Consider the following 49,744-nt stretch of genomic DNA (forward strand, 5'->3'; position numbering starts at 1 on the left):
CGCAGCAGCACGCGCAGACGGGCGTCCAGCTCGGCGAACTGAAACGGCTTGGTCACGTAGTCGTTCGCCCCGTCATCCAGCCCGGCCACGATGTCCTCCACGCTGGAGAGGGCGGTGAGCATGAGCACCGGCAGCGACACCCCGCGGGCGCGCAGCATGCGCACGAGTTCAAGCCCGTCCATATCCGGCAGCCGGCGGTCGATGATGGCCGCGTCGTACGATCCGGTGGCGAGCTCGCTGCGGCCGGCAGTCCCGTCGGTCACCCAGGTGACGCGGTAGTCGTCGTCCAGCAGTTCCTTGGTGATGGCCCCGAGCCGCTCATCGTCCTCGATCAGCAGGATTTTCGCCTTGAGCAGCCTCGTGGGGTCGTCGATCGTTTCCATCCGTATCGTCGCTCCTTGCCATTTCCGCGCCACTGTTTTCCAGCGTCCATCAGACATCCTCTTTTCTAAGACTATTCTGAGAAACGCGGGGAGGGCCGGTGAACGACCGGCGCCACCGTAGGATGACCGGCATGACCACTACAACCACACCATGTCTGCTTGAGGCCGAGCGCGTCACATGCGCGGTCCCCCAAGCCGCCTCCGCGGAGCATGCGGCGCCATCGACGTCGCGGCACGCCTCCTTCCGCTGGCCGTGGAAGCGCGGCGCGGCGCCGAAGTCCGCCGATCAATCCGGTCAATCCGACCAATCCGATCGAATGACCGGATCCGCCCAGTCTGCGTCCGGAACCAAAACCATCTTCCATGATCTGTCGTTCACCGTTCGTGGTGGCGATGTGGTCGATCTGATCGGCCCGTCCGGATCGGGCAAATCGACCCTGCTGACCACCCTGGCCCAGCTCAACCCCCACGCCACCGCCACCATGCGCCTCGACGGCACCGACGCCGGGGGCATGACCCCCGAACGCTGGCGCCGGCTGGTCGCCTACCTGCCCCAGCGGCCCACGCTGATCGGCGAGACCGTGCGCGACGCGATCCTGCTGCCCTTCACCCTCAAGGTCCACCAGAAGGACGATCAGGGCAACCCCGTCAACGAGCCCGCGCCCGGCGAGGACACGATCCGGCGCACCCTCGACCGCGTTGGCTGCGGGGACATCGAGCTCGACCGCAGCCCGCAGGATCTCTCGGTGGGCCAGCAGGCCCGCGTGTGCATGCTCAGGACCCTGCTGACCCGCCCGCGCGTGATGCTGGCCGACGAGGTCGACGCCGGCCTGGACGACGAGAACGCGGACAAGGTGGGCGAGATCCTGGCCTACGCGGCCGGGGAGGGCATGGCGATCATCCGCGTGCGCCACCGGCCGGCCGACGGGCGCGCCACCCGCACGTGGCGGCTCGCGGACGGCGCACTCACCGAACTGGAGGCGCACGAGGCGCATCGGCACGAGCAGGCCGACCGGGCCGCCATGGACGCCGAAGGGAAAGGAGACCAGCTATGAGCGATCTGACCGCCAACACCGGCGTCTATCCCATCGACCTGTGGGGCCTTGCGATCACCGTGGCCCTCGTGGCCGTGTCCGCCGGCCTGTCCTGGATCATGCGGCTCGGCGTGGAGCGCCGCATGCTGTGGGCCACCATGCGCTCGCTGGCCCAGCTGCTCGCCATGGGCTACGTCATCAAGTACGTCATCCTGTGGAACAACCCGTGGATCTGCTTCGCGCTGATCGCCGTGATGATCCTCGCGGCCATCCAGATCACCCTCACCCGCGCCTCCAACATCCCCAAAGGTCTGGCCCCGCAGGTCCTACTGACCCTTGCGGTGTGCGTGGTCCTGCAGATCAGCGTGGTCATTGAGCTGATCGTGCGCCCGCACCCGTGGTATGCGCCCGCCGTGCTCGTGACGATGACCGGCATGCTGCTGGGCAACGTGGTGGCCGCCACCGCCGTGGCCATGAGCCGGTTCTTCAGCGACATGAAGGCCCGCCGCTATGAGGTGGAGATGATGCTCGCGCTGGGCGCCACGCCGTTCGAGGCGGCCAAGCCGTCGATCTCCGCGAGCGTGAAGATGGGCATGATCCCCACCATCTCCCAGCTCGCTTCCAGCGGCATCGTACTGATCCCGGGCATGATGGCCGGCCAGGTCATCGCCGGCGCCGACCCGATCATGGCCGGCAAGTACCAGTTCGTGGTGCTCGCGGTGATCAGCGCCCTGACCCTGATCGCCGACTCCCTGATCATGATCCTGGTCTACCGGACCAGCTTCACCGATCGCGACCAGTACCGCGCCGATCTGTAAGCGCCCGCCGTCGTCCTGAGCGAGCGGAGCCGGGCCGCCCCGTCATCCTGAGCAAAGCGAAGGATCCTTAACTTTCCGCACTAATCGGCGTGTCTGGTCGGTGCGTAATGGCCAAGGATCCTTCGGCTGCGCTGCGCTCCGCTCAGGATGACGAAAAGCCTTCCTGAGCGCAGCGAAGGATCCTTCGTCATTCCCCGCAAATCTTAGAACCCTCTGAGACATCCCCGGATACCGTTGCCGTGCAACATACACGGCAACGGAGGATCAATGGCTGAATCAATCACGGGCCTGACCACGCGCGAGGTCGAAGAGCGACGCGCGCGCGGCGAGGGCGAGACGGGCGCGCAGGGCGTCACCAAGTCCACGGGCGCGATCCTGCGCGAGAACATCTGCACGCTGTTCAACGCGCTGAACTTTGCGATCGCTATCCTGCTGTTCCTGGTGGGCGCGTACTCGAACATGCTGTTCATCGCGATCATCATCCTCAACATCGTGATCGGCATCGTTCAGGAGCTCAAGGCCAAGAAGCTCGTGGACGAACTGACGATCCTCAACCAACCCCACGCCACCGTCCTGCGCGACGGCCGCGAGATCGACGTCGAGACCCGCGAGATCGTCAAGGACGATGTGATCGTGCTCGAATCGGGCCGCCAGATCTGCAACGACGCCGTGGTGCTGTCCGGCGAACTCGAGGTCAACGAATCGCTGCTCACCGGCGAAAGCGATTCGGTGGATAAGAAGCCCGGCGATCAGCTGCTGTCCGGCAGCTCGGTGATCTCCGGACGCTGCCATGCGCGCGTGGTCCACGTGGGCGACGCGAACTACGCCAACTCGCTGATCAACGAGGTCCGCCAGTCCAAGCGCATCCATTCCGAACTGCTGGATTCGATGCGCAAGGTCACCCGCTTCACCAGCTTCCTGATCATCCCGCTGGGCGTGCTGCTGTTCGCCGAGGCGTTCTTCGGCCGTCACGCCGTCACGTACGATGCCGTGGTCTCTTCGGCGGCCGCCCTGCTGGGCATGCTGCCCAAGGGCCTGGTGCTGCTGATCTCCGTCTCGCTGGCCACCGGCGTGATCCGTCTCGCCAAGCGCAAGATCCTGGTGCAGAACATCTACTCGCTGGAGACGCTCGCGCATGTGGACGTGCTCTGCCTGGACAAGACCGGCACGCTGACCGATGGCAACATGAGCGTGGAGCGGGTCGAATCGCTGCTGGGTGACGGCGTTGTGGATGTTCCGGGGGTCGTTCTGCCCGGTTCGCCTGTTGCGACTGGACTGTACGTGCCGTCCGCCGATCGGGCCGCGTTGCTCATGCGCTCCTATCTGGCCGCCAGCGAGGACAACAACGCCACGATCTCCGCCCTGCGCGCCTATGAGGGCTTCGCCGCCGGGTCGTCCGGTGTTGCGGCTCCGGGCGTGCTTTCCGCCGATCGCGTGATCCCGTTCTCGTCCAAGCGCAAGTGGGGTGCGATCACGTTCGCCGCCCCGGCCGGCCTGTCCGGTGCCACCCCGGCCGGCTCCGTCACCGTCTTCCTGGGCGCGCCCGAGCGCATCCTGGGCGGCACGAGCGCCCGGGCCGCCGAGCTGATGAAGCAGGGCCTGCGGCTGATCGCCGTGGGATATTATCCCGGATCGTGGGACGACGATATGAACCTGCCGCAGGACCTCGTGCCCATGTACCTGATCGCCCTGCGCGACACGATCCGCCCGCGCACCCGCGAAACCCTGCAGTACTTCCGCGAGCAGGGCGTGGACGTCAAGGTCATCTCCGGCGACCATCCGGACACCGTGTCCGCCGTGGCCCGTCAGGCCGGGCTGGAGCGCTGGGCCGATGTGATCGACATGACCACCGTGCCCGCAGACGCCCCCGACTCCGCGTTCGAGACCCTGGGGGATCGCTACGCCGTCTTCTCCCGCGTCACGCCCAAGCAGAAGCGACAGCTCGTCCAGGCCCTGCAGCGCAAGGGGCATCAGGTGGCCATGACCGGCGACGGCGTGAACGATCTGCTCGCCCTGCGCGAGGCCGACTGCTCCATCGCGATCGCATCCGGCTCCGACGCCGCCCGCCAGATCGCGCAGATCGTGCTGCTCGACTCCGACTTCACCTACCTGCCGGACGTGGTGCTGGAGGGCCGCAAGGTGGTCAACAACGTGACGCGCACGGCCGCCGTGTTCTTCATCAAGACCATCTACTCCACGCTGGTTTCGTTCTTCTGCCTCGCGCTCAACATCCCGTTCCCGTTCATCCCCATCCAGATCACGCTGGTGGACGCGTGCATCGAGGCGTGGCCGTCGTTCCTCACCATCTTCGAGTCGGACACCCGTCGCATCCGCGGCCGGTTCCTGCCCACCGCCCTTTCCAAGGCCGCCCCGTTCGCGGTGGTCGTGACCGCGGAGATCGTGGTCACGAGCCTGATGGTTCCGTTCGCGCCGGCCCAGAACACGACCGTGATGTACCTGATGCTGATCGTGGTGTCCATGATCGCGGTGATCAAGAGCTGCATCCCGTTCACGTGGATCCGCGCGTTCGTCTCGGTGACGATGGCGATCGGCACCCCGCTCGCGCTGGTGATCCTGCCGCGCCTGTTCGAGGTGGCGGCCGTGACCAAGCCGATGACGAGTTATCTGGTGATGGCGATGATCTGCGCGCTGATCGCGCTCGCCGGCTACTTCGCGCTGGTCCGCGGTCTGCGTGGCGGTGATGAGGAGCCGGGCGCGCAGTGAGCGGCTGAAATCGGCCCGTAAGACATCGGATCAGCCCTGAATCAGCCACCCACCGCATCAAATCTGCTCATCCTGCACCAGACGCATCGCAAAATGAGCGAATTCGATACCCTACGGCCCGTACCAGCCCACCGCCACATCAGATTTGCTCACTTTATGCCCACGAAAACGCAGAATGAGCAAATCGGATGCCCTACGGCACGAATACAGCACGAATACAGGTCCTACCGCATCGGATTTGCTCATTCTATGTGCGCGAGCTTGCGTGGGTGAGTCCGTTGCTGCCGTTGAGTGGCGGATTCCGACTCCGTGTGCCGACGTACGGGTGAAATACGGGCTGAGCGGTCCGAAATCCGCGATTCGCAGCACAATCGGGCCGTTTTCCGGCTGATTTTCGACCCGATTGCGCTGCGAATCGGCGATTTCGGACCGCACAGCCCGTAATTTGGCTACTCAACCGTCCACGCATTGGCTGTTCAGCGGTTACCCAGCGGCTGCCCGATTGCCCGACTTGGCTGCCACTGGATTTGCTCACTTTGTGCATCCGCACTCGCAGAATGAGCAAATCGGATGCGTGAGCGGCTGAAATCGGCTGTCAGCCATCGAATCTGCTCATTCTGGGCTCTGTGGGTTACAGAGTGAGCAAATCCGATGGCTGCCGGGCGGATGACGAGCACTGGGGGATACTGGGCGGTACCAGCCTGTCGTGCGCGGCGGCTTATGCGCCGAGCTTGCGCGGGTGCGGTCCGGAGACCTCCCAGCCGAGGGCCATCAGCGTCTTGCGGTCCTGCTTGTTCAGCGCGGTGCAGTCAAGCGCGGCGATCAGATCGGGTCGGATCTGCGCGGTGCGCTCCAGAGCCTCATCGCGGCGGAACCGGTCGACCTTGCCGTGATCGCCGGACAGCAGCACATCGGGCACGCGGATGCCACGCCACTCGGCCGGCTTGGTGTACTGGCGATGCTCAAGCAGCGCGCCCTCGCCGGTGTACGATTCCTCGACGATCGAATCGGGATTGCCCATGAAGCCCGGCAGCAGGCGCGTGATCGCCTCGAGCATTACGGATACGGCCACTTCGCCGCCATTGAGTACGTAATCGCCAATCGAATACTCGCGCACGTCGATGCCCTGCGCGCGGTAGTACTCGGGGATGCGCGCGTCGTAGCCCTCGTAGCGGCCGCAGCCGAACAGCAGATGATCGGCACGGCTCAGCTCGGTGGCGTCGCGCTGGGTGAACAGCGGGGCCGAGGGATTGGGAAAGATCAGGATCGGACGATTGGGGGAGTATGTGGTGGCTGGTGCGTATTCAGTGGCCGATGCATACTCGGCCTCGCGATCGGCCTGATCATCAGCCCCCATGGTGCGCTCGACCACCGCCGGCTCGAGCCCCAGCAGGTCATCCAAGCATTCGGACCACACGACCGGCTTCATGACCATGCCCGCGCCGCCGCCCACCGGGGTGTCATCCACCGAGTGATGCACGTCGTGCGTCCAGTCGCGCAGATTGTGCGCGTGCACCTCCACCAGGCCCTTGTCCTGCGCCTTGCCGAAGAGGCTGAGGTTGAGCACGTCGAAGTATTCGGGGAACACGGAAACGATGTCGATCTTCATAAGGTCCTAGCGTAGGCGATGCATGGGAATGGATGGCGGCGATGTCGCAACGGGCTGCGATGCGGTGTGTGGGCGTGACCGGGCGTGCGGTGCGGTGTCACCGGGTACGCGAACGTGACCGGGCGTGTGTGACCGGGCGTGCGCTGTGACGCGGCGTGTGACAGGGTGTGCGCCACACGCCGCGTCACGCAACGAAAACCGTTGGAATTCCGCCATTTTTGAATCGCTGTGACCGGGCGTGTCCACTCCCGGTCACACGCCCAGTCACAGCGCACGCCATGTCACGCACCCGGTCACGCACACCGGCACCCGCACGCACGCGCTCCGATCACCGCTCCGGAATCAGTCCCCCGGGCGGATCAAGCGTGAGATACCCCTCGTCGAGGTCGATCTCCGGTACGATTTCGTCCACGAACGGCACGAGCACCGGCGCGGTGGCTTCCGGATCGTCCTCGGTGGGCATGGGAACGGCCACCTCGAGCAGATACTGCGCGGGGCTCTCCAGCAGGTTCGTCACCGTGCCGATCACCTCGCCGGCCGGATGGCCCAACTGGTTCTCCTCATCCCATCGAGCCTCGAGACCGATGAGATCCTCTGGATACCAGGCGTCCTCCTCGGCCAGCTCCTCCTCGGTGGCGGGCTCGCCGTACAGCTCCAGGCCGTTGAGGGCCTCGGACGCGTTGCGATCGGTGACCCCTTCGAACAGGACGATCCAACGGTCCCGATGGGTGCGCGAACGGAGCACGCGGAACTCCCGCGACCCGTCCTCGGTGTACAGAATGGAGCCGGGAGCGAATCGGCGCTCCGGCTCGTCGGTGAATGGCCGCACGTTCACTTCTCCCTTGAGCCCCTGGGCGCGGCCGATACGACAGACCCTCAACAGCTTGCGCTGCTGAGGGTCGTCGGAATGCATGGGGCTCGCCACGCTGGGGTTCACCTGCGCACGTCCATGATGTCGACACGCACCTTGTGGTCGGCCAGAGCCTGAACCACGGTGCGGATCGCGTTGGCCGTCCGCCCGCCGCGTCCGATCACGCGGCCGATGTCCTCCGGGTTCACGCGCACGCGAAGCAGTTCGCCGCGCGCGTTCTCATGGGACTTGACGGAGACGTCATCGGGAAAATCGACGACGTTCTTGATGAGATGTTCCACAGCCTGCGCGAGCATGAGATCACTCAGCCTCGGTCTCGGCGGCGGCTTCCTCAGCCGGAGCCTCCTCAGCGGCGGCAGCGGCGGCGGCAGCCTCAGCCTCAGCCTTGGCCTTCGCCTCAGCCTCGGACTTGGCGGCCTTCAGCTTCTGCGCCTCGGCCTCAACGGCCTCCACGCGGGCCTCGGCGTCCGGGCCGGCAACAGCGGTCTTCAGGGTGCCCTCGGCGCCCTTCAGGCCCTTGAACTTCTGCCAGTCGCCGGTGATCTTCAGCAGGTGAAGCACCGTCTCGGTCGGCTGAGCGCCGACGCCCAGCCAGTACTGAGCGCGCTCGGAATCGATCTTGATGGTCGAGGGCTGGGTGTTGGGATCGTAGGTACCGATCTCCTCGATGACCTTGCCGTCGCGCTTCTTGCGGGAATCCGCAATGACCACGCGGTAGAAGGCGTAGAACTTCTTGCCCTGTCGCTTCAGACGAATCTTGGTTGCCAAAATGGCTCTCCTTGTATATTCGGGGTGTGGTTTTCTTTTTCCCTGTGGGGCACGGAATCCGAAACCCACGTGTTCCTCGCGTCACGCGAATTGAGAGGGCTTCGCGCGCGTGAATAACTGCGCAATTATAGCGCGCACCCTGGGACCGTGCCCGCTCCGGCGTGGCGGGGTGCGCACGGTCCCAGAGTGGATGCGGTCCCAAGGCGAACACAGTCCCAGAGTGGCGGTTGAGCACGGTCCCAGGGCAGCAGAGCGCGCACGGTCCCGAAGTTCATCCGGCGGATGCGCCCCCGGCCGGCCGCGGAGCGCGTGCAGGCAGGTGGCCGGTCAGCGTCCGGGCGCGCGATCGCCGGAGAAGTGCGCAGGCGAGGGGTCGAGCGGGAAATCGTCGTCCGCGGGCACATCGGACAGGTTCAGCGGGGCGAACGACTTGCGCACGGTCACCGTGCCCCATGCCGGCACATCGACGGCCTGCCATGCATCGCCGCGCCCGGAGACCGTGACGCGGGCCGTGACCGCCGAGCCAGTGGGGTTGTAGATGATCGCGCTGACCGACCCATCCGGCGCCAGGAATGCCGCCGAGGTCAGTCCGCCCTCGTAGCCGTTGGGGGAGTAGGACGACGATCCGATCACCACCGATCCGGCGGGCACGTCCTGACCCAGGTTGCGCAGCATGAAGTACTCCAGGTTGCGCTGGACCTCGCCGGTCTCGTGCTGGATCGTCACCACGCCCCGGCGGCCCGTGGAACCCGCCTTGTTCGGCAGCCCGCGCTCGTCCAGCGCGAGGTTCCACAGCGTGATCATGCCCATGCCGTTGCGGATCAGCCACGTGCTGGAGACGCCGAACATGATGTGCGAGGCGTCCTCCACGCTGTCGCGCATCATGCAGCGGCGCTCGCTCATCATCACGCTCCAGTTCGGGAACGATCGCGTGGCGTTGAACAGGTTGCCGTACGTGCTCTCGTAGGTGTGCACGGCGATGCCGTCGAAGCTGGCCGCCTCGTGCGCGGTGATATCCTCGTCCAGCGGGTGGGTGAGCGTGTGCGTGTTGTCGTCCAGGAAGAACAGCTTGACCTCGGGGTGCGTGGCGTCGAGCGCCGGTCGCAGGTAGTTCGCGCCGAACGCCGCCATCTCCTTGTGGCTCCAGATCATCGCGGGCCACGGCGAGGCGTTGGCCGGCTCGTTCTGGATGGTCAGCGCCCACACGGGGATGCCGTATTTGGCCATTTCGTCGATGTAGCGCACTAAGTAGCGCGCGTAGACGCCCTCGAAGGAATCCTTCATCGGGTCGAAGCCATTGCCGGTCCACTCGCCGAAGCGCAGCCGTCCACCAAGCGTCAGATGCCCGGTGTTCTTCATCCAGGCCGGCGCGCTCCACGGGGAGGCGACCACCTTGACACCGGGGTTGATCGACCGGATCTCCTGCAGCACCGGCACGATGTACTTCAGGTCGCCGGTTGCATCAGGCGCGCCGGGCTCGCCGGTGCCCAGGCGGAAGCGGTCCAGCCTGCAGTCGTGTTCGCCGAAGGGCAGATCGTCGTACGTGTAGTAGTCCTGTTCGTTGAAATCGGTCGATCCGATCGGCACGCGGACCATGTTGAAGCCGGCACCGGAGACCGGGTCGAACAGTTCGGCGAGCAGTCTGTGGCGCTGATCGGCGTCCATCGCGCCCCAGATCAGCGAGGCCGCAGAGTCGGTGATCGCCGCGCCCTGGCCCACCCATGGCTGCCTGCGATCGGCGGGGTCGATCACGATCGGCACGCTCGCCGCTGGGCCGCCGGGCAGTTGCGCGGCCGGCGTTTCAGGTGGGGTGGCGATGGGGGCTCGGCGCTGCGCAAGATCGCCCGATGTGACGGTCCAGGCCTCGTACGGGTAGGCGATGGGGATGGTTGCGGGCGCTGCGGCCGGATTGCTCATGGCTCCTCCTTCTTGCGGCTGGCTGATGCGGTTGTGTGCGCGATTGGTCGCCTGATTGCTTGCCTGCGGGTGGTCCGATGCGTTGGTCTGGTGCGCTGGCCTGATGACGGAAGGGTGGTCATCCGGCGTCGATGCGCCGTTGAATCCGCGTCGGATGACGCATTTGCAGTTTACCGGTAAACACACGACTTGGCAAGTTGGGGCTTGGCAAGTTGGCGGGCTGGTGGGTTGGCGGGCCGATGGTTGAGAGAGGCGATTGGTGGGGTTGCGGGCTGACGGATCGATGGTTGGGATGATGATTGGTCGGTCTTCGGCTTGCGAGGCTGCGAGGCGATCGGTGCATGGCGCGACAGGGCGTGGCGGGTTTGGGGTGTGACGTGGTGTGGGTGCGGTTTGGCGGGCCGGTGGGTAGGCGGGGCGATCGGTGCATGGCGTGACCGGGCGTGGCGGGCTTGGGACGTGGCGCGCTTGGGCGCGACGTGGGTTCATGGCGTTAGGGTGTGACGTGGTGTGTGATCTGTTCTGGTTTGTGATTTGGCGTGTGACCGGGCGTGTGTGGTGACCGGTTGCGTGACGTGGTGTGTGACCGGGCATGTGCGGCGACCGGACGCGTGACGTGGTGTGTGACCGGGCGTGTGGCTGTGACTGGGCATGTGACCGGGTGTGGCCATGCCCGGTCACAGGGCTCTGAAAACGTTGGAATAAAGCCATTTTCAACTGGGTGTGACTGGGTGTGGGCACTCCATGTCACGCAGTCGCGCGCCCGGTCACGCTCCCTGTCACGTCCCACGCTCCCCGTCACGGTGTGCATGCTCGGTCACGCCGATTCCCCGGCCCGCACCCGGCATGGCATGTTCGCAGTGACGTGGCGTGTGATATGGCAGGATATGTCGCCGGGCGTTGACTTGGTCAGGTTTGTGATGTGGGCCGTGATCTGACTTGGTCGTGATGAGCTGTGTGATGTGGCGTGTGTGGTGGGCTTGGGCGTGACGTGGCGTGCGTGGTGGCCGGACGTGTGACGTGGTGTGTGACTGGGCGTGCCTCTGTGACATGGGGTGTGACTGGGTGCGGCCATGCCCAGTCACAGGGCTTCAGAATCGTTGGAATAAAGCCATTCTCGACAGGGTGTGACCGGGAGTGGGCACGCCCTGTCACGATCGTGCACGCCCGGTCACACCCCTTGTCACGGTGCGCACTCCCTGTCACGCAGCCGCACGCCCGGTCGCACTCCCTGTCACGCCCGGTTGCAATCGTGCACCCCCGGTCACGCCGATTCCCCGGCCCTCACCCGGCACGGCACATTCACCGTGCGCGGCTCCAGATCGGCGCTGCCCCCGCAGGCTCTGTGGCTGCCATTTCCGTCGCCGTCATTCCCGTCATTCCCCCCGTTTCCGCTCCTGCCGCCGTTAATGCCGTCGCTCCCGCCATCGATCTCGCCGTCGCCATCGTCGCGCCCCCCGCGGTCCTCGCGCCCCCCGCGGTCCTCGCGTCCCCTGCAGTCCAAGCGGTCCCCAGTGCCCCCATCATCCCCGCCGTCGATCCGATCGGCCAGCAGTCGCACGGCCTCCTCGGCGATGCGCCGGATGTCCATGTCGACCGTGGTGAGCGACGGTGTCGTGTACAGACCCAGCTCGATGCCGGACATGCCCATCACGGCGATGTCATCCGGCACGGCGAGCCCCAGGTCCCGGCATCCGCGGATCACGCCGATCGCCGCCGAATCGTTGAGGCAGATCACGGCGTCGAATCGTTCCATCGCCGCCCGTCCGAGCCCGCCGATCGCCGCGCGGCACAGATCGGCGTCCCACTTGACGCCTACGAACGAACGATCGTCGTACGGCAGGCCCAGCCGGTCCATGGCCTCGATGCAGCCGCCCAATCGGGCCCCGCGCACGTAGTTGATGTCCGGCGAATTGCGCTCGGCGTCGGGCGTGCCGCCCACGATCAGCAGCCGCCGGAATCCGCGCGATGCCAGGTATTCGACGGCCAGTCGTCCGCCGCGCTCGCTGTCGGTGGTCACGGTGTCCAGCGCGCGCCGGGGGTAGGTGTAGTCGATGAGCACGGTGGGCCGGTGCATGGAGAGCCGGTCGATGATCTCCGGCGCAAGGTTGGAATGGGTGAAGATCAGCCCGTCGTAGAAGTGCTCGCTCAGGCGGCGGATCGCGTCGGCCTCGTCCTCCTGCCGCACGTGCGTCTCCTCGACGGCCGCGGTGAGATTGTGCGCCTTGGCCGCGTCGATGATGCAGGAGCTCAGTTCGGCGACCCACGGGGTGCGAAGCGTGGAGACCGCGATGCCGATCGTGCCGCGCATCCCGTCGCTGTCCCGCCGTTTGAGGCTGCCCGCCGCCGCGTTGCGCGCGCCGATCCGGTAGCGCATCGCCTTGGCCGTCTCGAGCACCCGTTGCGCGGTCCGCTCGGAGACGTGCCCGTTGCCGCGCAGCACGTTGGAGACGGTCATCTTCGATACGCCCGCCTCGCGCGCGATGTCCTGCAGTGTGACCATGGCCCCTCCCGATTGTGATGGATCTGATTGTATGGTCGGCGTCGAACACCGTTGCCCGTTCGCCCGTGTTGCCCGCCGTCGCCGGTTGTCTCCCATTGCGTCCGCCGCCATGCGTCGCCGTGCGCCGTCGTCCGGCAGTCCGATCCGCGCATCGCCCGTCAACACGCGCGACACGATCGGGTTTACCGGTAAACAAAACTATGCTATCGTAACTTCCACAACAGCGCGGACGGCGTGGCGGCAAGCCCCCGTCGGCGCATGGAAAACGGCCGATCGACGGCGATCGGCACCAAGCGAAGGAGCGGAAGATGAACACACGACGCGCACTGTCCCTGACCTCGGCGGCCCTTGCCACGGCCCTCGCGCTGTCCGGCTGCGGTGCCGGCAGCGGATCGGGCGGCGCTTCGGCCGACGGCAGCGTGGAAATCACCCTCAGCGGCTGGAATCTGAGCAACACCCCCGAGTTCAAGACCCTCGCGGACGGCTTCATGAAGGATCATCCGAACGTCAAGGTCACGCTCAAGGAATACTCCGCGGACGACTACGACAGCCAGGTGACCGTCGACATCTCCGGCGGCGCCACCACGGACGTCGTCACCATGAAGAACATGAGCAAGTACTACAGCTACGCCACGTCCGGCGGTCTCATGGACATCACCGACATCGCCACCGATCTGGGCAAGAACATGGACGTGTCCGTCTACGACCTCGATGGCAAGTACTTCGCCGTGCCCTACCGCACCGACTCGTGGGTCATGTTCTACAACAAGGACATGTTCGCCAAGGCGGGCGTCGCCGAACCCAAGGCCGGATGGACATGGGACGATTTCATCAAGGTCTGCGAGGAGCTCAAGGCCAAACTGCCCGCCGCCGGCTATGACGCCAACGCCGTCAAGCCCACCTACATGCACAGCTGGCAGACCGTCGTCCAGTCGTTCGCCCTCGCCCAGACCAAGGGCGCGGACTACTTCTCCGGCGACTACTCCTACATGAAGCCGTACTACGAGCGCGCGCTCAAGATGCAGGACGAGGACCTCACGCTGAGCTACTCCACCGCCACCGCCTCCAAAGTGCAGTACCAGGCCCAGTTCGGCAACCAGAAGGCCGCGATGGTGCCCATGGGTTCGTGGTACATCGCCACGCTGCTCGACCAGCAGAAGTCCGGCGCGGCCGACACGTTCGAATGGGGCATGGTCTCCGTGCCGCAGAACCCCGACCAGTCGGTCCCGTCCACGCCCGAGACCTTCGGCAGCTCCACCGGATTCGCCCTGTCCTCCAAGCTCTCCGGCGCCAAGCTCGACGCCGCACGCGAGTTCGTGAAGTGGGCCTGCGGCGAAGGCGGCGCGACGGCCCTCGCCGGCATCACCTCCACCCCGGCCTATATGTCCGACGCGGTGGCCACGGCGTTCTTCGCCAAGGACGGCATGCCGACCGATGACCAGTCCAAGGCCGCCTGGAGCGAGCACAAGACCACGCCGGATACCCCGATCGGCGCCGGCACCGCCGAAATCCAGGCGCTGCTCAACGTGATGCACTCGGCGATCATGACCGGCACCAAGTCGATCGACAAGGGCCTCACTGACGGCACGGCCGAGATCAAGAACAGCGGCGCGCTCGACGCCAAGTAGCCCGTCTGCCCGCCTGCCCGGCCCGATTCGCCTGCCCGCCGGTCCGGCCCGCCGCAACGCGGAACGATTGGTTCGTTTTTCGCCCGAAAAAGGGCCCGAAAACGGACCGATCGTTCCGCGTTGTGCGTGGGTGGCGCGTGAGGAGGCGCGCGGGGTGGCTAGACGAGACGCAGAAACATGCTGTCCGATCCGGGAATTGGCCTGAACCCGAAGTGCTCGTAGAACGACCGGGCATGATCGTCGTATGGGTCCACAATGAGCGCGCGTGATCCGAGTTGCTCGCCGATGTGATGCGCGCGTGCGATGGCATCCTGAAGCAGCATCCATCCGAGTCCTTCGCCCTGACAATCCTCCGCCACGCCGAGCATGCCGATCAGAATGGCGGGGATGCGGCTTGGCGTGTTGCGCCGCAGCCATCCGCCCGCAATGTCATCGCGATTCACGCTGTAGGCGCTGAGCGTGTAGAAACCTGCGGTTTTCCCGTCGCCCGCGCGGGAGACATAGGTCACGGCGGTCCCGTGCTTGGCGGCCATGGGGGCGCGCTCGGCGGCCCATTGGTCGATCATGTCCACGCCGCAGGAGAAGTTCCCCAGTGTCTCACCGGGTTCCAATCGTTTTGGGGCGTGGAACCGGCTCGTCATGCCCATTGCGGCGTCCTCGCCATGAGTTCTCTGGCCGCGTCGGGCACCGGTTCGTCCAGCGCGGCGGCGAAGGCATCGAACGCCTCCGCATCAAGACGCAGCGAGGTCTCCTCCTCGATGTCACGCCGGGCGGCTTCAAGCAAGTGCCGTGCCGTCCATTGGGTGAGCGTGGACCCCTTCATGGCGGCCGCGCGCTCGATGAACGCGCGTTGTTCCTCCGTCAGTCGGATATCCAGACGTGCGGTTTTCTGTGTTGCGATCGTAGCCATGCTGCAATTGTACAGCAAAATTCCGTACAAGATGCTGGTTCCGATTGCCGTCACCCGTGCCCGTCCGCCGGCCGGCCTGCCTGCCTGCCCGGTTCGTCCGCCTGCCCGCCGGCCCGGTCCGCCACAGCGCGGAACGATCGGTTCGTTTTTCGCCCGAAAAAGGGCCCGAAAACGGACCGATCGTTCCGCGCTGTGCGTGCGGGGGCCGCGTGAGGGGCCGCGCGAGGCCCGCCGGGCGGCCGATCGATGGCTGACGGCATACTGGTGCCTAGCAAATCAGCAAGGCCAGCCGACGTGAAGGAGCGTTGTCCATGTTCGTCCCCAAGTACTACGAGAGTCTGGATCATCTGCATGTGGGGTGCCAGCCGAACCGCGCGTACTATGTGCCAGCGTCGAGCGAGACGGACACCAGCGTGGGCCGGCGCGTCGATTCCGATCGCTTCCAGCTGCTCAGCGGCGGCGACAAGGGTGACAAGAGCGACAAGGGCGGCGCGGAGTGGGACTTCCGCTACTACGGGTCGATCCACGAGCTCGACGCGGACGTGGAGCGCGCGCATGCCAATCATGATCCGGCCTTCTGGGACAACGGTTTTGTGGCGGACGCGGCCAACGGATACACCACCATCCCCGTGCCGAGCGTGTGGCAGAACCACGGTTTCGATCGCCATCAGTACACCAACGTGCGTTACCCGTTCCCCGTGGACCCGCCCTTCGTGCCCGAGGACAATCCCTGCGGCGTTTACCTGACCACCTTCCCCTACGAACCCGATCCCGCGGCTCCGCGCGCGTTCCTCAACTTCGAGGGCGTGGACAGCTGCTTCTACGTGTGGGTCAACGGCACGTTCGCGGGCTACAGCCAGGTCTCCCACTCCACCAGCGAGTTCGATGTGACCGATCTGCTGGACGAGGGCGAGAACACGCTCGCCGTGCTGGTGCTCAAGTGGTGCGACGGCAGCTATCAGGAGGATCAGGACAAGTTCCGCATGAGCGGCATCTTCCGCGACGTCTACCTGCTCAAGCGCCCGGAGCGCACCATCCGCGACTACTTCGTGCGCACGCCGCTGAGCCCGGAGCATGACGAGGCGCGCGTGGAGATCGACTTCGACTTCTACGAGGGCGATCCGGTGCCCGTCACCGCGATTTTGCGCGACGCCGATGGCACGGAGGTGGCCCGTGGTGAGGCCGTGGTGGATGAGGACGCCCTGTCCCTGCCGCCCGCCGAGCTGATCGAGGACGATCTGGGCACCGGGACCGCGTTCGTGCCGCGCGCCCACGCCACCCTGCGCGTGGAGGATCCGAAGCTGTGGAACGCCGAGGAGCCGTACCTGTACACGCTCGCGCTCGTGGTCGGGGGAGAAGCCGGGGAGGCCGGGGAAACCGGGGAAGCCGGGGAACCGGGCGATGAGATCGGCGCAGGCCAGACCGAAACGATCACCCAGCCGCTCGGCATCCGCGAGATCGCCGTCGACGGCGACGTGATCACGGTCAACGGCAACCCGATCAAGATCCACGGCGTCAACCGCCACGATTCCGACCCGAAGACCGGATACACCATCTCCGAAGCGCAGATGATCGCCGATCTGACGCTGATGAAGCAGCACAACGTCAACGGCATCCGCACCAGTCACTACCCGAACGCCCCGCAGTACTACGATCTGTACGATCGTCTGGGCTTCTACGTGATCGCCGAGGCCGACGACGAGTCGCACGGCATGGATGACGACTACCAGCCGAACGATCCCGCCAAGCGCCACCCGTGGAACGTGGGCATCGCCAACAATCCCGCGTGGACGCAAGCCACGGTCGATCGCGTGCGCCGCTGCGTGGAGGCGCACAAGAACCACGCGTCGATCATCATGTGGTCCATGGGCAACGAATGCGCGTACGGCTGCACGTTCGAGGCCGCGCTCGCGTGGACCAAGGGCTTCGATCCCGATCGTCTGACCCACTACGAATCCGCCATCCACGTGGGTGAACATGATGAGCCATTCGATTACTCAAATCTGGATACACACTCGCGCATGTACCCGTCCGTGGAGGACCTTGAACGCTACTTCGCGCCCGGCGAGGACGGCAAGCCTAACGGCGATTCCAGCCTGAGCTGGATCCACGGCCACACCGGCAAGCGAGACGACGGCAGCGTCAAGCCGTACGTGATGTGCGAGTTCTGCCATGCGATGGGCAACGGCCCGGGCGATCTGGAGGACTACTTCCAGCGCATCCAGCGCTTCCCCGGACTGGTGGGCGGATTCATCTGGGAGTGGTGCGACCATGCGATCGACCGCGGCACCGCGCCCGACGGCCGTCGCATCTATGCCTACGGCGGCGACTCCGGCGAATACCCGCACGACGGCAACTTCTGCATGGACGGCCTGGTCTACCCCGATCGCACCCCGCACACCGGTCTTGCCGAATTCAAGAACGTGTACCGCCCGGCGCGCGTGGTGGGCGGCATCGAGTTCTCCGGACCGAACCGCGAGGAAGCCAGCGTGGTGCTGCACAACTACCTCGACTTCCGCCCTCTCAACGAGGTGGCCACGGTGATGTGGGAGCTGTACGTGGACGGCGAGCTTGACTCCTACTACCTGTTCGGTGACGACGACAGCGAGCAGCTGGCCATCCCGCCGCACGGCGAGGGCCGCGTCACCCTGCCCGGACTCGCCATCCCCAAGGATTGGAACGGCCGCATCACCGTGGTGCTGCGCTATCTGACCCCGGACGCCACCGCGGACGGGCTCATGCCGGAGCTGTTCGAGCTCGGCTTCGACGAGGTCGCCGTGCCCACGGCCGATCCGGTCAACCAGCTGGTGGAGGCCAGACTCGCGCTTGCCGCGGGACACCCCGCCGACTGGATGGTCGACTACGTGGACGACGAGGAGATCGCCGACGAGCTGCGCCACCGCGAGGCCCCGCGCGTGACCGAAACCGGCTCGGCGGTGACCGTGACCGGCGAGAACTTCCGCTATGTGCTGGACAAGCGCACCGGCCTGTTCGATCGCATGACCTTCGCCGGCCGCACGCTGCTGGTCCGCCCGATGGAGCTCGGCGTGTGGCGCGCGCCCACGGACAACGATCGCAACATCCGCCACGATTGGGAGCAGGCGCAGTACGATCGCGCCTACGCCCGCGCGTACACGGTGGATGTTTCGGCCGGAACGAGCGCTGAAGCGGAGGCGCCCGCGCAGTCCGATGCCGAAACCGTCACGATCATGCGCGATGGCAAGCTCGTGACCATCGCCGCCGAGGACGCCTCCGGTTCCGGCGATGTGACGATCCGCGTGCGCATGGGCCTGGTCGCCCCCACGGTCCGTCCGATCGCGCGCATCGACGCCGAATGGACCATCTTCCCGGACGGCACGGTGGCGCTGGCCATGGACGTGACGCGCGACCCGGCCTTCCCGTTCCTGCCGCGCTTCGGTCTGCGCCTGTTCATGCCCAAGGAGCTCGATCGCGTGCGCTACTGCGGCTACGGCCCCGTCGAAAGCTACGTGGACAAGCATCGCGCCAGCTGGCACGGGGTGTTCGAAGGCACGCCCAGGACGCTGTTTGAGCCGTACATCAAGCCGCAGGACAACGGCAACCATCACGATTGCGACTGGGCGTCCCTGTCCGGCGACGGCGTGACCGTCACCGCGCTCACCGGGCGCGTGGACGGCCGCGGCTTCGACTTCCAGGCCCTGCCGTACACCGCCGAGGAGATGACCGCCAAGGGCCACAACCACGAGCTGGCGGAGTGCCCGGACGCGAATGTGGTCCACCTCGACTACATGCAGTCCGGCGTGGGCTCCAACAGCTGCGGTCCGGCGCTGATCGAACAGTACCGTCTGGAAGCGGAGCGCTTCGAATTCCGCATCGCCCTCAAGCCGTCGGAGGACTGAGCGGCTCGTCGTCCTGAGCGCAGCGAAGGATCCTTAATTTGTGCGCAATGGCCAAGGATCCTTCGACTCCGCGCTGCGCGCTGCGCTCAGGATGACAGATAGCGGCTTCCTGTCATCCTGAGCGAAGCGAAGGATCCTTAACTTCCTGCACTATGACTGTGTGCGTAATGGCTAAGGATCCTTCGACTCCGCCGTGTCCGGCTGCGCCGGACCGTCGCCGCCTTGGCGGCGGCTCCCCTCGCCTACGGACAGCCCACTGGGCTGTCCGCTTAACGGCTCAGCGCTCAGGATGACAAAAGACGGCCTTTTCTCTCACACCTCCAGCGTGGCCGTGAGCGCCAGATGATCGGTGCCCTTCACGGCGAGCGTCCCCACGGCGACCGCCTTCGCGCCCGGCGTGAACAGCACGTGGTCGAGTTCGATGCGCGGCCACGGCAGCCATGACGGGAAGGTGGGGTGTGCTCCTGACTTCAGCGACAACGACGCGTCGGTGAAGCCGCGGGCCAGCAGCGCGCGGAAGCTCGGATGCTCGATCTGCCCGTTGAGATCGCCCATCACCACCATGATGTCGTGGTCCTCGCGCTCGGTCCGTTCGGCCAGTTCGCCCAGTCCGATGATCCCGTTCGACCAATCGCGGCAGGAGCGCATGGGCGACTTGGTGTGCGCGGCGGCGAACGTGATCGTGGGCGCATCCCCGTCGGCGTCCAACTCGCCGGCCGGGCGTCCCGGTAACGGCAGACTGAGCGACGGCACATCGGCGGCCGGGATCATGATCGCATCGCGCTGGCGTCCGATCGGCTCGGCGGCCGTGTAGATGCCGTTGTATCCGCCGTTGTCCGTGGCCTTGCCCGCCCCGCACTGGCTGTAGGGCAGGATTCTGCCCAGCCCGGCCTCGTTGAGCGCGGCGAACAGATCGTCGTTCATCTCCTGCAGGGCAAGCACGGTGATGTTATGCGCGCGCACGGCCGTCACGATCGCCTTCGCATCGGCGCGGCCGTAACGGCAGTTCAGCGTCATCAGGCGATAGGCGCGTGCGGGTTGTGCGGCGGACTCATCGGACTGTCCGGCCGATTCCGCGGTATTCGCGGCGGATTCGCCGGACGCGTCCGGCTTTGCCTGTCCGCTCGATCGTCCGGCCGGCTTGGCCGCCCCGGCATGCAGCGCCGTGCCCTGATATCGTGACTGGTAGATTTGCGTGGCGATGCCGGCGGCGATCGCCCCGCACATGAGCCCCCACTCGTGCAGACTGAATGCGGCGATCGCGGCCACCACGGCCATCGGCACCCACAGGAACGGGATCAGCGCGATCATGTAGGGCAACGGCATGACCTTTTCGCGTCCCGCCGGCAGCGCGGCCAACGCGATCCACAGAATGCACAGCAGCACGATGATCCACAACACCCACAACAACATCACAATCAACTCCCCAACAACAGTATGGCTCCCTTTAGTCAAAGGGAGCCATATCAAAATACCAAATCCCGCGGGTGATGCCCGGCCGGTCCTCCGATCGGATCGCCGGCCGGGCAGACTAGCCGGGCAGGCCTAGCTGTCAGGCCTAGCCGAGCAGGCCGGACAGACCGCCGCCGAAGTTCGGCGGGAGCTCACCCAGATCGCCGAGACCAGCCGGAAGGGCGGGGTTCTGCGGCTTCTTAGCGAACGCGGAGCCGCCGGAGTTGGACTTCTTCGCGCCCCCGGCCAGACGATCGCGCAGCGCCTTCTCCTCGGCCTCGCGCTTCATCGGGTTGCCCGACTTGCTGCCCTTCTTCTTGCCGTTCTTCTTGCCCTTCTTGCCGCCGCCCATGCCGGGGCCGCCGAAGCCGGGGATGCCGCCGCCGACCTTGTTGGACATGCGCTTCATCATCTTCGCGGCCTGCTCGAAGCGCTGCAGCAGCGCGTTGACCTGCGAGACCGTGGTGCCGGAACCGTACGCGATGCGCGCGCGGCGGGAACCGTCGATGATCTTCGGATCGCGGCGCTCGGCCGGGGTCATGGAGCGGATGATCGCCTCCGTGCGGTCGATCTCCTTCTCATCGAACTGTTCGAGCTCCTTGCGGTGGGCGGCCATGCCGGGGATCATGCCCAGCAGGTTCTTCATCGGGCCGAGCTTGCGCACCTGTTGCAGCTGGTCCATGAAATCGTCCAGGCCGAAGGTGCCCTCGGACATCTTCGCGGCGGCCTTCTTGGCCTCCTCCTCGTCGAACTGCTTCTGCGCCTGCTCGATCAGGGTGAGGATGTCGCCCATGTCGAGGATTCGGGAGGCCATGCGGTCCGGGTGGAAGACCTCGAAATCCTTCAGGCCCTCGCCGGTGGAGGCGAACAGGATCGGCTTGCCGGTCACGGACGCCACGGACAGGGCCGCGCCGCCTCGCGCATCGCCATCGAGCTTGGAGAGCACCACGCCGGTGAAGTCCACGCCCTCATCGAACGCCTTGGCGGTCTGCACGGCGTCCTGGCCGATCATCGCGTCGATCACGAACAGGATCTCGTTCGGGTTCACGGCGTCGCGGATGTCGCGCGCCTGCTTCATCAGCACCTCGTCCACGCCCAGACGGCCGGCGGTATCGATGATCACCACGTCGTACATCTTGCGGCGGGCCAGCTCCACGCCGTCGCGCGCCACCTTGACCGGGTCGCCGGTGGTCTCGCCGGGCGCCGAAACCGCGTCGCCGCCGTCCGACTGCACGCCCTTCTCCGGGGCATACACCGGCACCCCGGCGCGCTCGCCCACCACCTGCAGCTGGGTGACCGCGTTCGGGCGCTGAAGATCGGCCGCCACGAGGATGGGCGTGTGGCCGGAATCCTTGAGCCAGTAGCCCAGCTTGCCGGCGAGCGTGGTCTTGCCGGCGCCCTGAAGGCCGGCCAGCATGATGATCGTGGGCGGGTTCTTGGCGAAGTTGAGCGGGCGGTCCACGCCGCGGCCCAGCACGTCGGTGAGCTCCTCGTTGACGATCTTCACCACCTGCTGGGCGGGGTTGAGCGCCTCGGAGACCTCGGTGCCAAGCGCGCGCTCGCGGATGCGCGCGGTGAAGGAACGCACCACTTCGAGCGCCACATCGGCGTCAAGCAGCGCGCGGCGGATTTCACGGATCGTGCCGTCGATGTCCGCCTCGGACAGTTTGCCCTTGGAACGCAGGTTCTTGAATGCGTTCGAAAGCCTATCGGTCAAAGAACTAAAAGCAGCCATAATGCGTAACAGTCTAGCCGCGACGCGGGAAAAGCGGGGATGGGGCCCCGAAACGTCCGTGCGACAGGCTTGGCTCCGGCCAGTGTTGTCTGCGAGCGTCGCCTCTCCTTGGCGGCAATGCCTCTGGATCGTCGATGCCAGGGCAGAAGACCGCCAGTCTAGACGATACGCCTTTGGCCAATCGACGGGGGACTGGGATGAGGCGGGCATCCGCATCGCTGATGTCATCGGTTCTGTGGACAAGCATTTGCGGCAGCAATACAACAGAAGGATAATGTAGACATGCCAAAGATCATACGATTCTTGGTAATACCCCAAGGAAGGGGTTATTAATTCCGCAGTATGAAAGGAGATGATTGATCATGCAAAGGATTTTTTTGATGATCATTGTTGACGTGCTTATGCTGGGGATGTGCGCGCTATGGTACTCTTCAGTATCACGTGGCGATGGGACCACGATCATGCGATCTTATGCCAAGCTAACTGATGAGGAAAAAGCGAAATATGATCTCAACAAAGTAAAGCGGGTCCAGAAAGATTTCATCATCATTGTGGCTATAGCGATGTTGGTGTTTTTTTCTGGGATGCTATGGGGATCTGAGCAATTAACCATTATTATTAATGGATTGCTTCTGTTGGTTATTATTATTCTGCGCTATCTGATCGTTGAAACTTCATTCTTCTTGACTCTGTTCTGTCAAAAGAATGGGTGATTTGATTGATTAGATGTATTTTGCTGATCTATAATAGCTTTACCTATATAATGCCATAGTGTTATATAGGTAAGGCTATTGTATTGGAATTTGCGCGTATAAAACCCATGTCTTTTCTTCTATTGAATAGCGTAGTATTCCTCCTAATATAGATATATTATGCTTGTGATTTTTTAACCCCAACCCAAAAATGTCTTCAGTTATTTTGTTATCGTCTTTTATAATGTTAGTTTGCGTGATCTCGATATATTTGCTAGAAAAACTAATATTAATATAATACTCGAAGGAACAGTCGGCATGCTTTATAATATTAGTCGCCAATTCAATAATTAAATAGTATAACTCGCGCTTTATTTTTTCGTCTAAAAGAATATTGTCAATATAATTATTTACTTTAATATGTCCTTTCAATCCTGCCCGAGTAAGTAAATCTTCTTGTTGTTTAATCACATTTTGAAGCTCATTGTGTTTGCTGTATATTGCATCGCTTTCATTTATCAATATGTTAGCAATATTATGAATTGATTGAGATGCGTCTCGTGTTTTTTGGGCTATGGTATCCCATGAATCGTTTTCATCTACAGTATGTGTAGTGCTGAGGGCGGTAATATATGAAAGATCGTTTGTGACAGAATCATGAAGTATTGATGCAATTGCTCTGTTCTTTTCCCTATTTATATTAGAAAAAGATATCATTGTTTCCGCAACGGATGCTGTTTGCCAGCGTGCAAGCAAGGTGATTGCTAAGATAGTTAAGTAGCATAGAGAAATAACAAGATAAGGTATTATAGTGGTCTTGTTATTATTTAGGTTGACTATATGCGGCAAATTGATAAGAGATAGATATGCCCATATTTCAATCACTCTCTTAGTATTAAATCCTAAGATCAGTATAGCTATGCAAGTGTCGACAATTGTCATATATAACACATCTGGATATAGAATTAGAAGAATTGAATTGGTTATTGCTGTAATCCAACTTCCAATCTTGGATGTGCGATATACTATTGTTAACAATATGATTTGAAGAATATATATTGTTATTTTATACTTAATATCTATTAAATTATTTTCGATTAATATTGCAACATTTATTAATCCAGCTATAAAAATTACAGATATTGGTAAAACTGTTTTGTTGTTTTTGTATATAGAATTTAGTTGCATATCAGCGTCTTTCGTCAAGCCACATTGCGATTAGTTCTACTCTATTCGAAGCATGTAATTTCTCTCTTGCGCGTTCGAGATATGTTCTGATTGTAGCTTCACTAATATTTAATTGCGTGGCGATTTCTTTATATGTATATCCACGTGCGCATAGATCCACAATTTGTGTCTCTCGAACAGATAGCTCTGTGTTGGCTTGATTGCGAATTCTATTATATGATTGTTTAGCTGTTTGGAACGGGATTGTGTCTGATAATGGATTCCAACAATTTCCAGATAATATGCTTTGAATGGCATTGCATATTTCTTTGGGTTCATTCTTGGCGACAATTCCTTGCGCACCTGCTTCGGCTGCCTGTCGTGCGTATGATTCTAAGGTGAATGATGTCATAGCGAGTAATTGAATTTCAGGATTATCATGTCGAATGGAACGACACACTCGAATGCCACTTATGTCTTCCATAGAAATATCGATCAGCATAATGTTTGGTGTTGATATAGATTTTGTACACAGCGCTAACGCTTCTAAACCGCTATTTGCTGCCCATGCTATGCGAATATTATGTGGTTTAAGTTCGCGTTTCAATATGCTACATAAAGCTATTAGTGCAAATTTATCGTTATCCACAACTCCCAGTTGTCGGGTTATCTCCTTAGATGTGTTTACAACAGACATGACAACCCCGATCTATATCGTATCAGCATCCATGATGATGATTAAAAGTATAGCTCAAGATGACAACATGCATTCAACGTCTGATGACGGCTATTCCGCCCGCCCCGTATCCTGGGCGAACGGTTCCGGCACCTCGCGGCCGGCCACGTACCGGCGTTCGATCCAGCGATCGTCGCCTTCGTAGACGAAGCGCTCCAAACGATCGGCGACGGGCAGATCCAGAGGGTTCTCGCCTTCGTCCACCACCAAGGCGTCAAAATCGTAGCCCGGTTCGAAGGATCCGACCGTGCCGAAGAAGCGGCCGCCGGCCTTGGTGGCCATGTGGAACGCTTCGGGCAGGGTGAGGGGCGGCTCGGCGGCTTGGCTGATTTGGCCGGCTTGGCTGGCTTGGCCATCGTTCCCGCCGCGTTTGGCCTCGAGCGTGCGGATCTTCGACGCCTCGATCGACTGCACGATGTGCCGGTTCATCGCCGGGTCCTGGCCGGCTGCCACATCGCTCGCGATCGTGACCGTGAGCCCGGCGTCCAGCCATCGTCGGGCCGGCATGATGCCGCTGGATAGGTTCATGTTCGACTGTGCGCAATGGGCCACGAACACATGCCGATCGCGCAGCAGGTCGCGCTCGTGATCGGTCAGGTGGATGCAGTGGGCCATGATCGTGCGGCCGTCGCGCAGCAGCCCGTGGCGATCGTACACGTCCGTGTAGGTGGGGATGTCCGGATGCAGATCGCGCACCCACGCCACCTCGCCCGGATTCTCGTCCAAGTGCGACTGGACGGGCAGATCGTACCGATCGGCCAGCTCGCCGAGTCCGCGCATGAGCTCCGACGTGGTGGACGGCACGAAGCGCGGTGTGACTACGTAGCCCACATTGGGGGTATGGGTGCGCGCCCACCGGATGAGCTCCTCGGTGCCGGCGAGCGAATCGTCCGCGCTTTCCGTGAGATACTCCGGCGCGTTGCGATCCATGTTCACCTTGCCCACCACCGGGCGCAGACCCGATTCTTGGCACAGCTCCATGAGCCGGCGTGTGGCCTCGGTGTGCATCGACGCGAACGCGCTGAATCGCAGCGTGCCCACGCGCCACATGCGGTTGACGAAGCGGCGGTACCAATGGTCGGCGAACGCGGGATCCTCGAAGTGCCGCTCGGCCGGGAACGTGTAGCGCTCCAGCCAGGGCAGCAGCTCGCAGTCGAAGCCGTTGCCGAGCATCGGGTACTGCGGGGCGTGGGTGTGCAGATCGTTGAACGCGGGGATGACGAGCTTGCCGGTGCAGTCGACGAGCGTGGGGGCTGTGAGTGTGCCTGTGGTGGCGGGCGTGTACTGTGCGGGCAGCGACGAATACGTCCCCATGACGCGCCCGTCATCGCCGACCACTACGTAGCCGTCTTCGATCGTGACCAGTTCCTGCGGCGATGGCGTGTAGGCGATGTCGCCCTTGATGATCAGCGTCATGCGGACTCCTCTCCCTCTTGCCGCGTTTGCGGTTCGTGCGTTGCCTGCTTGCGGTTGTGTTGCGCTTGCTGTTGTGTTCGTTGTTGCGGTGTGCTCGTGTTTGCCTGCCGCGCCTGTGGTTTGTGCCGCGCCCCAGCTTGGCAGACTCATGTATCGCGCCGATTACCTGCGTAGCTGTTGGGCCTGATCATTCTGACCGCTCATTCTGGCCCCGCTATGTCGCAGAATGAGCGGATTCATTGTGTGATGGCTCGGCCTGGGCTCGATCTGGCTTGATCTGGACCACTTGCGCATCGGATTTGCTCACTCTGGTTCTCCTGCGCCGCAGAATGAGCAAATCGGATGGGTGAGAGGCTCAGATCGGCCCGTATGCATCGGATCTGCTCAATCTGATCATCCGGTGTTGCAGAATGAGCATATTCGATGGCTGAGCGGCCCAAATTGTCTCGCAGACATCGAATCTGCTCATTGTGCGCGTTGGAGCTCGCAGAATGAGCAAATCGGATGATTGAGAGGCCGAAATCAGCCGTAGGACATCGGATTTGCTCATTCTGGCCCCTGACTTCCGCAGAATGAGCGGATCGGATGGCTGATCTGCGTCCTCTCCCGCGCCTTGCAACTGTACGGCTGCCCATCCATGGAACCTGCGCGACACGATGTCAAGTTTTGATCGAGGCCTGCCCGTATACTGGACGGGCAGTGGTATTGATATTCATTTCATATAGCGCTGGACACCCCGATGCAATGTAGTTTTAAGCAAAGGAAGGCCCAACGATGCCTCAAAAACAAATTGAACGAAAAGCCCTGATCGTTGGCATTGCCGTCAACATCTTCACCGTGGTCATGGGCATGGCCGTGTTCTTCATGACCGGCCTCAAAGCCCTGTTCCTGGACGCCACCTTCACCGTCATTTCGGTGATCTCCGGACTGGTGGCCGTCTTCCTGTCCTCGCACACCGTGCGCACCACCGACCGATTCCCCAACGGCAAGTTCGCCCTCGAGCCGATCTACGCCATATGCAAGGCCCTGCTCACCCTCTCGCTGCTGGTGTTCTCGACCTTCGACGTCATCCGGGTCGCCTACGACTACTTCGTGTTTGGCGAGGGCGAACGCATTGAAACCGGTCCCGTCGTGATCTACGAGGTCATGACCGTGGCCGTCTGCTTCGCCCTGTTCGTCTATTACCGCCGGCAGAACCGCAAGCTGCGCGGGGCGAGCACCATGCTCTCGGCCGAGCAGAACAGCACGCTCGTCGACGGCGCGATGTCGTTCGGCATTGGCGCGGTGGCCATTTTCCTCTGGCTGCTGCCCGTCGGCACCCCGCTCGATTTCCTGCATTACACCGGCGATTTCTTCATCACGCTGGCGATTGTGCTGCTCACCGTCAAGGAGCCGTTCGGCGTGCTCAAGGACGCCTTCGTGGAGTTGGTGGGCGGTGTGCACGATGATGAGGAGACCAACGGGTTCGTGGAGACCGCGGCGCTCGCGCACCTGCCGGCCAATACCGAGTACGAGAAGTCGCTGGTGTTCAAAACCGGCATGAACTACACGGTCGATGTGTATCTGGCCGGCACCGGCGAGACGATCGACGTGGCCGATCTGGTGGAGTGCAAGCGGTCTCTCGAACAGGAACTCACCAAGCGGCTGCACATTGTGGATGTCGATTTCGTGTTCGACTGATCGGTCTGCTTCGTCGTCCTGAGGGGGGCACTGCCTGAGTGCAACGCAGGCCCCTCACGTCATCCTGAGCGAAGCATAAACCTCTCACGTCATCCTGAGCGTAGCGAAGGATCCTTAACCTTCTGCACAAAGTTAAGGATCCTTCGCTACGCTCAGGATGACGGAGCAGACTTCGCTACGCTCAGGATGACGGAGCAGACTTCGCTACGCTCAGGATGACGGGGCAGACTGCGCTTCGCTCAGGATGACGGGAACAGACTGCGTTACGCGCTTCGCTCAGGATGACGTTGTGGGGGCGTCGACGGCGATCGCCATCGACGCCCCCACAACGTCACTTCAGGCTCCAGGTGGAACCCTGCGGACCGTCCTCGATCGCGATGCCCGCTTCGCCCAGCGCGTCGCGGATCGCATCGGCCGTGGCGAAATCGCGGGCCTTGCGGGCCTGCGCGCGGGCCTCCAGACGCTCGCCGATCAGCGCATCCAGCGCCTTGCGCTCCGGGCTGGTTTCATCGTCATCGGCCGATCCAGCGGCGCCGTCGCTCACCCACGGCTCGGCCAGCGGATCGAGGCCCAGCGTATCCAGCATCGCGCGCAGCATGAGCAGCCGCTCGCGCACGGTGGCTTGGGCGGATTCGCCCGCCACCTCGTCGCCCGCGTTGGACAGCATGCCGTTGATCGATCGGATCTCGGTGAAGATCGCCGCCAGCGCCCCCGGCACGTTGATGTCGTTGTTGAGCGCGGCCACGAAATCGGCCGGCAGCTGATCGGCCGTTACGGCCTCCACCTCGGCGCGGCTGGGCTGTTCGCCGATCGCAGCGCCGGCGCGCTCGATGCAGTTGGACACGCGATCGTACGCGGCCTGCGCCTCGACCAGCGCCTGATCGGACCATTCGAGCATCGAACGGTACTGCACGGAACCGAGGGCGTAGCGGGCCACCCACGCGGAGTGGCTGGCCAGCACGCTCGGCACGGACAGGCCGGTGCCCAGCGACTTCGACATCTTTTCGCCCTTGGCGGTCACCCATGCCGAATGCATCCAACGGGCCGCCGAGTCGTAGCCGGCCGCGCGGGTCTGGGCCATTTCGTTCTCGTGGTGTGGGAAGCGCAGATCCAAACCGCCGCCGTGGATGTCGAACATGCCGTCCAAGTAGCGGTGGCTCATGGCGGAGCATTCGATGTGCCAGCCGGGGCGGCCCACGCCGAACGGCGTCGCCCAGCGCGCGGTGACCGGATCGGTGTCCTTCGGGGCCTTCCACAGGGCGAAGTCGCGCGGATCATGCTTGTCCGGGGAGGCGTCCGCCGGATCGACGGGGTTGTACTTGTCGTCGCCGGTCGCATCGACGGACGGGCCCATGCGATCGGCCACCGCGGCGGCTTCATCCACTTCGGCCGATCCCTTCTGATGGGTCAACTCGCCGTACGCCGGCCAACTTGCCACGTCGAAGTACACGTTGCCGGTCGGATTGCCGTTGGCGTCCTTGACTACGTAGCCGTGGCCGTTGTCGATGATCTTCTGGATCAGGGCGACCATCTCCGGCACATGGCCGGTGGCGCGCGGCTCAACGGTGGGTGGCAGCACGCCCAGCGTCTCGTAGGCGTGCGTGAACTCGCGCTCGTAGTAGTAGGCGCGCGCCCACCACTCCTGGCCGGCGGCGGCCGCCTTGTCCAGGATCTTGTCGTCGATGTCCGTCACATTGCGCACGAACGTGACGTCGTAGCCCAGCCTCATGAACCAGCGACGCACCACGTCGAAGGCCACGGCCGCGCGCATGTGGCCGATGTGCGGCGACGATTGCACGGTGGCGCCGCATACGTAGATGCCCACCTTGCCGGGTTTGATTGGCGTGAAGGTGGAGACGGCGTGCGATGCCGTGTCGTACAGCTTGAGTTCCGCCGCAGCGCGGGCGACGGGGTGTGCGCCCGGTTCCTTGGCTGCGGAAGTGTTGAAATTCTGCGGTTCTTGGCTTGTTCCCATAGTCATGAGCGTATGCGCGAAACCCGACAAGCGCAACCCGTGATCCGACGGGCGGCGGCTGATGCAACCGCGTGGTAACGGGTAAGGTAATGGCGGGGTGACACAATGGTTGCCATGGCCAAATCGCAAGTGCTTATTCTTCAGCATGTCGACTGGGAGCGCCCGGGCCGGATCCTGCAGAATCTTGAGGATCTCGGTCTGGAGCACCAGACGTTGAACATCACGTCGGAAAAGAACCCCGACCTGCCCGATTTCAAGGACGTCGCAGGTTTGGTGGTCATGGGTGGCCCGATGGGCGCGCTCGATTTTGACGACTATCCCGGGCTGAAGGCCGAGTCGAAGCTGGTGCGCGCCGCGGTGAGCGTGGGCAAGCCGGTGCTTGGCGTGTGCCTGGGACATCAGATCATCGCCACCGCGCTGGGCGCCAAGCTGTCCAAGGGGCCGGCGCCGGAGATCGGATTCGCGCCGATCAAGCGTGTGGATAAGCATGATTTCTTCTCCATGTGGGACAAACAGATCAGTGTGCTGCACTGGCATAACGACGTTGTGGGGCTGCCCGAGGGGGCGCAACTGCTCGCGCGCACGTCCGGTACCAAGGTTCAGGCGTTCCGCGTTGGTTCCGCGCTCGGCATGCAGTTCCACCTCGAGGTGACCGCCACACTGCTCGAGGAGTGGCTCGATGAGCCGTCGATGGTCAAGGACCTCAAGGCCGTTGGCCTTTCGAAATCCCAGCTGCGCGACCAATTCGCCGAATTCAACCCCACGTTGCAGCCGCTTGCCGAGCAGGTCTTCTCCGGCTTCGCGGCCCGATGCAGCACCTACGCCACCGCGCTCGCATCCTGAGTGCCATGCCCTTGCGGTGTCATCCTGAGCCTCTCGTGTCATCCTGAGCCTCTTGTGTCATCCTGAGCGCAGCGAAGGATCCTTAACCTTCCGCACACGTTTCATAGTGCAAAACACCAAGGATCCTTCGCCGTGCTCAGGATGACAGCGAGAGGAACGCTGCGTTCAGGATGACAGCGAGAGGAACGCTGCGCTCAGGATGACGAGAGGATCTGCCGGAGCGATGATCCCAATGTGATGCCTAGGCGTGACGCTACATTGGTGCATTATGCCGACTTATGATCTGGGACTTGAACGCGTATCGCTTGCCTTTGCCACCAAAACCATTTTCACGGATGTGACGCAGGGTGTTTTCGAAGGCGATCGCATTGGCATTGTGGGCCGCAACGGCGATGGCAAGTCAACACTGCTCAAGCTGTTCGAGGGCACGCAGACCCCCGATTCCGGTCGTGTGACCAAGCGCAACGGCCTGACCTTCGGCATGCTGTCGCAGCGCGATCCGCTGGACGATAACGCCACAGTGCGCGAGGCCGCGCTCGAGGGGCGCGAGGACTACGAGTGGGCCGCCGAAACCCGGTCGCGCGAGATCGTGGAGGCGCTGCTCGGCGGCATTGACCTCAACGCCACCGTCGGTTCCCTGTCCGGCGGTCAGCGTCGCCGTGCGGATCTGGCCCGACTGCTGCTCAAGGATTGGGACATCCTTGCGCTGGACGAGCCTACCAACCATCTGGACGTGGTGACGATCCACTGGCTCGCCGAGCACCTGCGCAATCGCTGGCCGGCCGGTCAGGGCGCATTCCTGATCGTCACGCACGACCGCTGGTTCCTCGATGAGGTATGCGAGTCCATGTGGGAGGTGCACGACGGGGTGATCGACCCCTTCGAGGGCGGCTACAGCGCGTACATGATGCAGCGCGTCGAGCGCGATCGACAGGCCGACGTGCGCGAGGAGCGCCGACGCAATCTGGCCCGCAAGGAGCTGGCTTGGCTGTCCCGCGGTGCCCGTGCCCGGTCCACCAAGCAGAAGTTCCATGTCAAGGCCGCTCGCGAGCTGATCGCCGACGTGCCGCCGATGCGTAACTCCATTGAGCTCAGGCAGATGGCCACCTCCCGTCTGGGCAAGCAGGTCGTGGACCTGATCGACGTGACGCAGGTGTTCGCTCACACCCACGGCTCGGTGGCCCGCGAGGATGCCGCTTCGAACGGTGGCGACATCGTGCCCGCCTTGTACTCCGAGCCCAAGGTGTACGGCTCTGTGGAGCTCGCCGTGGACGATATGAACGACCCGCGTCTGATCGACGCCGGTGTCACTCCAGCTGACGATGCCTCCGCAAGCCTTTCCACATCGGGGCAGAACGAGTCCGGTTCGGCGGTTGAGTCCGGCTCAGCGGCTGAACCCGGCGCGACTGAGTCCGGTCAGGTAGCCTCTGATCAGGCCGCTTCTGATCATGCCGCCTCTGACCGAGCCGCTTCCGGCGCCGATGACGAGCCCGTCCCTGTCACCTCCGCGGCCAGCAAGGTCACGGTCACCGGCCGCAAGGTGCTCGACGATGTGACCTGGCTGATCGGTCCCGGCGACCGATTCGGCATCGTCGGTGCGAACGGTGCCGGCAAGTCCACGCTGCTGAAGCTGATCGACGGCTCGCTCACGCCCACGCTCGGCCATGTGAACATTGGCAAGACCGTGAAGTTTGCGGTGCTTTCCCAGCGCCTCGACGAGCTCGAGAAACTGGGCAAGTACAAGATCAAGGAGGTCCTGTCCCGCTACAAGCCGAGCTACATCGTGGATGGCAAGGAAGTCACCCCCGGTCAGCTCATGGAGCGACTTGGTTTCTCCTCTGCGCAGCTCATGACGCCGATCCGCGACCTGTCCGGTGGCCAGAAGCGTCGTATGCAGCTGCTGCTGATCCTGCTGGACGAGCCGAACGTGCTCATCATGGACGAGCCCGGCAACGACTTGGACACGGACATGCTCGCCGTCATGGAGGACCTGCTCGACACCTGGCCCGGCACGCTGATTGTCGTCTCGCATGACCGGTACCTGCTCGAGCGCGTCACCGATCAGCAGTTCGCGCTGATCGGCGGTAAGGTCCGCCATCTGCCCGGTGGCGTGGATGACTATCTGGACATGATCGAGAAGGCCAAGAACGCGCCTGCTCAGCCTGCCGTTTCCGGCGCATCCATTTCCGACGGTGCGTCCGCATCCGGTTCCGCTTCCAGCTCTTCGGATTCCGCCTCTGACCAGCCGAAGCTCGCCGGCAAGGCCTACCACGAAGCCAGCAAGCGCGTCCGCGCCATCGAGCGCAAGATCGCCAAGCTGGAGGAGCAGAAGGACGCCCTTGAGCAGGAGATGGCCGCGCATGACCCGTCCGACTATGAGGGGCTCAACAAGCTCAACGGGCAGCTGTCCGCCATCAACTCGGAGAGCGATGACCTCGAGGCCGAATGGCTTGAGCTGTCCGAGCAGCTGGGTGAGTGAGGGCCGGAACGGACTGCAGGTTTCAGAGATGCCGGCTCCGGCAGAACTGCCGGAAGGGTCGCGATCGGTCTTCACCCGCGTTCGGGTTCATGGTCGGCATCCCATGGATTGATCAGTTTCACCCCCGTTCCTTCGAAGTCCTTGACGTTGCGCGTGGCCAGTGAGGCGCCATTGGCCCGCGCAATCGCCGCGATCATTCCATCCTGCACGCTAATCGGGTGGCCCTCCTCTCGTCTTTGGGCGACGATTGCGGCATAATGTACTGCTGCGCGAATGTCGTATGGGATCGTATAGTCGCGGTATTGCTCAATGAAATCGTTGATGGTCCGTGAAAGCGCGAATCGTCGCCGTCCCTGCGGAACAAGGGCAAGGCCATAGAGCAGTTCGGCTGTATTCACAGCCGTGGTGTAGGCCTCATCGCGGCCAATGCCGATGAACCAATCGATGACGTGCGGATCGCTGTTGGTGTGCTTGAGGATCTCGCTGATGACATTGGTGTCGAGGATGATCATCATTCCCCCAGATCAACGGGGCGCATGTACTTATCTCGCGGCGGAACAAGGTCTTCGTCCGGTCCCAGGCCTTCTCCGTCCAGCAATTTCCACATCTCCTGAACCAGATCGGCATTGCTGAGAATCCTGCGGCTCACATACTGCGCCAGATAATCCTCCAGCACCGACCGTGCCTGCGCCTCCATGGACCTGTTGTTCTCCGCAGCGGCCTGCTTGAGTGCTGCGATGTTCTCGTCCGACATCTTTCTGATGGTGATGGTGTTGCCCTTTTCGGCTGGCTTCGTGGTCATGGCCCCTCCTGTGCTAGCATTGTGCTGTCATTGAATGCAAGCACTATGCTAGCACAAATGTTCGATCGATTGCTCCGCGTGTCGGCAGGCGGTTCCTCAATGCGGGGCTCGCGTGGCGATCCGGTCGCCGCATCACAGCGTCACTTCGTCCCACCGGTCGGCTGCCGGCAGCGACCGGACCGTCGGCTTGGCCAGCACGATCGCCACGTTGACCGCCAGTACCGCCAGAAACAGGCCGATCGTGGCGCCGAATCCGACGAGCGGCAGCAGCGAGCCGGCGATCGCCGAGCAGAACAGCGCCGGTAGCATGCACAGCAGCCCCAGCGCCGATCCCGCCCGTCCCTGCATGTCGGACGGCACCTTGGCAAACACGAAGCCCATGATGAGCGAATTGACGACCGGGATCGGCACGCTGACCAGCAGGGCGCAGACCAGCACCACGGCATAACCGTCACTGAACAGCATCGGAGCCAGCGTGGCCAGCGCCACCGTGGAAACGACGACCATGCCCGTGCCCAGCGGCATTCGGTCGGCGACCTTCGCGGCAATCAGGGCCCCCAGCAGCGTGCCAGCGCCCATCGCCATCTCCACCAGGCCGATGCGCACTGCATCGACGTGCGTACCTACCAGATGCAGGTTCACCGTGGCGAAAATGCCGTTGATGCCGAGGTTTACCAGCGAGGCTATCGCCGTGAGCGTCAGCAGCGTGCGGCGGCGCAGCGTCCAGCGCCACCCTGCCGCGAAATCGGCGAGAAACGACCCGTGCGCGGCCGGCGGCTCCCCGTTGTCCCCATGGTCCCCGTTGCCGGTGTCCGCTAGGCGGGTCGCGCTTGCCCCGGAGAGCGCGTACATGAGTGATGAGACCGCGAACGGCAGCCACGGCGCAAAGGTGTACAGCACGCCCCCGAGCGGCGAGCCGGCGAGACTGATCACCGAATCGCGGCCCTGATTGAGACTCTGTGCCTTCGGGTACTGTTCGGTCGGAATGATCGACCGCAGCATGGCGTTGGTGGCTCCCTGGAGCAGTCCGTTGATTGTGGAGGCCACGACCGTGATGACGGCGAACGCCGCGAAGTTCAGGAGATTAAGCGCCAACAGTGCGAATGCCAGACCCCACAGTGCCATGCCGCACAGCGCGTTGATGATGATGAGCGTTCTGCGGTCGTGCCGGTCGACCACCGTGCCGCCGAATATGCCCGCCCCCTGCGAGGCGATCATGGTGGCCGTGCCCAGCCAGCCGGACAGCGCGAGCGACTGCGTGAGCGAAAAGGCGACGAGCGAAATGGCGAACGACTTCATAGCCATGCCCATGGCTGCCGCGGTGTCCGCGGCGAACCAGCGGCGGTATTGCGCATTGCGCCAGAGGGGCGTGCGCGCTGCGGGTTGTGCTTCGGAATGCATGGGGATTCCTCGGATCTTTGCCTTGACGGGGTGGTTTTGGGTATGCTTGCGCACGCCCGGGCGCACATGCGGTGCGGCGCGGGCGGTGGCGGGTGCGGTGCTGGAACGGGTTGGGCGCGGTCGCGCGCTGCGGGGCGCGGCTAACCGGTCATGGAATCCACTTGAACAGTTCGGTGGCGAGCATCACGGGCTGCGATCCGTCGCCTTCCCGATGCGTGAGATTGCGCTGCGTCCATTTTCGGGTGACTGCCAGAAGCTCGGCGGACATCTGCGCGTATTCCTCGGCGGTGAGCAGAATCACCGAGCTGGTCTCACATCCGGGATCGCGCCACTCTGCGGGCAGCGAATCGGCTGCCGCCCGGTAGCGTTCCCTGCCGGCCTGAAGGAACTCGGCGCCCGCCTGATCCAGTGCCTGCGCGACGGCCGATGCATCCTTGGCGTCGACGCTGAGTTCGTACCCCTCGCCGACGGCCTGCCAGCAGCTTTTGCGCCCGTCGCCGTCCGGTGACGGCACCTGCATGACGACGCCGGCCTTCTTGAGCTGCCGTAGGTGGTGGCTGATCGTGCCCGCCGATTCGCCGAGTGCCATGGCGATCTCACTCACCATGTACGGGCGCTCGTTGCTCATCAGGGTGAGCATGCGCATGCGAGTGGGGTGCGACAGTGCCTTGAGCTGGGCGAAATCGGTGACCTTGTGCACGGTTCTATCGGTGTTCTCGCGCGGTTCCTGCATGACGGTCAACCCTCCTTCCATGATTTACAAGAAATATTGTACAATAAATCTTGTAGAAATTGGGCGGCGTGCCGTGCGGGGAAATTGCGCGGGGAGGTCATGCAGGGAGGCCGTCCACGGAACTCGATTTTTTCAATCATGCCGTTGGAATTCCGCCGGTCTGGATTGGAAATTCGAGTTCCGTGGACAGTCGGGAGGGCGGATGGGGAAGAGGGGGAGGGGGATATGAAAAAAGGGCTGATCAACATGTTGTTGATCAGCCCTGTTGGGTTCTGATTCAGCGGTTCGCGCGCACTGGGCGTAAGCCGCCGAATCATTTCACGACTATCGGGCGAACGGGTTTGCGGCAAAACCAACTGCTCCCGTCCCTCTAGCGGAGCGGCCTGCTGGCCGCGCTCTGCCCGTGCGGTTCGCGTGCACTGGGCGCGCTCTCGCCACGCTAGGCGCACCGCGCCCGTCCCTCTAGCGGAGCGGCCTTGCGGCCGCGCTCTATTCAGCGGTTCGCAGGCACCTGGCCTGCTCACGCCACGCTGAGCCCACTGGGCTCAGCGTCCCGTGATTTCCGAGCCTAGGACCTTTTCGCTCAGCGCCTTCGGGCCGCGGGTCACGGCCACCGCGCCGGAACGCACCAGCTCGATCACGCCGTAATGCTCCAGCAGACCCAGCAGCGCGTCGATCTTGCCCTCCGCGCCGGTGGCCTCGATGGTCAGCGACTCGGGGTTCACATCGACCACGCGCACGCGGAACAGACGCACGATCTCCAGCACATCGGAGCGGTTCGACTGATCGGCCGCAACCTTAATGAGCACCAGCTCGCGCTCCACCGTGGTGTTCGGGTCCAGCTCCACGATCTTGAGCACGTGCAGCAGCTTGTTGAGCTGCTTGATGATCTGCTCCAGCGGAACGCGGTCCACGTCCGCGGTCACCGTGACGCGCGAGATATCCGGGCGCTCGGTGGGGGAGACGGACAGCGAATTGATGTTGAAGGCTCGACGGGCGAACAGGCCGGCGATGCGGGCGAGCACGCCGGGACGGTTCTCCACCAGCACCGAAAGCGTGTGACGCTCGGAACCGGGCTGGGATGCGGGATACACAGCTGCCATGGGATTCTCCTTACGTTGCTTTCGTTCTCAGTCGGCGTTCGAGGCGTCGGCCTCGCCCGAGGTGGTCGTGCCCGAGGCGACCACATCCGAAGCTGCCTGATCCGTCCCGGCCGGCTTGTTCACCAGCGGGTTGACGCCCGGGCGGTACGTCACCGTGTCGTTCGAGGCGCCGGCGGACACCATCGGCCATACCATCGCGTCCTTGTAGACGCGGAAGTCGATGAGGACCGGACGGTCGTTGATCTCGTTGGCGCGCTGGATGGCGCTGATCGCCTCCTCCTTCGTGAACGCGCGCATGCCCACGCAGCCATAGGCCTCGGCGAGCTTGACGAAGTCGGGCACGTCGACGAACTCCGTGGCGGGCGTGTCCTTGCGGGCCTCGCCGTCCATCAGGTTGGTCTGCGAGTAGTGGTGCTGGTAGAACAGCGTCTGCCACTGGCGGACCATGCCGTACACCGAGTTGTTGAGGATCGCGATCTTCACGGGCGCATGGTCCAGGAACGCTGCGGCCAGCTCCTCGCTGGTCATCTGGAAGGAGCCGTCGCCGTCGATGAGCCACACCGGCTTCTTGCCCTCGAACACGCGGTGGGAGCCCACCGAGGCGCCGATCGCCGCGGGTAGGCCGAAGCCCATCGTGCCAAGGCCGCCGGAGCTGATCCACGAGTTCGGATGCTCGAAGTCCACCAGCTGCGCGGCCCACATCTGGTGCTGGCCCACGCCGGACACCCAGATCGTGGACGGATCGGCGCTCTTGGACAGCTGCTCGACCACCCACTGCGGGGAAAGGGAGCCGTCCGTCGGCTGATCCTCAGGCTCATCGTAATGGATCGTGTACTTGGTGCGCAGACCGTCGAGCTGATCCCACCACGGCTTGAGGTTCGGCTTGCCCTGAATGGCCTGCGTGCGTTCGATCTCGGGGATGAGATCGGTGAGCACGGTGGACACGTCGCCCACGATCGGCACGTCCGGCACGCGGTTCTTGCCGATCTCCGCCGGGTCGATGTCGATGTGGATCACGCGGGCCGTGGGCGCGAAGGCGTCCAGCTTGCCGGTCACGCGGTCGTCGAATCGTGCGCCGATCGCCACGAGGAGATCGGAACGCTGCACGGCGCCGGTGGCCGCGATCGTGCCGTGCATGCCCAGCATGCCCAGATTGTGCGGATCGGAATCTGGGACCACACCGCGCGCGGGCAGGGTGGTCACGATCGGCGCTCCGGTCACCTCGGCCAGCTTCGCCACGAGCTCGCCGGCGTTGGAACGGGCCGCGCCGCCGCCCACGTAGAGCACCGGGCGGTAGGACTGGGCGAACAGCTTGGCGGCGTCGCGCAGCACGTGGCCGTGCGCCTTCAGGGTGGGGTTGTAGCCGGGCAGGATCATGCGCTGCGGCCACGAGTAGTACATTTCGCCCACCTGCGCGGTCTTGGTGAGATCCACCACCACCGGGCCGGGACGGCCGGTGCGGGCGATGTAGTGCGCCTCGGTGAGCACGCGGGGGATGTCCTGCGCGCGCGTCACCAGGAAGGAATGCTTGGAGATGGGGTACGTGATGCCCACGATGTCCGCCTCCTGGAAGGCGTCCGTGCCGATCGCGGGCACGCCCACCTGGCCGGTGATGACCACCATCGGCACCGAATCCATGTTGGCGTCGGCGATGGCGGTGACCACGTTGGTGGCACCCGGGCCGGAGGTCACCAGGCACACGCCCACGCGGCCGGTCGCCACGGCGTAGCCCTCGGCCGCATGACCGGCGGCCTGCTCGTGGCGCATGAGCACGAAGCGGAACTTGGTCTGGTCGTTGATCTCGTGGTAGACGGGCAGGATCGCGCCGCCGGGGATGCCGAAGACGTCCTGGACGCCCAGATCCTCAAGCGATCGGACCAGCGCCTTGGCGCCGGTCATCTTCTCGCCGTTGACGATCGTCTGCCTATCCGCGGCGGGTGTCGTCTTGGGCAATGCGCTGAATGCCTGCAAAGGGGTGGGTGTAGCCATGATGTCTCTTCTCCATCAAGTCTGTGAATCATGCGGCGCCGACTGATCCCCCGCGAGGATGGGCGCGGGACGTTGCGACGCAACGGCGCCCAACCGCTTATGGCGCAGGGCGCGTTCGTATTGTTCCAGTGTAGGCGCTGGGCAGACAGCGGCCCGCCGCGCGTCTCCCACATTGAGACGGGCGGCGGGCCGTGCGGGTGTCCGGGTCGTCCGGGCTTGTTCGCGTTATTCAGGCTTGTTCGCGCTATTCGGCGGGCTTGTCCGATTCGGCGGTGCCGGCCGGCTCGGCGGTCTGCGCGGCCCCGGCCGCCTTGTGCGATTTGCGCGCCTTGTCCCGATCATCCAGCGTGTGCCACGCCATCTCCGCGGCGGCGAGCTGCGCCTTGCGCTTGGACGTGCCCTTGCCCGTGCCGATCAGCTCGTCGCGCGCGCCCACCGTCACCTTCGCGGTGAACTCCAGCGCGTATTCCGGGCCGCTGACGCGCATGCGGTAGCGCGGCTCCTCAAGTCCCATCTGGTGCGCCTTGACGGTCAGCGAGGTCTTCCAGTCGAGCGCCGGGCCCTCGGTGGCCACCTCGACCAGCGTGTCGTCCACCAGCCGGTGCACCACCTTGCGGGCCTCGTCGATGCCGTTTTCGATGAAGGTCGCGCCGATCAGCGATTCCACGATGTCGCACAGGATCGAGCTCTTGTCCTGGCCGCCCTGCTCCAGCTCGCCATGGCCGAGCAGGATGTACGGGCCCACCTGCAGCTTCTCGCGCGCGATCGCGGACAGCGCCTCCTCGCTCACGGCTTTGGCGCGCATCTTGGCCAGCTGGCCTTCGGTCATGTCCGGATGCGTCTTGTACAGGGTTTCGGTGGCCACGAGCTCCAGCACGGCGTCGCCCAGGAATTCCAGGCGTTCGTAGTGCTTGACCCCCGGGTGCTCGTGCGCGAAGGAGCGGTGGGTGAGGGCCTGGATCAGCAGATCGGGGCTGATCGTGGTGCCCAGGCGCTTGAGCAGCGCGTCCTTGGAGTGTTCGCCGGCGCTCGACTCGGCGTGCTCGATGATGTGTTCCTTGTGTTCCTCAGTCATATGTCAATCCCTATCGTCGTGCGCGGACTTTCCGGTGCCGCGAGCCCCCCGTACGCGGACTTCTCCGTGGGGCGATCGGCCCGGCCGGCGCAGGATAGCAAAAAGCCCCGCCACCCGTCGATGGCAGGGCTTTTCATGATGCTGTCAAGCCGTCACTTGGTGTGGGCGGACCTGATGGCCTCGCGGTAGACGCGGCCGCGGTAGGAACCGCAGTTCGGGCACGCCACGTGGGCCAGTGCGGGAGCGCCGCAGTTCGGGCAGTTGATGGTCTGGACGGCGGAAGCCTTCCAAGCCGACCGGCGCGTATGCGTGTTGGCGCGCGAAGTCTTGTACTTAGGCAGAGCCATGTTATTTCCTCTTTTGTCGTTCGAACGATATTGAGCTTAAGCGTTCAGAAGTGTAGCGCAAGCTGTGAACATTGTCCAATCCGATCGGCGCTTCGTCCGCGTTTCGTTCGTCACTTGCCCTGTTCGGCTTCCAGCCTGGCCTTGAGATCGGCTAGTTCGGCGAAGCGGATGTCCGGCATGTCGTGGTGATGATCGGGATCCTCGTTGAGGTCCGCGCCGCACTGCGAGCACAGGCCCAAGCAGTCGGGCCTGCACAGCGGCTGCAGGGGCAGGGCCTCCACCAGCGTGTCGCGCAGCAGGGCCTCGATGTCCGCGAAGGAACCGTCCGCACTCAGCGGGTAGGTGTCCTCGGACTCGTCCTCGCCGGCGATGATCTCCACCTCGCCCTTGCGGTTGTCCCTGCGCGTGTCCTCAAGCGGGAAGAACGCGGTCACATCGGCCGTCCACGGGTGCTCGATCGGCTTGAGGCAGCGCGTGCACTCGGCGTGCGCCGGGGCGCTCACGCGGCCGGTGAAGATGATGCCGTCGACGATCGAATCGAAGCTGCCCGTCACGGTCACATCGGCGCCCTCATCGACGCCCACCACATCGTCGCCGATGCCGCTGGGCGCGGGGAACACGGCGTCGATCTCCTTGCTTTCGCCGGGACGGCCGGCGATCTGCGCGACCGATACGGCCCACGGGGAATCTTCAGTGCGGCTCATCGTTGCTCCTCCTGCTCAGACGGCTGGGTGTTGTTCTGCTGTTGCGCGGCCGCGTACTCCTGCGCCGCGCGCTGCTGGCGAGTGTACAGCACGTTGAGGCCGGCGTGCACGTCCTGTTTGAGCTTGTCAAGCTGCTGGTCGAGCGACTCCATGACCTCGGTGCAGTACTTGTCCGCGCCCTGGGTGAGGCGGTCGGCCTTGGCCTGGGCGGTGTCCACGATCGTGCGCGCCTTGGTCTGGGCCAGGGCCACCACGTTCTCCTGCCCGGCCAGGAACTGTGCCTGCTCGTTGGCCTCCTTGATCATGTCCGCCGCGCGCGACTGGGCCGAGGCGACGATCGCGCTGGCCTGGGTCTGCGCGCCCGCCAGCCGGCGTTCGGCCTCGCGCATCAGGGCGCTGGCGCGTTCGAGCTGCACGGGCAGCTTTTTCTTGAGATCCTCGATCTGCCCGGAGAGCTGGTCGCGGTCCACCTTCACCAGATTCGGGGTGAACAGGCCGGGCTTGCCCTCGTTGAGCGTGGCCTCGATCGCGTCGAGGATGTCGTACACGGTGGTGAATTCGTTGCGCGACTGGTCGGCCGCGGAGTCGAGATCGTCGCCGGACCTGACGCGCAGATCGGGCATCTCCGGCATCACGGCGTGGCGCGGGCGGCGCTCGGAGGCGTCCTGCGCGGGGGCTGGGCGCGCGTTCCCATCGTCCTGTGCGGCGCGATCGTCTGCGGCCCAATCTTTCTGCGCCGTGCGATCATTCTGCGCCGCCGGCTCCTGATCCTGCGGTACCCGATCGTCGCTCGGCGCCTCGCCGGGCAGCGTCTGCGCCGGGAACGCGGCCGGCACGGCGAACGACGGCGGAGCGCCGGCCGGCTGCGGATCCTCCACATGCTCGGCGGCCTTGCGCGGGGCCGATTGCGGCATCATCACGAATGTGTCCGTGGATACGGAGGCGATGGCCGCCTCGCCGGTGTCGTCGTCGGCATCGTCGTCCTGAACCGACTGGCTGGGCTGCGCCGGCTGGTTGCGCTGCGACGGCTGCGCCTCCTGTACGGACCGCGTCCCCTGCTCGGGCTGACCGGCGCGGAACGCGGAATCGGCGTCCACCACCGAGGCCGATCGCACCTCAACGGTGTGGGCCTCGCCGGTGTCGTCATCCTGCAGCCGGTCGATGCCGTCCACGGAGAACTGCATCGTTCGCTTTTCGTCGTCGGCCATCAGCGGGCCTCCCTCCTGCGCTCGGCCTCATGCTTCACGGCCTCGGCCAGCATCGGCACGATGCAGCTGGGTACCATGCCGGTCACATCGCCGCCGTGACGGGCCACGTCCTTGACGATGGAGCTGGAGATGTGCTCAAGCACCGGGTCCGCGGGAAGGAACAGCGTCTCGATGCCGGCGAGCTTGCGGTTGACCAGGGCCATGCCGAGCTCGGCCTCATAGTCGCCGTTCTGGCGCAGGCCCTTGACGATCACCTCGGCGCCCACCTGCTTGCAGTATTCTGTGATCAGGCCGCTGGTGGAGGCCACCTTCACATTGGGGAAGCCGTCCTTGTCCAGCGCGCGCCGGATCACGCTGGTGCGGGTCTCCACGGAGAACATCGGCGTCTTCGCGGCGTTCACGGCCACCACCACGTGGACTTCGTCAAAGAACTGCGTGCATCGTTCGATGACGTCCAAATGTCCTGCGGTGACGGGGTCGAACGAGCCTGGGCATACTGCGATTGTCATACGCCCAAGATTACCGCGTGGCGGGGAACTGGGCGGAATCGCGGGGAAACGGACGGCAATCTATGATGGAGGCGGGGCATTGTACGATCGAATGCCAATGAATGTGAAATGAGGAGTGATCATGGAAATCACGCGAGAGTTTGCCGTCGGCGTTGACGAGCTGTCCGATCCGGTCAGCCCGCTGTCCTCCCCGGACCAGGGCACCGGAACCGCGGTGCTCGAGCGCCCCGAAACGAAGGAGGAGACCCGCAAGGACGATGGCGGTGACGCCGATCGATTCGCCCACTACGTCTCCAAGGAGCGCATCGCCGAATCGCGCATGACCGGTCGCCCGGTGGTGGCCCTGTGCGGCAAGGTGTGGGTGCCGAAGCACGATCCGTCCCAGTACCCGGTGTGCCCCGACTGCAAGCGCATCTATGAGGAGATGCTGCACTGATCGCCTGAACGCCGTCGCCCCGCCGGTCGTCCGTCGGCGCGCAGGGCATGCATATGGATGGGGGCGGTCCGGGTCGATGATGTGCCCGGGCCGCCCCCTCCCCAAATGCGATTGTCTTGGTCAGGCGTCTTGGCCTACCAAGTGGGATATCAGGCCAGCGCCGCCTTGTACTTGGCGATCATCTCGTCGTACGCCTCATCGGTGAGGTATTCGCGATCGGGATTCATGGCGAAGGTGGTGCCCCACTCGAACTCGTCCTCGTGGTACTTCGGCACCAGATGGAAGTGCAGGTGGTGGGCGGTGTCGCCGTACGCGCCGTAGTTGATCTTGTCCGGGTGGAAGATGGCGTGCGTCGCCTCGGCCACGCGGTTCACGTCCTCCAGGAACGCCTCGCGATCCTCTTTGGACAGGTCCACGATCTCATCCACGTGGAACTTCGATGCCACGATCACGCGGCCCGGGTGGCTCTGCTCCTTGAACAGCACCAGCTTGGAGGCCGGCAGGTCCATGATCTTGATGCCGAACGCGGCCAGCGCCTCGCCTTCGTCGCAGTATCCGCAGGGCTGTGCTTCACTCATGTCGTTCTCCTTTGATGGGTTGAGCGAATTGCACCTCCCACTGTACCGGCCGGTGCCGCCGCCCGCCCCGTGTTGCCGGCGTGTGCACAGCCTCCGTTGGCAACACGTCCCTTTCCGACGTCATCCGATCCGCTTACTTTGTGTGCTTTGTTCGCAGAATGAGCAAATCCGCTGTGTGGCGCCGGAAATTCGTTTGCTAGGCATCGGATCTGCTCATTCTGCGTTCCGCTCCAGTCAAAGTGAGCGGATTGGATGTTTAGGAGCTCCCGCAACGTGTCCACCGCATCGGATCTGCTCATTCTGTGCCCTGTGCCATCCAAAGTGAGCGGATCCGATGCCTGGGAGTCCTCGGAACACATCTACCGCATCCGATTTGCTCACTTTGTGCGCTTTGTTCGCCAGAATGAGCAAATCCGCTGTGTGGCGCCGGAAATTCGTCTGCTAGGCATCGGATCTGCTCATTCTGCGTTCCGCTCCAGTCAAAGTGAGCGGATCCGATGCCTGGGAGCCCTCGGAACACATCTACCGCATCGGATCTGCTCATTTTGGTCAAAATGCGGCCCAGAATGAGCAGATCGGATGCCTGAGCGGAGGTGGGACGCCGAAGTCGAAGGATTCTGGGCATTGTGCGCAAGGCCAAGGATCCTTCGACTCCGCTGCGCTTCCCTCAGGATGACGGAAACCGAGGCCTACAGGACCGTAGTCTCCGTAGGGCGTGCCGTGTGCGGATAGCCCTGTGGGCTGTCCGCAGGCGAGGGGAGCCGCCGCTAAGGCGGCGACGGATTCCTGCGGGACGGAGGTCCTACAGGACCGTAGTCTCCGTAGGAATCACCGGCTCGCCCTTCATCAGCGACTGCGCGGTGATCGGCAGCTCGGCCAGCGCCTTGGCACGGTATTCATGCGCGGCCATGATCGCATCGTGGCCCTGATACTGCGGGTCGATCGTGCCATGGTCCACATAGTCCACGAGCAGGTTCTTCCACTCCGGATTCGGCTGATAGGCGGCCAGGGCCTTTTCGGAGCCGGAGATGATGTGCTCGCAATCGGCCAGATTGTATTCGTACGATCGGAAGGCGAGCTTGCGGCCCGGAACCGTGGCCTTGTTCTTGCTCTTCTTGGCCACCGGGGTCATCACCCCGTCCGCGCCCTCGCGCTCGGTCAGCTTGTACACCATCGCGCAGGTGGGGGCGCCCGATCCGGTCACCAGCATCGTGCCCACGCCGTAGGAGTCCACCGGGGCGGTCTGCAGGGCGGCCAGCGCGTACTCGTCCAGATCGTTCGTCACGGTGATCTTGGTGTTCGTGGCACCCAGGGCGTCAAGCTGGTTGCGCACGCGCTGGGCCAGGGATGCGAGGTCTCCGGAGTCGATGCGCACGCCGCCGAGCTGCGGGCCGGCCACCTCCACGGCGGTCTTCACGGCCTCCTCGATGTTGTAGGTGTCCACGAGCAGCGTGGTGTTCTCGCCCAGTGCGGCGATCTGCGACCGGAAGGCCTGACGCTCGTCGTCGTGCACCAGCGTGAAGCAGTGCGCGGCGGTGCCGATCGCCTTGAGCCCGTAGATCTGCGCGGCCAGCAGGTTCGCGGTGCCCTTGAATCCGCCCACCACGGCGGCTCGCGCGGCGGCCACGGCGGCCCACTCGTTGGTGCGGCGGCCGCCCATGTCCATGCACGGGCGGTCCTTTGCGGCGGAGACCATGCGGCTCGCGGCGGAGGCGACGGCCGAATCGTAGTTCAGCACGGACAGGATCAGCGTCTCCAGCAGCGTGCACTCGCCGAACGTGCCCTCGACCTGCAGGATGGGGGAGTTCGGGAAGAACATCTCGCCCTCGCGGTAGCCCTTGATCGTGCCGGAGAAGCGGAAGTTCTCGAGCCACTTGATCGTCTCCGGGCTCACCACCTTGCGATCGGACAGGAACTTCAAATCGCCCTCGGACAGATGGAAGTGCTCAAGCGCATCCAGGATGCGTCCGGTGCCGGCCACCACGCCGTAGCGGCGGCCCTCCGGCAGATGGCGGGTGAACACCTCGAACACGCACTTGCGGTCCGCGGTCCCGTCCTTCAGACATGCGTCGAGCATGGTGTATTCGTACATGTCGGTCATCAGCGCCGGCGAATAATCGGTGTATGCGCCCATGGAAACTCTCCTTCTTGGCATTTGCTCAAAAGCCTACTCGCTTATGGTCGGATTGACTTATAGTCACCCGGCGTGTTCCGCGCCTCTTCCTGGCCTCTTCCGGCCGCTTTCCGCTCTGGCAGCGCGACATCCCACGCGGTAGGGTGGAACCATGAGACTCATTGCGGGTATCTTCCGTCTGGCCGCCGCGGCCGTGTCGATCGCGGGCACCTACAACACGTGGTCCGGCGCCAAGGCATGGGACTGGGTGTACTTCACGAACCAATCGAACATCGCCTTCGCCTTCGTGATGCTCTGGGCGGGCGCGGCCACGCTCGTCAAGGGCGAGCAGCCGCCGGCCTGGCTCAAAGGCTGCGTCACGCTGTACATGATCGTCACCGGACTTGTGGCCTGGCTCGTGCTGCCCCCGGCGGTGATGGGTCCGGACACGCTGTACATCCTTGGCCTGCCCACCGCAACGCTGGTGCACATCATCGCGCCCATCGCCGCCGCGGCCGACTTCCTGCTGTTCGACGCCCATCGCCGGTTCCGCTGGCCCTACACGCTCACCTGGCTGCTGTACTTCCCGGTCTATCTGGCGTTCGTGCTCATCCGCGCGGCCTTCTTCCCGGACCAGCCGCTGCCCAGCGGGGCGATGTACCCGTATCCGTTCGTGGATGTGGCCGCGATCGGCTGGCAGCAGCTCGGCGTGAACTGCGTGACCTATCTGGCCGCGTTCTTCGGATTGGGACTGGTCCTGTTCCTGATCGACAAGATCCTGCCCGACCGGCCTCTGCTCGGGTGATCGCGCCGATCGCCCCGATCGTCGCCGCCGAGTCCCCGGGCGCGTCCGGTTCGCGCGTCTGATGCGCATGCGCCGAGTGTGCCCCGCGGGTGCTAGGGTCAACGAGGATCAAGGAGTTTGCATATGACTGAAATCAAGGATTTGCTGGCCGGTATGAACACCGTGGTGCGCCCCGACGGGCGCAAGGTGGACGAGCTGCGGCCGGTCACCATCACCCGCCACTTCACCGACGCCCCGGAGGGCTCGGTCCTCATCTGCTGCGGCAACACGCGCGTGATGTGCACGGCCACGTTCACCGCCGGCGTGCCGCGCTGGCGCAAGGACTCCGGCTTGGGCTGGGTCACCGCCGAGTACGCGATGCTGCCGCGCGCCACCGCCGAGCGCACCGATCGCGAGTCGGTCAAGGGCAAGATCGGCGGCCGCACGCATGAGATCAGCCGACTGATCGGCCGCTGCCTCAGGGGCGTGGTCAACATGAAGGCGCTGGGTGAAAACCAGATCCAGATCGACTGCGATGTGCTGCAGGCCGATGGCGGCACCCGCACGGCCTCGGTGACCGGCGCGTACGTGGCTTTGGTGGACGCCCTGAACTGGGCCGAGCAGCACAAGCACATCCGTTCGGCCGCCCGCGTGCTGCAGGACAGCGTCTCCGCGGTGTCCGTGGGCGTGATCGACGGCACCCCGATGCTGGACCTGCCCTATGTGGAGGACAGCAAGGCCATGACGGACATGAACGTTGCGATGACCGGATCCGGCAAGTTCATCGAGATCCAGGGCACCGCCGAGCACCGCCCGTTCGATCGCGATGAGCTCAACGTGCTGCTCGATCTGGCTACCAAGGGCAACACCGAGCTGCAGGCCGCCCAGCAGGCCGCGCTCGCGCAGGACTGACCGGCGCGCATCGGCCGTTCGCCGGGCGCATCCGCTGTTCGCCGCTTTCATCTTCCGCGCAACCGCAAGAAAGGAACCGCAATGAAACTCATCGTCGCCACGCACAACGAGGGCAAGCTGGTGGAGATCCGCCGCATCCTTGAGGAGGATCTGGGCGAGGACGCCGCCAAGGTGGAGCTCGTCTCCGCCGGCAGTCTCAAGCTGCCCGATCCGGTGGAGACCGGCACCACGTTCCAGGAGAACGCCCTGCTCAAGGCCCGCGATGTGGCCGCCCGCACCGGCTGCCCGGCCATCGCGGACGATTCCGGCCTCATTGTGGACGTGATGGGCAATGCGCCCGGCATCCTGTCCGCCCGCTGGGCCGGCGCGCACGGCCACGATCTGGCCAACAACGCGCTGCTCCTCGCGCAGATCGAGGACATCCCGGACAGCAAGCGCACCGGCAAATTCCGCTGCGTCGCCGCGCTCGTGGTGCCCGCCGGCTTCCTCGGTGAGGGCTCCCCGGCATCCGAAACCGTGGAGATTGGCGACATGCCCGGCGTGGTGATCCGCAAGGCCCGTGGCGAGCATGGTTTCGGCTACGACCCGATCTTCGTGCCGGATGAGCAGCCCGAAGGCCATACCAGCGACGATCCGGACCATTTCGGCGAGCCGCTGACCAGCGCGGAGATGACCCCCAAGGAGAAGAACGCGATCTCCCACCGCGGCAAGGCCATCAAGGCCCTCGTCCCGGCCATCGAAGCCCTGCTGAAGTAGCCGCCGTACGCGCGGTTGGCCCCGCTCCCCGGTCGTCCTGGGGACGGCTTCCGTCATCCTGAGCACTGAGCCGTTAAGCGGAGCCCCTCTTCGTCATCCTGAGCACTGAGCCGTTAAGCGGACAGCCCAGTGGGCTGTCCGTAGGCGAAGGGAGCCGCCGCCAAGGCGGCGACGGTCCGGCGCAGCCGGACACTGAAAGGCGAAGCCGAAGGATCCTTAACTTTCCGCCTTGACTTTCCGCCCATATTAGGGATCTTCCGCTGTGCCCTTCGGCTTCCGCTCGGGATCAAACCTCTCTCCGGAAGGTGGACCGGCGTGTGATCGGGCGTGCGTGACCGGGGGTGCGTTGTGACCGGGGGTGTGACATGGCGTGTCCATTCCCGGTCACGGGGATTTCAAAATGGCTTTATTCCAACGATTCCGGCACCCCGTGACCGGGCGTGCCCACACCGTGTCACGCTCCCCGTCACGCCGCACGCCGTGTCACGCCCCTGGTCACGCCGGGTCCCGGAACCGGCCCGATCTGCCCAGTTCTTGCCCGGTTGGCGACCGATTGCGCCCAGTTCTCGCCTAGTTCGTCTAATTCGCGCCGCAAACTGGGCAGATCGGGCCTCTCGCCGCGCAAACTGGGCGGATCCTGCCGTCTGGAGGCCGAAAATCGGTCGTAGAATGCCGGATCTGCCCAGTTTGCGAATCCAGTGTCCCGATTTGCCCAGTTTGTGGGTGGGCCACCGCAGATGGCACTTCATCCTGGGCGCTGAGCCGTGAACGAATGCCGGCGGTGTTCGCGGGCGAGGGCGAACGACAGTAAGCGAATGGAACCGCGGCTGCAGGCCGACCGCAGTTGCGGTCGAACCGCCGCCAAGGCGGCGACGGTCCGGCGCAGCCGGACACTGAAAGGCGAAGCCGAAGGATCCTTAATTCCCCCTCCCGAGTCGTCCCGCGCCTCGGCGGGCTCTAGTGATCGTTGCAACACCTGACCGACCGACGGGAGGATCAGATGGAGACGGACACGAAGAGCGCGGCCAGATGGGTGTTCGAGGACGTGGAATACGCCACGCGCGGCGAGATGTGCG

General features: G+C 63.9%; 41 protein-coding genes (1 of these 41 running past the window's edge). 13 read left to right on the forward strand and 28 right to left on the reverse strand.

What is annotated here, in order from left to right; all coding sequences use genetic code 11:
* Nucleotides 1-383: the 5' portion of a response regulator transcription factor gene (locus tag EMO90_RS08815; protein ID WP_150354685.1), read on the reverse strand. It extends 310 nt beyond the left edge of the window; the window shows 383 of its 693 coding nt (coding positions 1-383); the start codon lies at nt 381-383; the stop codon falls past the left edge of the window.
* A 317-nt stretch (nt 384-700) separates the two neighbouring features.
* Between EMO90_RS08815 and EMO90_RS08820 the strand changes: the two genes are divergently transcribed.
* The 3 genes from EMO90_RS08820 (at nt 701) to EMO90_RS08830 (ending at nt 4,959) form a co-directional block, all read left to right on the forward strand.
* Entirely contained in the window at nt 701-1,438 is a 738-nt protein-coding gene (locus tag EMO90_RS08820) for an ABC transporter ATP-binding protein (protein ID WP_150354719.1), read from the forward strand.
* On the forward strand, nt 1,435-2,235 hold the full coding sequence (locus EMO90_RS08825; RefSeq protein WP_150354686.1) for an ABC transporter permease: 801 nt from the start codon (nt 1,435-1,437) through the stop codon (nt 2,233-2,235). The genes EMO90_RS08820 and EMO90_RS08825 overlap by 4 nt, the downstream gene beginning before the upstream one ends.
* Nucleotides 2,236-2,514: 279 nt before the next feature.
* Nucleotides 2,515-4,959, forward strand: a complete 2,445-nt coding sequence (locus EMO90_RS08830; RefSeq protein WP_150354720.1) for a cation-translocating P-type ATPase — start codon at nt 2,515-2,517, stop codon at nt 4,957-4,959.
* A gap of 718 nt (nt 4,960-5,677) precedes the next feature.
* On the opposite strand, the gene trmD is transcribed toward EMO90_RS08830, so the two are convergent.
* The 6 genes from trmD to EMO90_RS08860 form a co-directional block, all read right to left on the reverse strand.
* A complete protein-coding gene (gene trmD, locus EMO90_RS08835) occupies nt 5,678-6,568 on the reverse strand; it encodes a tRNA (guanosine(37)-N1)-methyltransferase TrmD (RefSeq protein ID WP_150354687.1) in 891 nt (296 codons plus the stop codon).
* A gap of 328 nt (nt 6,569-6,896) precedes the next feature.
* Nucleotides 6,897-7,481 (reverse strand): ribosome maturation factor RimM, encoded by a 585-nt coding sequence (gene rimM / locus EMO90_RS08840; RefSeq protein ID WP_150354688.1) that lies wholly within the window; start codon nt 7,479-7,481, stop codon nt 6,897-6,899.
* A gap of 20 nt (nt 7,482-7,501) precedes the next feature.
* Nucleotides 7,502-7,735 carry an RNA-binding protein gene (locus tag EMO90_RS08845; protein WP_150354689.1) on the reverse strand — a complete coding sequence of 78 codons (234 nt, stop codon included), beginning with the start codon at nt 7,733-7,735 and terminating at the stop codon, nt 7,502-7,504.
* A 4-nt stretch (nt 7,736-7,739) separates the two neighbouring features.
* Entirely contained in the window at nt 7,740-8,207 is a 468-nt protein-coding gene (gene rpsP / locus EMO90_RS08850) for a 30S ribosomal protein S16 (RefSeq protein ID WP_150354690.1), read from the reverse strand.
* A 327-nt stretch (nt 8,208-8,534) separates the two neighbouring features.
* Complete coding sequence (locus EMO90_RS08855; protein WP_150354691.1) at nt 8,535-10,124, reverse strand: glycoside hydrolase family 30 protein; 1,590 nt, start codon at nt 10,122-10,124, stop codon at nt 8,535-8,537.
* Between the two features lie 1,264 nt (nt 10,125-11,388).
* A complete protein-coding gene (locus EMO90_RS08860; RefSeq protein WP_190972077.1) occupies nt 11,389-12,627 on the reverse strand; it encodes a LacI family DNA-binding transcriptional regulator in 1,239 nt (412 codons plus the stop codon).
* Nucleotides 12,628-12,935: 308 nt separating this feature from the next.
* On the opposite strand from EMO90_RS08860, the gene EMO90_RS08865 reads away from it, so the two are divergent.
* Nucleotides 12,936-14,255 carry an extracellular solute-binding protein gene (locus EMO90_RS08865; protein ID WP_150354693.1) on the forward strand — a complete coding sequence of 440 codons (1,320 nt, stop codon included), beginning with the start codon at nt 12,936-12,938 and terminating at the stop codon, nt 14,253-14,255.
* Between the two features lie 158 nt (nt 14,256-14,413).
* On the opposite strand, the gene EMO90_RS08870 is transcribed toward EMO90_RS08865, so the two are convergent.
* On the reverse strand, nt 14,414-14,902 hold the full coding sequence (locus tag EMO90_RS08870; RefSeq protein WP_223849821.1) for a GNAT family N-acetyltransferase: 489 nt from the start codon (nt 14,900-14,902) through the stop codon (nt 14,414-14,416).
* A complete protein-coding gene (locus tag EMO90_RS08875; RefSeq protein ID WP_150354694.1) occupies nt 14,893-15,165 on the reverse strand; it encodes a type II toxin-antitoxin system TacA family antitoxin in 273 nt (90 codons plus the stop codon). Before EMO90_RS08875 ends, EMO90_RS08870 begins: the two co-directional genes overlap by 10 nt.
* 311 nt (nt 15,166-15,476) lie before the next feature.
* Between EMO90_RS08875 and EMO90_RS08880 the strand changes: the two genes are divergently transcribed.
* On the forward strand, nt 15,477-19,043 hold the full coding sequence (locus EMO90_RS08880) for a glycoside hydrolase family 2 TIM barrel-domain containing protein (RefSeq protein ID WP_150354695.1): 3,567 nt from the start codon (nt 15,477-15,479) through the stop codon (nt 19,041-19,043).
* A 312-nt stretch (nt 19,044-19,355) separates the two neighbouring features.
* Here EMO90_RS08880 and EMO90_RS08885 read toward each other — a convergent pair whose 3' ends face one another.
* Nucleotides 19,356-20,456, reverse strand: coding sequence for an endonuclease/exonuclease/phosphatase family protein (locus tag EMO90_RS08885; RefSeq protein ID WP_223849824.1), 1,101 nt, complete (start codon nt 20,454-20,456; stop codon nt 19,356-19,358).
* Nucleotides 20,457-20,601: 145 nt separating this feature from the next.
* The gene (gene ffh, locus EMO90_RS08890; RefSeq protein WP_150354696.1) at nt 20,602-22,230 is read right to left on the reverse strand and encodes a signal recognition particle protein; all 1,629 of its coding nucleotides are present in this window, start codon (nt 22,228-22,230) and stop codon (nt 20,602-20,604) included.
* Between the two features lie 380 nt (nt 22,231-22,610).
* Here ffh and EMO90_RS08895 point away from each other — a divergent pair, with 380 nt between their 5' ends.
* Entirely contained in the window at nt 22,611-22,943 is a 333-nt protein-coding gene (locus tag EMO90_RS08895; RefSeq protein WP_150354697.1) for a DUF3784 domain-containing protein, read from the forward strand.
* A 75-nt stretch (nt 22,944-23,018) separates the two neighbouring features.
* Here the strand turns inward: EMO90_RS08895 and EMO90_RS08900 are convergent, their stop codons facing one another.
* From EMO90_RS08900 to EMO90_RS08910, 3 genes are all read right to left on the reverse strand, one after another.
* Nucleotides 23,019-24,128, reverse strand: coding sequence for a sensor histidine kinase (locus tag EMO90_RS08900; RefSeq protein WP_150354698.1), 1,110 nt, complete (start codon nt 24,126-24,128; stop codon nt 23,019-23,021).
* Nucleotides 24,112-24,786 (reverse strand): response regulator, encoded by a 675-nt coding sequence (locus tag EMO90_RS08905; protein WP_150354699.1) that lies wholly within the window; start codon nt 24,784-24,786, stop codon nt 24,112-24,114. The genes EMO90_RS08900 and EMO90_RS08905 overlap by 17 nt, the downstream gene beginning before the upstream one ends.
* A gap of 90 nt (nt 24,787-24,876) precedes the next feature.
* The gene (locus EMO90_RS08910; protein ID WP_223849822.1) at nt 24,877-26,241 is read right to left on the reverse strand and encodes an amidohydrolase family protein; all 1,365 of its coding nucleotides are present in this window, start codon (nt 26,239-26,241) and stop codon (nt 24,877-24,879) included.
* Nucleotides 26,242-27,015: 774 nt separating this feature from the next.
* Here EMO90_RS08910 and EMO90_RS08915 point away from each other — a divergent pair.
* A complete protein-coding gene (locus EMO90_RS08915; protein ID WP_150354700.1) occupies nt 27,016-27,921 on the forward strand; it encodes a cation transporter in 906 nt (301 codons plus the stop codon).
* A gap of 331 nt (nt 27,922-28,252) precedes the next feature.
* On the opposite strand, the gene cysS is transcribed toward EMO90_RS08915, so the two are convergent.
* A complete protein-coding gene (gene cysS, locus EMO90_RS08920; protein WP_150354701.1) occupies nt 28,253-29,896 on the reverse strand; it encodes a cysteine--tRNA ligase in 1,644 nt (547 codons plus the stop codon).
* A gap of 114 nt (nt 29,897-30,010) precedes the next feature.
* Between cysS and EMO90_RS08925 the strand changes: the two genes are divergently transcribed.
* Together EMO90_RS08925 and EMO90_RS08930 are read left to right on the forward strand one after the other, a co-directional pair.
* Entirely contained in the window at nt 30,011-30,739 is a 729-nt protein-coding gene (locus tag EMO90_RS08925) for a type 1 glutamine amidotransferase (protein WP_150354702.1), read from the forward strand.
* 268 nt (nt 30,740-31,007) lie between these two features.
* On the forward strand, nt 31,008-33,218 hold the full coding sequence (locus EMO90_RS08930) for an ABC-F family ATP-binding cassette domain-containing protein (RefSeq protein ID WP_150354703.1): 2,211 nt from the start codon (nt 31,008-31,010) through the stop codon (nt 33,216-33,218).
* A 71-nt stretch (nt 33,219-33,289) separates the two neighbouring features.
* Here the strand turns inward: EMO90_RS08930 and EMO90_RS08935 are convergent, their stop codons facing one another.
* The 11 genes from EMO90_RS08935 to coaD all read right to left on the reverse strand — a co-directional run bounded on the left by EMO90_RS08935 (nt 33,290) and on the right by coaD (nt 43,089).
* Complete coding sequence (locus EMO90_RS08935; RefSeq protein WP_223849823.1) at nt 33,290-33,733, reverse strand: type II toxin-antitoxin system VapC family toxin; 444 nt, start codon at nt 33,731-33,733, stop codon at nt 33,290-33,292.
* Complete coding sequence (locus EMO90_RS08940) at nt 33,730-34,020, reverse strand: FitA-like ribbon-helix-helix domain-containing protein (protein WP_150354704.1); 291 nt, start codon at nt 34,018-34,020, stop codon at nt 33,730-33,732. The genes EMO90_RS08935 and EMO90_RS08940 overlap by 4 nt, the downstream gene beginning before the upstream one ends.
* A 132-nt stretch (nt 34,021-34,152) precedes the next feature.
* Entirely contained in the window at nt 34,153-35,421 is a 1,269-nt protein-coding gene (locus EMO90_RS08945; protein WP_150354705.1) for an MFS transporter, read from the reverse strand.
* Between the two features lie 148 nt (nt 35,422-35,569).
* Nucleotides 35,570-36,175 carry a winged helix-turn-helix domain-containing protein gene (locus tag EMO90_RS08950; protein WP_150354706.1) on the reverse strand — a complete coding sequence of 202 codons (606 nt, stop codon included), beginning with the start codon at nt 36,173-36,175 and terminating at the stop codon, nt 35,570-35,572.
* Between the two features lie 524 nt (nt 36,176-36,699).
* Nucleotides 36,700-37,257 carry an acetolactate synthase small subunit gene (ilvN, locus tag EMO90_RS08955; RefSeq protein WP_150354707.1) on the reverse strand — a complete coding sequence of 186 codons (558 nt, stop codon included), beginning with the start codon at nt 37,255-37,257 and terminating at the stop codon, nt 36,700-36,702.
* Nucleotides 37,258-37,284: 27 nt separating this feature from the next.
* A complete protein-coding gene (locus EMO90_RS08960) occupies nt 37,285-39,246 on the reverse strand; it encodes an acetolactate synthase large subunit (RefSeq protein WP_150354708.1) in 1,962 nt (653 codons plus the stop codon).
* A 244-nt stretch (nt 39,247-39,490) separates the two neighbouring features.
* Entirely contained in the window at nt 39,491-40,321 is an 831-nt protein-coding gene (gene rnc / locus EMO90_RS08965; protein WP_150354709.1) for a ribonuclease III, read from the reverse strand.
* A 152-nt stretch (nt 40,322-40,473) separates the two neighbouring features.
* Nucleotides 40,474-40,668: a 50S ribosomal protein L32 gene (gene rpmF, locus EMO90_RS08970; RefSeq protein ID WP_150354710.1), complete on the reverse strand. Its 195-nt coding sequence runs from the start codon at nt 40,666-40,668 to the stop codon at nt 40,474-40,476.
* A gap of 110 nt (nt 40,669-40,778) precedes the next feature.
* On the reverse strand, nt 40,779-41,372 hold the full coding sequence (locus EMO90_RS08975; RefSeq protein WP_150354711.1) for a YceD family protein: 594 nt from the start codon (nt 41,370-41,372) through the stop codon (nt 40,779-40,781).
* Nucleotides 41,369-42,289, reverse strand: coding sequence for a cell division protein (locus EMO90_RS08980; RefSeq protein ID WP_395953160.1), 921 nt, complete (start codon nt 42,287-42,289; stop codon nt 41,369-41,371). Before EMO90_RS08980 ends, EMO90_RS08975 begins: the two co-directional genes overlap by 4 nt.
* Before the next feature lie 290 nt (nt 42,290-42,579).
* Nucleotides 42,580-43,089 (reverse strand): pantetheine-phosphate adenylyltransferase, encoded by a 510-nt coding sequence (coaD, locus tag EMO90_RS08985; RefSeq protein WP_150354712.1) that lies wholly within the window; start codon nt 43,087-43,089, stop codon nt 42,580-42,582.
* A 121-nt stretch (nt 43,090-43,210) separates the two neighbouring features.
* Between coaD and EMO90_RS08990 the strand changes: the two genes are divergently transcribed.
* On the forward strand, nt 43,211-43,525 hold the full coding sequence (locus EMO90_RS08990; RefSeq protein ID WP_150354713.1) for a DUF3039 domain-containing protein: 315 nt from the start codon (nt 43,211-43,213) through the stop codon (nt 43,523-43,525).
* A 149-nt stretch (nt 43,526-43,674) separates the two neighbouring features.
* Here EMO90_RS08990 and EMO90_RS08995 read toward each other — a convergent pair whose 3' ends face one another.
* Together EMO90_RS08995 and EMO90_RS09000 are read right to left on the reverse strand one after the other, a co-directional pair.
* The gene (locus EMO90_RS08995) at nt 43,675-44,103 is read right to left on the reverse strand and encodes an HIT family protein (RefSeq protein WP_150354714.1); all 429 of its coding nucleotides are present in this window, start codon (nt 44,101-44,103) and stop codon (nt 43,675-43,677) included.
* A gap of 802 nt (nt 44,104-44,905) precedes the next feature.
* On the reverse strand, nt 44,906-46,237 hold the full coding sequence (locus EMO90_RS09000; protein ID WP_190972078.1) for a nicotinate phosphoribosyltransferase: 1,332 nt from the start codon (nt 46,235-46,237) through the stop codon (nt 44,906-44,908).
* 151 nt (nt 46,238-46,388) lie between these two features.
* Between EMO90_RS09000 and EMO90_RS09005 the strand changes: the two genes are divergently transcribed.
* From EMO90_RS09005 to EMO90_RS09015, 3 genes are all read left to right on the forward strand, one after another.
* Entirely contained in the window at nt 46,389-47,021 is a 633-nt protein-coding gene (locus EMO90_RS09005; RefSeq protein WP_150354716.1) for a Pr6Pr family membrane protein, read from the forward strand.
* A gap of 123 nt (nt 47,022-47,144) precedes the next feature.
* Entirely contained in the window at nt 47,145-47,912 is a 768-nt protein-coding gene (gene rph / locus EMO90_RS09010) for a ribonuclease PH (RefSeq protein WP_150354717.1), read from the forward strand.
* Between the two features lie 81 nt (nt 47,913-47,993).
* Nucleotides 47,994-48,668 (forward strand): non-canonical purine NTP pyrophosphatase, encoded by a 675-nt coding sequence (locus tag EMO90_RS09015; protein WP_150354718.1) that lies wholly within the window; start codon nt 47,994-47,996, stop codon nt 48,666-48,668.
* The last annotated feature ends 1,076 nt before the right edge of the window (nt 48,669-49,744 follow it).

Origin of the sequence: Bifidobacterium vespertilionis, assembly GCF_008698145.1 — a bacterium.
GTDB lineage: Bacteria > Actinomycetota > Actinomycetes > Actinomycetales > Bifidobacteriaceae > Bifidobacterium > Bifidobacterium vespertilionis.

Bases quoted from the DNA above. Each gene is read 5' to 3' on its own strand.
- EMO90_RS08885 (WP_223849824.1), bottom strand. From the start codon at position 20,456: ATGTTGTTGTGGGTGTTGTGGATCATCGTGCTGCTGTGCATTCTGTGG.
- EMO90_RS08915 (WP_150354700.1), top strand. From the start codon at position 27,016: ATGCCTCAAAAACAAATTGAACGAAAAGCCCTGATCGTTGGCATTGCC.
- rimM (WP_150354688.1), bottom strand. From the start codon at position 7,481: ATGCATTCCGACGACCCTCAGCAGCGCAAGCTGTTGAGGGTCTGTCGT.
- EMO90_RS08910 (WP_223849822.1), bottom strand. From the start codon at position 26,241: ATGACGCTGATCATCAAGGGCGACATCGCCTACACGCCATCGCCGCAG.
- EMO90_RS08820 (WP_150354719.1), top strand. From the start codon at position 701: ATGACCGGATCCGCCCAGTCTGCGTCCGGAACCAAAACCATCTTCCAT.
- rph (WP_150354717.1), top strand. From the start codon at position 47,145: ATGACTGAAATCAAGGATTTGCTGGCCGGTATGAACACCGTGGTGCGC.
- ilvN (WP_150354707.1), bottom strand. From the start codon at position 37,257: ATGGCAGCTGTGTATCCCGCATCCCAGCCCGGTTCCGAGCGTCACACG.
- EMO90_RS08905 (WP_150354699.1), bottom strand. From the start codon at position 24,786: ATGTCTGTTGTAAACACATCTAAGGAGATAACCCGACAACTGGGAGTT.
- EMO90_RS08940 (WP_150354704.1), bottom strand. From the start codon at position 34,020: ATGACCACGAAGCCAGCCGAAAAGGGCAACACCATCACCATCAGAAAG.
- EMO90_RS08825 (WP_150354686.1), top strand. From the start codon at position 1,435: ATGAGCGATCTGACCGCCAACACCGGCGTCTATCCCATCGACCTGTGG.
- trmD (WP_150354687.1), bottom strand. From the start codon at position 6,568: ATGAAGATCGACATCGTTTCCGTGTTCCCCGAATACTTCGACGTGCTC.
- EMO90_RS08980 (WP_395953160.1), bottom strand. From the start codon at position 42,289: ATGATGCCGCAATCGGCCCCGCGCAAGGCCGCCGAGCATGTGGAGGAT.
- EMO90_RS08935 (WP_223849823.1), bottom strand. From the start codon at position 33,733: ATGATGATCATCCTCGACACCAATGTCATCAGCGAGATCCTCAAGCAC.
- EMO90_RS08855 (WP_150354691.1), bottom strand. From the start codon at position 10,124: ATGAGCAATCCGGCCGCAGCGCCCGCAACCATCCCCATCGCCTACCCG.
- rpmF (WP_150354710.1), bottom strand. From the start codon at position 40,668: ATGGCTCTGCCTAAGTACAAGACTTCGCGCGCCAACACGCATACGCGC.
- EMO90_RS08925 (WP_150354702.1), top strand. From the start codon at position 30,011: ATGGCCAAATCGCAAGTGCTTATTCTTCAGCATGTCGACTGGGAGCGC.
- EMO90_RS08895 (WP_150354697.1), top strand. From the start codon at position 22,611: ATGATCATTGTTGACGTGCTTATGCTGGGGATGTGCGCGCTATGGTAC.
- EMO90_RS08995 (WP_150354714.1), bottom strand. From the start codon at position 44,103: ATGAGTGAAGCACAGCCCTGCGGATACTGCGACGAAGGCGAGGCGCTG.
- EMO90_RS08860 (WP_190972077.1), bottom strand. From the start codon at position 12,627: ATGGTCACACTGCAGGACATCGCGCGCGAGGCGGGCGTATCGAAGATG.
- EMO90_RS08960 (WP_150354708.1), bottom strand. From the start codon at position 39,246: ATGGCTACACCCACCCCTTTGCAGGCATTCAGCGCATTGCCCAAGACG.
- EMO90_RS08975 (WP_150354711.1), bottom strand. From the start codon at position 41,372: ATGAGCCGCACTGAAGATTCCCCGTGGGCCGTATCGGTCGCGCAGATC.
- EMO90_RS08930 (WP_150354703.1), top strand. From the start codon at position 31,008: ATGCCGACTTATGATCTGGGACTTGAACGCGTATCGCTTGCCTTTGCC.
- EMO90_RS09005 (WP_150354716.1), top strand. From the start codon at position 46,389: ATGAGACTCATTGCGGGTATCTTCCGTCTGGCCGCCGCGGCCGTGTCG.
- EMO90_RS08865 (WP_150354693.1), top strand. From the start codon at position 12,936: ATGAACACACGACGCGCACTGTCCCTGACCTCGGCGGCCCTTGCCACG.
- EMO90_RS08880 (WP_150354695.1), top strand. From the start codon at position 15,477: ATGTTCGTCCCCAAGTACTACGAGAGTCTGGATCATCTGCATGTGGGG.
- EMO90_RS08990 (WP_150354713.1), top strand. From the start codon at position 43,211: ATGGAAATCACGCGAGAGTTTGCCGTCGGCGTTGACGAGCTGTCCGAT.
- EMO90_RS09015 (WP_150354718.1), top strand. From the start codon at position 47,994: ATGAAACTCATCGTCGCCACGCACAACGAGGGCAAGCTGGTGGAGATC.
- EMO90_RS08845 (WP_150354689.1), bottom strand. From the start codon at position 7,735: ATGCTCGCGCAGGCTGTGGAACATCTCATCAAGAACGTCGTCGATTTT.
- EMO90_RS09000 (WP_190972078.1), bottom strand. From the start codon at position 46,237: ATGGGCGCATACACCGATTATTCGCCGGCGCTGATGACCGACATGTAC.
- coaD (WP_150354712.1), bottom strand. From the start codon at position 43,089: ATGACAATCGCAGTATGCCCAGGCTCGTTCGACCCCGTCACCGCAGGA.
- EMO90_RS08945 (WP_150354705.1), bottom strand. From the start codon at position 35,421: ATGCATTCCGAAGCACAACCCGCAGCGCGCACGCCCCTCTGGCGCAAT.
- rnc (WP_150354709.1), bottom strand. From the start codon at position 40,321: ATGACTGAGGAACACAAGGAACACATCATCGAGCACGCCGAGTCGAGC.
- EMO90_RS08875 (WP_150354694.1), bottom strand. From the start codon at position 15,165: ATGGCTACGATCGCAACACAGAAAACCGCACGTCTGGATATCCGACTG.
- ffh (WP_150354696.1), bottom strand. From the start codon at position 22,230: ATGGCTGCTTTTAGTTCTTTGACCGATAGGCTTTCGAACGCATTCAAG.
- EMO90_RS08950 (WP_150354706.1), bottom strand. From the start codon at position 36,175: ATGGAAGGAGGGTTGACCGTCATGCAGGAACCGCGCGAGAACACCGAT.
- EMO90_RS08870 (WP_223849821.1), bottom strand. From the start codon at position 14,902: ATGGGCATGACGAGCCGGTTCCACGCCCCAAAACGATTGGAACCCGGT.
- cysS (WP_150354701.1), bottom strand. From the start codon at position 29,896: ATGGGAACAAGCCAAGAACCGCAGAATTTCAACACTTCCGCAGCCAAG.